Raw genomic sequence first — 57,257 nt, forward strand, 5'->3', positions numbered from 1 at the left:
GGGGCCGGCTGGTCGCGGCGCAGCCCGACCAGATCGCCTACATCATCTTCGACTCGACGGTCGTCACCAGCTTCATGCCGACGCTGTTTCCGCCGATCGCCGGCCAGACGGTGGCCGAGCTGGCCGGCAAGCTGGAACTCGATCCAGCCGCGCTGGAAAAGACCATCACCGAATTCAACGCCGCGGTGCGGCCCGGCACCTTCGATCACACCATCCTGGACGACTGCCGCACCGAGGGCATCACGCCGCAGAAGACCCACTGGGCGCGTCGGATCGAGACGCCGCCTTATCTGGCCTATCCGGTGCGTCCCGGCATCACCTTCACCTATCTCGGCACGCGCGTGAACAAGGAGGCGCGCATGCTGATGGCTGATGGCAGGCCGTCAGGCAACATGTTCGCGGCCGGCGAGATCATGGCCGGCAACGTGCTCGGCAAGGGCTATGCGGCCGGCATGGGCATGACGATCGGCAGCGTGTTTGGGCGGATCGCAGGACGGGAAGCGGCGAAACATGCACGGAACTAGAACTTTGGACGAAGCTGACCGCCTGATGACGGTCTGCAATTCCTGCCGCTACTGCGAGGGTCTGTGCGCGGTATTTCCCGCCATGGAGCTGCGGCGGGCCTTTTCCGACGGAGATCTCAACTATCTCGCAAATCTCTGCCATTCATGCGGCGCCTGCTACGTCGACTGCCAGTTCTCGCCGCCGCACGAGTTCAACGTCAACGTCCCCAAGACGCTCGCGGTGGCGCGCGCCGAATCCTACGCGGCCTATGCTTGGCCGCAGGCGTTGTCCGGTGCCTTCGCCCGCAACGGGCTCGTCATCAGCATCGTCGCCGCGCTCAGCATGGCCGCCTTCATCCTCAGCTTCGCGGCGTTCAACGATCGCAGCGTGCTGTTCGGCGTCCATACCGGGCCCGGCGCGTTCTACAAACTGATGCCGCATAACGCGATGGCTGCGCTGTTCAGCGCCGCCTTCCTCTATGCGATCTTGGCCCTGGTCATGAGCGTGCGCGCCTTCTGGCGGGACATCGGCACGCCCGTCGGCGGCCGTGCCGATGGCGGTTCGATTGTCCAGGCGATCCGCGACGCCGGTGAGCTGCGCTATCTCCATGGCGGCGGCGTCGGCTGCTACAACGAGGACGACAAGCCGACCGACCGGCGCAAGCTCTACCATCACCTGACGTTCTACGGCTTCCTGCTGTGCTTCGCCGCGACCTCGGTCGCCACGCTGTACCACTATCTGCTTGGCCGCGAGGCGCCGTATCCGTGGTGGGATGTGCCCGTCGTGCTCGGCACGCTCGGTGGCATCGGACTCGTCATCGGGCCGATCGGCCTGTTCGCCGCCAAGATGCGGCGCGATCCCGCGCTGCTCGACGAGCAGCGCTATGGCATGGATGTCGGCTTCATCGCCATGCTGTTCCTGACCGGGCTCACCGGCATGCTGCTTCTGATCCTGCGCGAGACCGCCGTGATGGGACCGCTGCTGGCGCTGCATCTCGGCGCGGTGTTCGCGCTGTTCATCACCATGCCCTACGGCAAGTTCGTGCACGGCATCTATCGCTTTGCGGCGCTGGTGCGCTATGCGCAGGAGCGGCGCAGCGAAGCCGGCTCCTGAGGGGCATGGAAGGCTGGCGTATCTCTTGAGCCCGTTCGCCGATGCGCGAATCGCTTTGGGCACCGCAAAGACGAGCGCACAACGACCGGTCGGCGCGATCCTGAATATGCTTGGGCTGCTCGGGATCTCATTGGTCCTGACGGTCGCGTTCACCTACCAGCTTGCGCTCGGCGAGCTTCCTTGCCCGCTTTGCCTGCTGCAGCGGGCCGGCTTCATCGCGATCGGCATGGGGTTCCTGTTCAACCTTCGCCTCGGTGAGCGCGCCTCGCACTACGCGATGATCCTCATAGCCAGCCTTGTTACGGGTTTCGTCTCGATGCGGCAGGTATCGCTGCATCTTGCGCCCGGCGACCCCGGCTTCGGCTCGGCGCTATTTGGACTGCACTTCTATACCTGGGCGCTGATCGCCGCAGTGGGCGTCGTGTGCTATGTCGCGCTTGTCTTCGTCCTGAAGGATATGATGGGCAAGAGAGACGGAGACGCGCCGATGAGCGGGCCGGCATCGAACGCGGTGTTCGCGATCTTCGCAGTCTTGGTTGCCGCAAATCTGCTGTCCACGGTGCTGGAGTGCGGAGCAGGACAGTGCGACGACAATCCGGTCCGCTATCTCCTGCTCAAGTGACGGGAATGGAAGCGGCCGTCGCACCGCGCATTCGCCGGTGCGACGGCCGTAGGAGTGATCTCACGCCACCTCGCGCTCCGGCGCGGACGCCTGCTCGCGGGCCATCGTGGTTGCGGTGACATAGTCGGTCTTGCCGGTGCCGAGCAGCGGCACCTTGTCGACCACCATGATCGCCGCGGGCACGGTCAGCTCGGAGGCGCCGATCGCCTTGGCCTGGCCCTGCATCGCGCTGCGCTCGGCCGTCTTCTCCGTCGTCAGCAGCACGATGCGCTCGCCCTTGCGCTGGTCCGGGATCGACACGGCGACCGATGCGGCCTGCGGCCACAGCGTCGCCGCGATGCTCTCCACCGCCGACAGCGAAACCATTTCGCCGGCGATCTTGGCAAAGCGCTTGGCGCGGCCCTTGATGGTGATGAAGCCGGCCGGGTCGATCGCCACGATGTCGCCGGTGTCGTGCCAGCCCTCGGCGAGCGGTTCGAGCACGCCGGGATTCTCGGCCCTGAGGTAGCCGAGCATGACGTTCGGTCCGCGCACCGAGAGGCGTCCACCTTCCTCGATGCCGGGGACCGGATCGAGCTTGCTTTCCATCAGCGGCGACAGGCGGCCGACGGTGCCGGGGCGGTTGGCCATCGGCGTGTTCATCGCCAGCACCGGCGCCGTCTCGGTGACGCCATAGCCTTCCAGGATGCGGATGCCATAGCGCTCCATGAACACCTGACGGGTGCGGTCCTTGACCGCCTCGGCGCCGGCGATCACCAGGCGCAGGGTGCGGAAGTCGTAGGCATGCGCCGAGCGTGCATAGCCGGTGAGGAACGTGTCGGTGCCGAACAGAATCGTGGCGCCGGTCTGGTAGATCAGCTCCGGCACGATCCGGTAGTGCAGCGGCGAGGGGTACATGTAGATCGGAATGCCCGCCAGCAGCGGCATCATCATTCCCCCGGTCAGTCCGAACGAGTGGAACACCGGCAGCACGTTGAACACCTTGTCATTGGCGTTGGCGTCGACGCGCGCCAGCGCCTGCGCCGCGTTGGCGAGGATATTGCGGTGGGACAGCACCACGCCCTTGGGCGTGCCTTCCGAACCCGACGTGAACAGCACGACGGCGGGATCGTTCGCTTGGCGGGCGACGCGTGGCGCAGTGCCGGCCAGCAGACCCTTGATCTTGTCGGCTGTGCCGATCGAGGTGCGGACGTCTTCGAGATAGACGATTCGTGCCTCGGCCGAGATCGCGGCCATCAGCTTGTCGAGCTTGCCCTTCTCGATGAACGCCTTCGACGTCAGCACGGTCTTGACCTGCGCGGCTTTCATGGCGGCAAGCACGTTGACGGGGCCGGCGGAGAAATTCAGCATCGCCGGGACCCGGCCGATGCTTTGCAGCGCCATGAAGACGACGGCGACGCCCGCGGAATTCGGCAGCAGCACGCCGACATTCTCGCCGACGGCGGTGCCGGTCTCGAGCTTGCGGCTCAGGACCTGCGCGCCGAGGATCAGCTTGCGATAGGTCAGCTTGGTGCCGAGTGCGTCCTCGATGATGACCTTGCCGGTGTCGCGGTCGCGATAGGCGTGTCCGAGCGCCTCGAACAGCGTGTGATCGAGCATGGCGTTCTTCACCATGGCGTCGATCATCACGTCCTGAAGCGCGGCGCCGGCGGCGTTGCGACGCGCCTTGCCCTTCAGCGCCGGATCGACCGGCAGCTTGACTGGCGGCAGGATCGTCACCGTCACCCGCGGAAACCACGAGCGCTTGATCTGGCTGCCGTTGAGGTAGCTGAGATGCGAGCGCTGCGCGCCTTCGATGCGAATGGGCACGACCACCGCGTCGGCCTTGTCCGCGATCATCGCGGTGCCGTCATAGACCTTCATCAGCGAGCCCGAGACGGTGATGCGTCCCTCCGGGAAGATGACGACAGGTTCGCCGGCGGCGACGAGCTTGATCAGGTCGCGCGCGGCCAGCGGCTTGCTCGGGTCCATGGTGTAGTGCTTGACGACGCGCAGGAACGGTTTTGCCCACCAGGCCTTGGAGATGCCGGTATCGACGGCGAAGCTCGCGTCGATCGGCAGCACGGCGTGCAGCAGCGGGCCGTCGATCAGGCTGACGTGGTTCGGTGCGATCAGCATGCGCGTGCCTGATGGCGGCAGGTTCTCGAGCCCACGCACCTCGGTGCGGAACAGCCCGCGGAACAGCAGTCCGCCGAAGTCGCGCACGCCCTCCTTGCCCCATTTCGTCAGCACGAACCAGACCGCGCCGAAGCTGGCGATGCCTAGGCCAAAGAAGATCCAGCCGACATGCAATCCGCCCGCCTGCAGCAGCGCGACGAACAGCGAGCCGGCCACCATGAAGGCCGCCTGCAACACATTGCCGGCCGCGATGATGCGAGCGCGCTCGGACGGCTCCGACCAGGCCTGGACGGCAGCGAAGGACGGAACCACGAACAGGCCGCCGCCGAAGGCGAACGCGACGAAGTCGACCAGCATGCGCAGGCCGGCGAACGACGTCGCGAAGTCGATCGCGGCGATGTCCTGCCCCTTGGTGGTCACCCCGATCGCCCAAGCCAGATCAAGGCCGGCAAAGCCCATAATGATGGCGCCGATCGGCACCAGTGCGAGGTTCGGGCGAACGTGGCTCAGGCTGGCCGCGAACAGCGAGCCGATGGCGATGCCGATCGCAAAGATCGCAAGGCAGAGCGTCACTACACCCTCGGTGCCCCCGACGACGTCCTTGACCAGCGCCGGCAGCAACGACAGCACGATGGCGCCGACGAGCCAGAACCAGGAGACGATCACGGTGCCGTCCCACAGCCGGTGGTCGGCGTGCAGCGTCTTGAGCAGGCCGAGCGTCGAGGTCCAGGGATTGGCGTTGACGGTCAGGTCGGGCGCGGACGGCGTGGTCGCGGGAATACGGGAGGCAAAGGCCCAGGACAGCAGCGCAAGAACCACCACGGCCGATGCGACCCAGCCCATATGCGCGGAGCCGGCCACGAACTGGCCGCCGGCGACGGTGCCGAGCAGGATGGCCATGAAGGTTGCGCCTTCGACCAGCGCGTTGCCGGTGGCGAGCTCGCCGAGCTCGAGCTGGTCCGGCAGCATGGCGTATTTCACGGGCCCGAACAGCGCAGCGATGACGCCGAACAGCGCCAGCGCTGCGAACAGCAGCGGCACCGAGTGCATAAAGAAGCCAGCGGCGGCAAAGCCTGCCGCAAAGATCTCGGCGAACTTGAGCCGCCGCGCGACAAGGGATTTGACGTATTTGTCGGCGAGCTGGCCGCCGAGCCCGGACAGGATGAAATAGGGGAAGATGAAGACGGCGCCTGCGACCGTGACCAGGGCGTCGCCGTGGCCCGTGACGGCACTGTAAAGCAGGATGATGACGAGCGCGTTCTTGAGTACGTTGTCATTGAGCGCCGAGAAGAATTGCGCCCAGAACAGCGGCGCAAAGCGGCGTGACGACATCAATTCCCTGATCATGACCAGTCCTGTTTTGAAGAAGGCAGCCGAAGGTTGTTGCATTGTCGATGAGACGTCACGACCGGAAGGGGATGGGATCACGATTGCAGGGCGCCGACGACCGCGGCCTGCGCTGTTCCCTCGATCCTTCCGATCCTGTTGGTCTCCATGTGGTCTCGTTAGGTTCGCAAATATCTGGTCGCGGCGGCCTCAGGCCCGAGGGCAAGGGGCGCGCTTATCCGGATATTGCGTCAGGCGATGAGGAAAAGCTGAACCGCATCGCCGAGAGTTGCCGAAACGGTTGCCAATGTCGGGACATGGTAATTCCTTCCTTGCAACCGGATCTTGCATTCGAGCTGACCGGTACGTGCCGGCTGTGCCTGCCTCAAGTGAGATGGGCGAGATGGCGAAAGGGCGAGAGGCGGCGGAACAGGCTGAACCGGAGGCCTTGGTGAAGGGCACGGTTTGCACGCCACATCCGGAAAGTCGCGCGGCGTTCGACCAAGACGCCGGCGATGTCGCAGGCATTGGCGATACGATCGATCGGGGTCATCGCGAACCGCAGAAGCGCGCGGCCAAATCCGGTCACGAGAGCTGTGGCGTCATCGACGAAGGTGGAGGCGATATCAACAGCAAGGGTTTGCATTTTGCAGGTCTCCAGGTTAAATTGAACAATGTTCATGTGAGTAGCTTAAAAATGAACAATGTTCAAGACGAATCGTTGCGAGACCAGAAAAAAAGTCGGCGGCGGCTCCAGATCCTGGAGATCGCCCGCGGCATAATCGCGGCTAAAGGATTGAGATCGTTGAAAGTTCGGGACGTCGCCCAGTCCGCCGGCTGCTCGGTCGGCAGCGTCTATAACGAGTTCGGGGACTTTGACGGGGTGATCCTGACGGTCAATCGGGAGACGGTTCAGGCGCTGACGCTGCGGCTTGCTGGGGTTCCAGGCGAGGATCCCGTTCGCCAGCTCTATGGGTTAGCTGCAACGTATCTCGAATTCTTTGCCGAGCACGCCAACCTGCTGCGTTCGCTGTTCGAGCATCGGATGGAGGACGACCGCCCCTATCCGGATGACATCCTCCAGATGGTGATGAACGCCTTCGCGCTGATGCATTCGCCCCTGGTGCGGCTCCTGCCGGATGCGGATGATGTGAAGATCGCGCTGTTGTCTCGCACGCTGTTTTCCGCGGTGCACGGCATCATCTCCCTCGGCCTCGAGGAGCGCATGGTGGCAGTGCCGCCGCAGATGCTGCGCCAGCAGGTGACACAATTCCTGGACGCACACCTTGCCGGTCTCGGGATCGTGCCGGTCGGCGCACGGTCACCTCGATGAAGCGCGACTGCTACCATGCATATCGCAGGCTGGCAGTGCCGGTATAAGTGGTGCTGCGCGCCGCGAACTCGCCGTCGAATTTGGCCGACAGGGCAACGCCGTTGGAGAACTTGAGCTCGGCTCCGGCGGACGCGAGCGCGGCGTCCTTCGCCGGCGTCGCGCCATTGACGATGAAGCTCGCGCCGGGCAGGGCCTGGAATGCGGCGACGAGCGAGGGATCGCTGACCCAGTCATGCGCCCAGGCCGCGCGACCGCGCAACGTGAGGACCGAAGTCGGCGTGACCAGCGTCGCGCGATCGAAACGCGCGCCGAGCTCGCTCCTGACGTCGCTGGCGGTTCGTCCCTGATAAGTCAGGCCAAAGCCGCCACTGGCGAGATCGGCCTCGGTGTAAGTGGGCGTGCGAAAAGCCTGCGCCTGCGCTGCTGCGTATGGCGTGAAGCCGCCGATCGGCGCAGCGAAGCGATAGCCGCCCTCGATGCGGCCGCCGACGGTTTGCGCATTGAACTTCGCGGTGAGCTGATTGCCGAACGGCGCCAAACGGTCCGTCGACATCCAATGGTTGGCCACGGCGAGCGAGGCGGCGAAATAGACCGGACCTGTGCGCACCGCGGTGTAGACACCGGCCTGCATCGCATCGCTCTTGCCACCGCCGATCGCCTGGGCGAGATCCCATTTGGTGCCGCCGCCCGAAAGCGCGAAGCCGACGAGCGCATCGCGGCTGAAATGATAATCGGCGCCGGCCGCGACGCCGCCCGTGCGCGCGCTGAGATCATGGCTGCCGATCACGACGGGGTCGCCGCCGGTGCGGTTGGTGCCGCCGAACGCCGTGCCCCAGGCGGTCCAGCGCTCCTCAAATGCCGGTGCTTTCGTCGGCGGGGCTCCCAGCATCTTGTTGTAGGCGAGGGCGATACCTTCCGGCAATGCGGCGCGCTCGGGGCTGAAGCCGAAGGCTGTGCCGCCTGCTCCGGCGCTGACGCCGCCGCGCCCATCGACGGACGGATCGAGCATGAGGCCGAGGAACTGGCCCGTGAACTGGAAAGCGCCCTGTCGCGCGCCGGTGGCGGCTTCGCCGGAGAGCTGGTCCAGATTGTAACGGAGCTGGGCGTCGCTGAGGCCTGCGAAGGAAGAGAGGAAAGGCAAATTGGAGCCAAATGCGCTCATCGCACCGGCGACGGCCTTCTGGTTCTGCGTCTGGGCAACGGAGAGGAACGCGGCGTCGTTGTAGTTGAGGGTCAGGAAGGCAGAGAACCCGTCATAGCTGAGGGCGGAGGTGAAGAACTGCGGATTGTATCCGCTGAGCGTTACGCTGGAGAAGGTGCCGGTGAGGCCGGCTGTCGTGCTGAGGATGGTATAATGCGTCGACGCGCTGTAGGCGCCAGCAAGCGTGCTGACGGCGACGGCGCCGCCATTCAGCATCGCGCTCACAGCAAGGATCTTGTCGGATTGTCCGGCCGCGTTGACGGAGACGGCGTAGGTCGAACCGGCGTTGAATGTGGCACTGCCGTAGATCGTGAGCGCGCCGAGATTGCCGGGGGCGACCCTGCCGCCCGCCAGCGCGGTGAGATTGCCGATGGCGCCGTTGCCGCTGAGGGTGCCACCGCTGACCGTCGTCGCGACGCTGGCCATCGCTCCGTTGACGACGAGGGTGCCGTCTTGGAGGTCCATGGTCGCCGTATCCGTTGTCGAGCCGGTCAGCGTCCAGCTGGAGCTGCCGGTCTTTTCAAGAGCCTCGAATTCCCGGAACTGCTTGGAGGCGCCGAACGTGCCGAGGTCGAACACGGCGTCGAGCGCCCCGCCCAAGCGTAACGTATCTGTCCCGTTGCCGCCCATGACCCAGCCCGTGACGTTCGATCCCGCGCGCAACTCGAAGACGTCGGCGCCGCCTTGAAGATCGACGGCCCTGTTGGCGAAATTGCCGATAATCGTGCCTGAATTGATGATGATGTCCTGACCGGCCGAGCCGAAGATCGCGTAATTCGAGGCGCTCGAGATCGTGCCGGCATTGTTGATAGTGTTCCCGCTGCCCGCCCCATTGAGGTTGGCGGCGTTTGCGTTGCTGGCCTGGACAACGCCACCCGACAGAATATTGACCTGATTGCCAGTCGCTCCGGTTGAGATGCCGATGCCCCGGGCGCCCGAAGCGAGGCTTCCAATGGTGCCTGCGATGGTGACGGTGTTGTTGTTCGAACCATCGAGAGCGATCGCATCTGAGCCGGAGCTTGTCGCGCCGATTGTCGCGCCAGCCTCCACCGCCACTGCATTGCTTCCGCCGCCTGATAGCAGGATGCCGGTATTAGCAGAGGTGATCGCCGCTTTGTCGAAGACCTTGATGGCGCTGCTGGACGCAGCGTCGAAGTAAATTCCCGGAGTCGCAGCACCATCCAGGGAAGTCGGGGCGCCGTCGCCGATGTTGACCGTGGCACCGCTGGCCCCGGCGGACGCTTGAACGGTGGTGTTGCCCACCCCAGTGCAGGTGATCGAATCACCTGATTGGAGTCCGAGCTGCATACCACTTCCCGTGATCACGCATGCCGCCTCTGCCGGCGCGGTGAACCACGGCAGCGCGCCACCTGTGGCGAAAGCGCCAATCGCGGTGCTCAATAGAAGCGCATGCCGCCGGGACGTCTTCGCGCGATGGCGATCCGGCCGGGGCAGCAAGCCATTCGAAAGCACCTGCAAACTCCATTTACGGCGCACCCGAGTGGATTCGGCGGCAACGTTGGGCTGCTACCATGCTTAGCGACGGAAGCACTGGCTTTCTTGGATCAGCGCGCAATGCGATGTGGCGCAATGCGAAGAGCACATCGTTCTCGGGGCAATGTGGCCCCACCGTCACAGCTGCGTCATCTCGCCGCGCCTGCCCGCTATCGGAGATGGCTCACGACGCAATTGCGTGTGGCTGGAGGCGAACTCTGCTTGATCGCGATTGCATCGGAGCTGCCGTTCGTCGAGGATGTTTCACCATCGGAGCGGCCGGCAATGGAGGATCGTGGATGAGCGGCACCCCGCGTCTCGGCTATGTCGGCGTCCCATCGGGAGCCGACTACGAGCGCTGGCGCGAGGAGTTCTGTCGGCGGGTGATGACCGGGGATGTCGTGCCGCTCACGGAGGGACCCGTGCGTTGCGACGTGACGGCCCTGCCGCTGCCCGGTGTGAAAATGTCCGGCGCTGCCGGCACGCCGATGAGCTTCGTCGCGACCGGTGCCGATCCCGACAAGGCGCTTGCCTTCGTGCTCGCTTCCCGCGCGCCCATGCGCATTGGCGTCGATGACCGGGCGCTCGACCTCGCGCCGATGGATGTCGGCCTCGCCGACGCCGCCCACGTCGGCGCGCATGTGTCGCAACTCGGCGAGGGGCGCTTCAGGTCGCTCTTCATCGACCGCAAGGCGTTGCTGGAACTCTGCCCACATGCCGAGGACCTGATCGCGCGGCCGTTGGATGCCAATGCCGGGGTCAAGAGGCTGTTGCAGGGATATTACGATCTGATAGTTGAGAATGCCGACAGCCTCGATGCGCTGGCGAAGACTACAGCGGCTCAGCATCTGACCGATCTCGTGGTGCTCTCGCTCGGCGCCGGCCGCGACCAAACCGAGCTTGTGAGAGATCGCGGACTGGCCGCGGCACGTCTTGAGGCGATCAAGGCGGATGTGCTGGCCCGACTGGGCGATGGCGATCTCAGCCTTGCCGAGGTTGCGCAGCGCAACCGCGCCAGCTCTCGCTACGTCCAGATTCTATTCGAGCGGACCGGGAGGACGTTTTCCGAATTTGTGCTGGAGCAGCGGCTGATCCGCGCCGCCAGGTTACTTCGCGATTCATTGCGCCGGTCGCGCAAGGTGAGCGACATCGCGCATCTCGCAGGTTTCAACGATGTGTCCTATTTTCATCGCGCATTTCGACGCCGCTTCGGTATGACGCCGAGCGACATGCGCAACCGGATGCCGCTCGGCGAGGACACCTCGACGTCATCCTGAACGTCGAGGACGAAGGGCCGCGTCGAAGCTGCGGCGCTGCGCGCTGCGCCGAGCATTTCCGTCCTTTTTACCGGCCTCGCGCGGTGGCCACTTCGCGCGGCCGCGACGCGACGAGGACGACGTCGGATCTCGCGGCGTCGGCCTGAACCCGGTTGCGTCCCTTGTCCTTGGCGCGATAGCAGGCGGTATCCGCACGCCGCATCGCCTCCTCGAGCGTGACGTTGCCATCGGCGATGCAGGTAACGCCGATGCTGGCGGTCACCGCAAAGCAAAGATCGTTCCAGGTGAAGTTGAACAGCTCGAGCGAACGCCGCAGCCGTTCAGCGATATCGACGGCGTTCGAGGGCGGGCACCGCGGCAAAATCAAGCAGAATTCGTCGCCGCCGAGCCGAGCCACCAGATCATGCGGCTGCCGGTCCTGCTGCAACAGCTGTGCGATCTGGCAGAGCAGGCGGTCACCTGCGAGATGGCCGCACGTGTCGTTGACGCTCTTGAATTGGTCGAGATCGAGGAGGATCAAGCCCAGTGAGCCTTCTCGAGCATCGTCGAGCTCGCTTTGCAGGCGCGCTTCGAAGGCGCGACGGCTTGCGAGGCCGGTCAGCCAGTCGTGCGAGGCCTGGTACGCCAGGCGCTCCTTCTCGGCATGCAGGGCATCCTCGAACGCCTGCCGTTGCAGCACCAGCCGGCGCGTGTGCCAGATCAGGAGCAGGATCAGCGTCACGGCGGTGACGATGTTGATGCTGGTCAGCGTCAGCTTGATGGCGCGAGAGCCCTCACCGAGGACGGTCGAGAACCGTTCGGCATGCCCCGTGAACTGCCTGTTCAGCTCCGAGAGTCGCGCCGACAGCAATTGCAGGCGAGCGCTATCCCGAACGGGACCGCTCTTCAACTCACCCCGGATGACCTCGCCGAAGACGCTGAGCTCGAGCAGCATGGGATCGGTGGCCGCCCACTCCCGGATCGCCTCGCGGAGGAAGCTGACCTGGTTGAAGTAGCGGAACAGCCAGATCAACCCCGGGACGTCATCGGGATGGTTGCCGCCTTGCAGGAAGCCGATGCGAGCAGTCTCGAGGTCGACCGGATCGCCTTCGAGCGCCCATCTTGCATATTCGTCGCCGATCGGGACCGCGAGCGAGGCCTGGTATTGCGCGAACTGGCTCGCCTCGCCCGAATGCAGGTAGAGATTGAGGAAGTAGACGGCATTCTTCTGCGAGCGCGACCACATCGCCTCGCCCGCGACATAGGCTCGGACCGAGGACATCACTTCGAGACTGAATCCCGCGATCGCCGCCTGAAGCACGACAACCATGACGAAAGGCGAGACAAGCTTGATGACGTGAAGGAAGCTGCGTTCCTTTGTCGACGGCGCTGTTCTGCGTAACACTTGCGTTCCCCAAGTCGCTCAACGACCCCAGCGGAGCGATCCGCTCATAACGCGGATTACGTGCGAGGGGTGCTTAACTCGACTTGAAAATGCAGAGAGACCGCGTCGCAGGGTGAAGGCGTTGTGAAGCGGATGCTTGCAGATTGTTGCGAATGCCATCGAACCGGAACTGTCGCGGCAGCGGCGAGCCGATGTCCCGAATTCGCCGCAAGTGGTTTACCTGACCGACAGAGTTTGAGGCGCTAGACCAGCACCGGCTTGCGCACGCGGCCGGCGTCGCCGAACACGCGCAGGTAACGCTCGATCTCCGAGGGAAGGCCGGTCGCCTTCTCGGGATTGTCGGAGAGCTTGACGGCCGGATGGCCGTCGACCGACGACACCTTACAGACCAGCGAAATCGGATCGAGATTGAACGAACCGTCCGGCGTGCAGCCGACGAAGTCGTTGGTGAGGTTGGTGCCCCAGCCGAAGGAGAGCCGCACGCGGCCGGTGAAGTGGTGATAGGTCTCCTCGATCGAGCCGACATCCATCGCGTCGGAGAACACGAGCAGCTTGTCCTTCGGGTTGCGGCCCTTCTTCTGCCACCAGGCGATAATCTCCTCGCCGGCCTGGACCGGCGGCGCGCTGTCGGGGCGGAAGCCGGTCCAGTCGGCGACCCATTCCGGTGCATCGCGCAGGAAGGCTTTCGTACCGAAGGCGTCGGGCAGCGCGATCAGAAGGTTGCCGCCATAGGTCTGGCGCCATTGGTCGAGGATCCGATAGGGCGCCCAGCGCAGTTCCTCGTCGTCCCTGGCGAGCGCAGCCGCTACCATCGGCAGCTCATGGGCGTTGGTACCGATGGCTTCGAGATCATTGTCCATCGCGAGCAGCACGTTGGAGGTGCCGATGAACGACGGGCCCAGGCCTTCCTTCACCGCTTCCACGCACCAGCGCTGCCAGAGGAAGCCGTGGCGGCGACGGGTGCCGAAATCGGAGAGCCGCAAATTCTCCAGCTGGCGCAGCCGTTCGACCTTTGTCCACAGCTTCGCCTTGGCGCGGGCATAGAGCACGTCCAGCTCAAAACGGCCGCGGCCCTTCATCGCCGCGCGCGAGCGTAGCTCGTTGAGGATCGCGAGCGCCGGAATCTCCCACATCGTGGTGTGGGTCCACGGCCCGTGGAAATGTATTTCGTACTGACCCTCGACCTTGCGCAACTCGTACTCGGGCAGGCGGAATTCGGCGAGCCAGCGGATGAAGTCCGCCGAGAACATGTGGGTCTTGCCGTAGAAGGTGTTACCGGCAAGCCAGATCAGCTCCTTCTTGGTGAAACGGATGGTGCGGGCGTGGTCGAGCTGGGCGCGCAGCTCGCCCTCGTCGATGATCTCGGCCAGCCGCACATGGCGCGAGCGATTGATGACCGAAAATGTCACCTGCTGATTCGGGTAGTCTTCCCGAATCATCTGTAACATCAATAGCTTGTAGAAGTCGGTATCCAGCAGGCTGCGGATGATGGGATCCAGCCGCCAGCTGTGATTGTAGGTCCGGCTCGCAATGTCGGTCACTGTCATGGGGGAATTCTAGCGTGGCTCTCCCTGCGCAACCAGTGGGTTTGGCGAGGGGCAGTCTTCCGAAAGGTGGGGCGGCTCTCAAGTCTCCGCCGCCGTCGCTGCTACGGTCTCGAGCTGGTTCCTGATCCAGCGATGGGCCGGATCCTTCTGGTAGCGCCGGTGCCAGACCATGAACATCGGCAGCTCGGCCAGCGTGCGCGAGGCCAGCGGAATCCGCACATGTGCGAAGCCAGCCATTATACCGGGAGCCAGCAGGCTCGGCATGCTCGCGAGCATCTGCGATTCGCGCAGGAAGGACGGCACGCCCGAAAAGCTCGGCACCGAGATGGCGATGTCACGATGGAAGCCGTTGGCCGCCAGTTGGCGATCGAAGTCGAGCCGCTCATTGTCGGTGTAGACCACGGTGATGTGGCGCGCCGCCAGATAAGCGCCGCGCCCGGAAGGAGCCGTGCGCGCCTTCGGATCGAAGTAGCAGACGTAATGATCGCTCAGCAGGCGCTTCTGCACGATGTCGACGCCGGACGGCGGCAGCGGCGTGATCAGGAGATCGCAGCGGTTCTCGCGCAACATCGCAGGCGAGGGCGATTGCGAGGGGATCACCCGCAGGTGCAGGCTCTTCACTCGCGCGGCGACGTGACCGAAGAACCGTGGCAGCAGCAAATCGCGCTGGAAATCATTGGCGGCGATCGTCAGCGCGAGCTGCGCGCGTGCCGGCTCGAAGTTGACGCCGCCGGCAAAGCTACGCATCTCGTCGATCAGCGCGCGCGCCTTCCCCGCCAGTGCCTGGGCATGGGCGGTGGCGACGATGCCGCGGCCGGATTTGGCAAACAGCGGATCGCCCGCGATCCGCCGCAGCTTGTTCAGGGCGTGACTGACCGCCGACTGCGTCAGGCCAAGCCGCCTTGCCGCCGCCGTGACCGAGCCTTCCTCCAGCACTGCGAGGAAGAGTTCGAGAGCGTGGCCGTCGAGAGCCAAATGATCGATTTCTTTCATGCAATAGATCATAATCGATCTATTTATCTGTGGAATAGGCCGGTCCATGATCCCCCGACAAGCCACGCACCCGGACCGGGCGCTAACGGCTCCAAGGGAGAGACAACGCCGATGAATGCCCAGGCGCCAGCCTTGCGGGATCCCTGCCTCAACCGGCCCGAGCCGTTCACGCCGCGCGACGGCGGCTTCTTCCAGCGCGACCGCTCCATCCATCCGCCGGCGCATGCGCCCGGCTACAAATCCTCGGTGCTGCGCTCGCCGCGCCAGGCGCTGCTGTCGATCGAGAACTCGGTCTCGGAGATCACGGGGCCGGTGTTCGGCCACAATGATCTCGGGCCGCTCGACAACGATCTGATCCGCAACTACGCCAGGGACGGCGATCCCGTCGGCGAGCGCATCATCGTCCATGGCCGTGTCCTGGATGAGACCGGTCGCGGCGTGCCGAACACGCTGGTCGAGTTCTGGCAGGCCAATGCGGGCGGCCGCTACCGGCACAAGAAGGATACGTACCTCGCCCCGATCGATCCGAATTTCGGCGGCTGCGGCCGCGCGCTGACCGACGACACCGGCTATTACTATTTCCGCACGGTGAAGCCCGGACCCTATCCCTGGCGCAACTACGTCAATAGCTGGCGCCCCGCCCACATCCACTTCTCGGTGTTCGGCTCGGGCTTTGCGCAGCGCCTGATCACGCAGATGTATTTTGAGGGCGATCCCCTGATTCCGGTCTGCCCGATCCTGACGACGATCCCGGACAAGGACGCGCTCGACCGCCTCGTCGCGCCGCTCGATCTCAACGCCTCGATCCCGTTCGACTCGCTCGCCTACCGCTTCGATATCGTCCTGCGCGGTCAGCGCTCCACCTACTTCGAGAACCGCCCGGAGGGGAACTGAGTCCATGCCGCAGCCGCTCAACTACCTCAAGGAAACGGCGTCACAGACCGCCGGGCCCTACGTCCATATCGGCCTGATCCCGGCCATGGCCGGCTTCGACATCTTCGACAAGAACTTTTCCAACGTGCTGGCGACGCCGACCACGCAAGGCGAGCACATCACGCTGGAAGGCAAGGTGATCGACGGCAGCGGCTCGCCGTTGCGCGATGTGCTGTTGGAAATCTGGCAGGCCAATGCGAGCGGCCGTTACAACCATCCGGCCGATCGCTCGGCCGGCGCGCTGGACGAGGATTTCCGCGGCTGGGGTCGCGGGGGTTCGGATTTCGACAGCGGCCTCATCACGTTCGAGACCATCAAGCCCGGCGCCATCATCGACAAGGCGGGACGCAAATGCGCACCGCACGTCAATGTCTGGATCGTCGCGCGAGGCATCAATATCGGCCTCAACACGCGACTTTATTTTTCGGATGAGGAAGTGGCCAACGCCGCCGATCCCGTGCTCAACCTGGTCGAGCCTCCGGTCCGGCGGTCGACGCTGATCGCAAAACGCGGCGAGGGCGCCGGCAAGGCCGTGTATTCCTTCACGATCAATCTGCAGGGGCCCGAGGAGACGGTGTTCTTCGATGTCTGACGATCCGCTGGCCGTCCCACGGGATCACTCCCCCTGGTCGGCTCGATTAATTCTTCCTTGCGCGAGGAACTGCGGTGGCAGCTGAAGCAGCTCGCGCGATCCCGGCCGTTCGGCCGGGTCGCGCGCGACCTTTGGTTTCAGTTCTGCCAGATCAATGAATAGGTCTGCCTGCCGGCGCAGTTCGTCGGCGACCATGGGCGGCTGGGTGGTTAGCGTCGAGACGACCGTCACGCGGACGCCGCGGCGCTGCACGGCTTCGACCAGCGGGCGGAAATTCCCGTCGCCCGAGAACAGCACGATCTGATCGACGCGCCCGGCAAGCTCCATGGCATGCACGGCGAGCTCCACATCCACGCTGCCCTTCACCTTGCGGCGGCCCGTGGTGGCGTCGACGAACTCCTTGGTGAGCTTGGTGACGACGGTGTACCCGTTGTAGTCGAGCCAGTCGATCAGCGGGCGGATAGACGAATATTCCTGATCCTCGGTGACGGTCGTGTAGTAGAACGCCCGCAGCAGTGCACCTCGGCCCCGAAATTCATGGAGCAGGCGCCTGTAATCGATAACGAAGCCGAGCGCTCTGGAGGTGGCATAGAGGTTGGAGCCATCGATGAAGAGTGCGATCTTCTCAATCGAAGACATTATGCACAAATCTCCAATTCCGCTTCGAACCCACCGGGCTTCGGTGGGCGGCCAGAAAATACTGAGGTCGCCGATGGTTTGCTGAAAAAAGCAGCGCAGACGGCCGGACAGGGCGTGGCCGTCTTGCGCCAAGGTCAGGGAGGTCGATGCCACCGGCGCGAGGGCGCCGAACTGCAGTCACGGTAAGGCACGGGCAGTCGGGGCTCAATCGTACGGAGGTAAACGAATCCTATCCAAAGGGTTGGACGCTCTATACGAAGGTAAGTAGACGCGCCGGAAACAGCAGCGGGTCCGGTCCAAATTGGCCTGATCACGGCCGTGGCCGCCCCGATCGTCGAACCGCGAGGACGATCTGGGCCGCACCGCGGCAACCGCAGTGACGGGCTATCTCATCATCATGCTCAAGCGGGCGAGCGGCCAGGCGCAGTTGAGCGCCGCGCCGTCGCTGCTTGAGGCTGCCGATGGGGAGATCGTGGCAAATAGCAAACGTCGCGCCAGGAGTGCCTGACGTCCGATGCGTCAGTCCTCACCGCCGTGGAGCCGCGCGCGAAAGGCGCGCGGCGATAGGCCCGTGGCGGCGGTATAGACGCGGCTGAAATAGGCGGGGTCCTCGAAGCCGAGCGTGTAGGCGATCGTCGAGACCGGCAGATTGGTGTAGACCAGATTGCGACGCGCCTCGCGGATCAGCCGGTTGAGGATCAGGTGCGAGGCGGTGTCGCCGGTCGCCGCCCGCGTCAGCCGGTTGAGATGGGTCGGCGTGACCGACAGCGCGCCTGCATAGTCAGCAACGCTCCAACGTTCCAGATAATGCTGCTCGAGCAGCATCTCGAAGCGGCGGAACAATCCACTCTCCGCCGCGCCGTTGCTACCCCTCTCGCTGGTGAACGCGCGAGCCACCAGCCCGATCATGGCCGCCGACAATGCACGCAGCACATGCGCGCGCCCGAAATCGCGCGCAGCATGCTCGGCGAATATCTGCTTCATGGTGGTGCGGATCTGCGGCGTACCGCGCACCACGGCCGATCGCGACAGGACGCCGCGCAATCCTTCCGAGGCAAGCAGCGCTTCGTCCAGAATTTCCGCGGCGATGGTCAGCACCCAGCCTTGCGTGCCGGGGACGAAGCGGAAGCCGTGAACGTGGCCGACCGGTACATTGACGATCTGCATCGGCCGGAGCGGCACCATGCGGCCGTCGAGCGTCGCCTCGCCGCCACCGCGCTCGATCAGCAGCACTTGGTGCAACCGCGCGTGCCGGTGCACAGCCAGGTTCCAGTCGTGCAGCACCGAGCGGGACGCGATTGTCTCGCAATGCACGACATCGGGCAAATCGCCGGACTCGCCGAACAGGTTGTAGACCCGGATCGCGGGGGCTGGCGCTGTGGTTCTCATGTTCGAATTGTACAAGACAAAGGCCGATCCCTCCATCGGTCCGCAGCGAAAAATCTGAAAATGGTACTGACGGGAGGACGAAATAATGAAGGTTCAGGTCTGTATTATCGGAGGTGGGCCGTCTGGGCTGCTGTTGTCCCAACTGCTTCATCTCAAGGGCATCGATACGGTCGTGCTGGAGAAATACAGCCGCGACCACGTGCTGGCCCGCATCCGTGCCGGCGTTCTCGAGCACGGCTTCGTCAGGTTGATGCGCGAGGCGCAATGCGGCGAGCGGATGGACCGCGAGGGCGAGATCCACAACGGTTTCGAGATCGCGCATGACGGCGTGCTCTCCCATATCGACCTGCACAAGCATTCCGGCGGCAATTCGGTGCTGGTCTACGGCCAGACCGAATTGACGCGCGACCTCTACGAGGCGCGCGACCGGCTCAGTGGCAAGATCGTGCACAATGCCGAGGACGTGACGCCGCACGACCTGACGACGGACCGGCCCTACGTGACCTATCGATCGAACGATGCGATCGTCCGTGTCGATTGCGATTACATTGTCGGAGCCGACGGCTTTCACGGAGTCAGCCGCAAGTCGATCCCGAAGGACGTGCTGCGCGAATACGAGAAGATCTACCCGTTCGGCTGGCTCGGCGTGCTGTCCCGCACCAAGCCGGTGTCGCCGGAGCTGATCTATGTGAAGCACGCGCGCGGCTTTGCGCTCTGTTCTCTTCGCTCACAAGTGCTGAGCCGCTATTACGTCCAGGTGCCATTGACGGACAAGGTGGAGGATTGGAGCGATGACGCGTTCTGGGCCGAGCTGAAGCGCCGCCTGCCGGACCAGGTCGCCGGGCGCCTGATCACCGGCCCCTCGATCGAGAAGAGCATCGCGCCCCTGCGCAGCTTCGTCGCCGAGCCGATGAGCTACGGTCGACTGTTCCTCGCCGGCGATGCCGCTCACATCGTGCCTCCGACCGGCGCGCGCGGGCTGAACAGCGCTGCCTCCGACATCTATTATCTCTATCACGCCATGCTTGCGCATTATGAGAGCGGCGACGATTCCGGCCTCAACGGCTATTCGGCCAAGGCGCTTGCGCGAATCTGGAAAGCGCAGCGGTTCTCCTGGTGGATGACGATGCTGTTGCACCGTTTCCCCGACCGACTTGAATACGAGGACCGGCTTCAGCGGACGGAGCTGGAATATCTGCTCTCGTCCGAGACGGCGCAACGGCTGCTCGCGGAGAATTACGTGGGGCTGCCGTTTTAAGGTGGAGTGGTTTCGAAAAGCGTGCGACGCCGCGCTACTTCCCTTCCAGGATGTTGACCGGCGTCCAATCCGACGGCGGTGGATTTGCAGCGTGCGCTCGCGCGCGCTTTTCAAACAGCGCCGACGCCGGATCAATTTCCGCCGTTCGCCCGAACGCCTCGGCCGCCTTCGCAAATTCCCTTGCCCGCAAGCAGGCCAGTCCTTCCGCATAAGCGGCGGTAACCTTCGTTCGCCCGGCGCTCTCCGCACCCTTCTCCGCGAGCGGCTCGAAGACCTTGATCGCCTCGCCGCGCCCCATCACCTTGATTGCGTCGAGCTCGCGCCAGGCGAAGGCATCGCCGGTCTGCACCATTGTTGTTTCCGATGCCATGATCGCGGTGCCGTAATATTTGTTGGCGCCTTCGAGGCGCGAGGCGACGTTCACGGTGTCGCTCATGACGGTATAGTTGAAGCGGCGACGCGAGCCGATATTGCCGACGACGGCTTCGCCGCTGTTGAGGCCGATGCGGTGTGACAGGCCGTGGCCGGCGAAGGCGGGATTGTTGGCATTGAGCTCTGCCAGCTTGTCGTGGCACTTCAGCGCGGCGCGGACCGCGTTACGCGCGTGCTCGGGATCGTCGGCCGGAGCGCCGAACATCGCGACGATGGAATCGCCGATATATTTGTCGACATAGCCGCCATGGCTCTCGATGATATCGGTCATGGCCGAGAGATATTCATTCATCAGGGTGACCAGCTCGCCCGGTGTCATCCTCTCGGCGATCGAGGAGAACCCGCTGAGGTCCGAAAAGAACATGGTGACGTTGCGCATCTCGCCGCCGAGCGCCGGCATCTTCCCCGAAGCCACCATCGTGTCGATCACTTCGGGGGCGAGATAGAAGGCGAAGCTCTTGCGCAGAAAACGCTCGTCGCGATCGGCCAGCACGAAGCGGTAGCCGATCATCATCGCGAGCGCAGCAAGGTTCGCGAGCGCAGGTTCCGTCAGCGGCAGCGCCAAGGCATGCACGAACGCGGTGACGGCAATGGCTGTGTAAACGGCAGTGAAGCCGAACCAGGCGATCATCGCGCCGCCAGGTGCGAGCATGCAGGCCGCGCAGGCGATGACGGCCGCAAACATGATCGTGAGAACGGTGCGCATGGGGAAACCGAGCTCGGTCACCGCATCGCGCTCGATCAGGTTCCGCACGACGGTGGCATGCACGAATACGCCTGCGATATCGCTTCGGGCCTTTTGCGCGGTGCCAGCCATGACGGGCAGGGCGCATCGCGGTGCCGGCGATCCGTCATACCCGCCGGACAGCCGCATCGAGGTGAGCTTGCGGTCATCGAAATTGAGGATGGTGCCGAGCAGCACCACCTTGCCGGCGAAGGCGCGTTGGAAGAAGCCGCGGTCACCCTTCTCGACGCAGGCGCGCAGGTCGGCGAAGGAATAGGCCGGGACGTCACGGCCCATGCCGCGGTAGTTAAGCGTCAGCGTGTTCGGGACTGCACTCGGGACCGCGTAGCCGGACAATTCCGTCACGCCGGACGGTCCGGTCTCGGGCCTTGCGCCGAGTGCACGCGCGGCGAGCTCGACCGCCATCGCGGGGGACGGCTTGCCGTCGACCGAGAAGCTCAGCGGCATCCGCCTGATGACGTCGTCACTGTCGGTATGGACGTTGAGGGCGCGAATGTTGTTTCTTACCGCCAGTTGCTGAGCGCGGTCGGGCCTGTCTGAACGGTCGTTGCTGAGGATTTCGCCGAGCACCAGCTTGCCGCTGTCGGAGAGTTGCCGCAGCGCGATCAGGTAGTCCCGGTCAAATCCTCTTATCCGGCTGCCGAACGACGTATCGCCGAAGGGGATTTCCGATTGCTCGATCGAACTCGGAAAGATGACGTCGAAGCCGATGACCTTGGCGCCGCCTTCGGCGATGCTTCCGAGAACCCGGCCGATCTCGCGCGTCCAGGTTTGTGTCGGCGATCCCTTGAAGGGCGGGGTGTCGTAGCTCTCGCCGTCGATCGCGACGACGACGATCGGCGATGTCGCGGGATCGCGGCCGTCGCCGATGAACTTGCCGCGCATCGCCGTAAGGATGTCGAGCGAGAGACCTTGCAGCGCCTGAAGCGGCGGAGACGTGAACACCGCGCCCGCGAGGAGCGCAATCAGGATCGCCGCAACGATGTCCCGCCCACCGATCCGCCGCATCGCCCCGTCGCAAGCCCGCCTATTCGAGCCGCAGCAGGCGGCCGACGATCGGCGTCGGCGACGAGGTGGCGCTGGCATCGATCTGGAAGGCGTAGCGCTTGGTGCCGAGAATGGCGAGATAGCTGCCGCCAGGGGTCAGCGACTTCCCGGCCTTGGCAAAGTCGTAGAACTTGCCGCCGACCATGATCTCGTTCCTGAGCGGTACGCTGATCGTGGGCTCCTTGCCGTCGGTGCGTTCGATCACCAGCGTGCTGCCGGTCTTGGCTTGCACCAGCGGAGCGACCCCGTAGAGCGTCGGCAGCTTGGCCGGCGGCGCTCCCTTGGAGTCCGATCGCATGGTACGGAACGTGGTTGCGGCGCTCTGGTTCGCCTCCCGCTCCGACAGTTTTGCCGCATTGGTATCGCAGGGTACTTTTTCCCGCTTGACCTGGCCGAGCTGCACGGTGCTCTGCTCGGCGCCGACCAGGACGACGCCTTCGCTGATGGTCTCGCGCTGGCAGGATTTGAGGTAGCTGAGCGTGATGCTGGCCTTGGGCCCGAGCTTGATGATCTTGCCCGGCGCCACATAGTCCATGAACGCGATGCCATCGACCTTGCCCTGGACGTCTTCGACGATTGCGGCGGGGGTCTCCGCCAAAGCGGGGGCCGCAATACAGAACGCGCCGACAGCGGCGCCGATCAGGCTTCTCATGGGAATTCTCATCCAATTCGACCGACGTATGACCGGTCCCATCCTGGTCCGATGCTTAGCAGCGGAACGCCCAGGCAAGTGTGACCGGAATCACTCTTGGTAATTGGTGGCACTTTAGCAGGAACAGGTTCAAGCCGGCGACCGGAGAAAGTAAAGCCGCGGCAAGCTGTTGGCCGAATGTATAATGTCAGGGGGCCGGGACGGCCTCAGGCGAGCGGTGCTCGACCGGATGGCCCTCCGCCGCACTCTCTATAATGGATAATGGGAGTGAGAGGAGCCTCGGCCTTCTGATACTGTGTCGTCTGCCGGCCGGCAGCGATCTCCATGACCTCGTCCCAGCGCGACAGGAAGGCCTCGACACAGGCCGGGTCGAACTGCCGGCCCTGGTTCTCGACCAGATAGGTGCGCGCCTCGTCCAGCGGCATCGGCTCTTTATATGGCCGCCGCGTCGTCAGGGCGTCGAAGACGTCGGCGACCGCGACCACGCGCGCGGCGACGGGGATCTCGTCCGCCCTGAGGCCGCTCGGATAGCCCGCGCCGTCCCAGCGCTCGTGATGTCCTGCTGCAATTTGCGCACCGAGCTGGATCAGCTCGCAGTTCGAGTCCGCGAGGATCTTCTCGCCGATCGTCGCATGGGTGCGGATCACCGCCATCTCGTCTTCGGTCAGCTTGCCGGGCTTGAGAAGGATGCTGTCGGGGATGGGCGACCTTGCCGAGATCGTGCAGGGGCGCCGCCAGATAGATGTCACGGCAGAGCCGGGCCGGCAGGCCGAGTTGCTCGGCAATGATGCGGCTGTAGCGGGCGGACCCGCAACGCGTGCTCGCCGGTGTCGTTGTCGCGGTACTCGACCGCGAGCGCGAGCCGCAGGATGATCTCCTCCTCGCGCTCGCCGAGCTTCTGGGTCGCGGCCGCGACCGCGCTCGCCAGATCAGCGGCGCGATCGTTCTGCTTGCGTACGGCTGCACCGAACCGCACCAGATTGCCCAGGCGCACCGTCATCTCGACGCTCTGCGGCTGTTTGGGCAGGAAATCGGTTGCACCAGCCTGCAGCGCTTCCATCTTGATGTCATCGGTCTGCCGCGAGGTGATCATCGCGATCGGGATGTCGGCGCAGCCGGGCAGGGCGCGGAAGACGCGGATGAAGCTGATGCCGTCCATATGCGGCATCTCGTAGTCGACCAGCACGAGGTCGAAGACGCGTTCGCGCGCACAAGCCAGCGCTTCGACTGGGTCGAGGAACGTCGTGGCCTCGACCAGGCCTTCGGCTTCGATATGACGTTTCAGGAAATTGAGGACAGAGCGGCTGTCATCAACCAGAAGCGCTTGGGTCAGCATCGGCGGCCGGTCTCGTTCGGATGGCGAGGCATGATCCAACGAATAGCCGTTGCAATTTAACGCGGAGCAAACGTTCGACCGGTTGCGAAATGCCTCATGACTGCGCGCAGCGCATGAGATTTGTGCGGGCCATGCACGTCTGCATGCATACGCGAAGTTTTTCCATATGTGACCCGTAGTTGTACGGTGGGGCCCATTAGGGTTTTGCACACTCTCCATTGCGAAAAGTCGTGGCGCGGGATTCGCGCCATGCGTGCAGCGAATCCCCTTGGAATTTTGGGGGACGAATGTCGTCTGATGTCACTGAGCCGAAGTGGTCCCTACGGCTGCCCGCGGATTGCAGCATCGCTGCGATCCGCAGCGTCTATGACCTGATCCGCGAAGCGTTCGGCCGGCAGGACCGGCTCGAGATCGATTGCTCCAGCGTCGACAAGGCCGACGTGACCTCGATCCAGCTTCTGCTGTCGACCGCCAGGACGGGCGAGGCCCAGGGCCGCCCTGTCGTGCTCACATCATTCTCCCAGTCCCTGCGCAACACCCTTCGCCGTGCCGGCTTCGCCAGCGAGGCGATGATCGATCAGCACTTCCCGCAAAAGAAAGATGGCACCTGATGGCCACGATTCTCACGGTCGACGATTCCCCCAGCATCCGTCAGATGATCAAGGTGGTGCTCGAGCCGGCCGGTCACAACGTGATCGAGCCCGGTGACGGCGCGCAGGGACTCGCCAAGGCCCAAGCCGGCAAGCTCGACCTCGTCATCACCGACCTCAATATGCCCGTCATGAACGGGCTGGAGCTGATCCGCGCGCTGCGCAAGCTGCCGAGCGCGGTCGGCATGCCCATCGTGTTCCTGACCACCGAATCCAATGACACGGTGAAGCAGGAAGCCAAGAGCGCGGTCGGCGGCGCGTGCGCGGGTGCGTCCGCGTGCCGAACGGCGGGCCATTGAGAAGAAGCTGACGGCCGACGCGATCATCCCGCCGCCGATCCAGGGTCGGTCGCGGCCGACGACGGAAGGCATCGTCTGCATCGGCGCCTCCACCGGGGGCACGGAAGCGCTGAACGACGTCCTGGAGATGCTGCCGGCAAGCTGCCCGGGCATCCTCATCGTGCAGCACATGCCGGCGGGTTTCACGGCAGCCTTTGCCAAGCGTCTCGACAGTGTCTGTCAGATCCGGGTTAAGGAAGCCGAGGACGGCGAGCAGGTGTTGCCGGGCCGGGCCTATATCGCGCCGGGCGCCCGCCACATGCTGCTTCAGCGCATCGGGCTCCGCTACCAGATCGCGATCAAGGACGGTCCACCGGTGTCGCGGCATCGCCCGTCGGTCGACGTACTGTTCCGCTCGGCGGCCCAGCATGCCGGCGCCAATGCGCTCGGCGTCATCATGACCGGCATGGGCGATGACGGTGCGCGCGGCATGCTGGAGATGCGCAAGCTCGGTGCTTCGACGCGCGCGCAGGACGAAGAAAGCTGCGTGGTGTTCGGCATGCCCAAGGAAGCCATCGCCCATGGCGGTGTCGAAAAGGTCGTTGCGCTGCACCAGATCCCGCGCGAGATCATGCTCTGGTACCAGGCCGGGCACAGCGCACTGACAGGTTGATCGCGATGTCCGCTATTCCAGCCCACACGCTCTCCGAGGCGACCGCTGCGGTCGAGGATGTCTCGTCGCGGATCGAGGACGTCTTCGCGCGGGTCGGTCAGGAGCTCGGACGTGGCCACCTCATCTTCAAGGAGTTGAACCAGGGCCTCGCAACGCTCTCCGAGGAGCTCTCCGGCGCCGAGATCGAGGGTGCCGCGACCGCCCTGCAGGAGATTTCCGCGCGGCTCGGCGAGCTGGCAGAGGCACTGCCGGCCGAGAGCACGCTGCTTGCGACCATTGGTACGAGCACGGCGGAAGCATCCTCGCTGCTCAAGCCGCTATTCAAGCACATCCAGATGATCACGATCATCGCGCGCAGCGCCAGGATCGAGGCGGCCTCGCTCGACGGCGACCGCGAGGGCTTTCTCGCTTTCACGCAGGAGGCCTACGATCTCGGCAAGGCGGTGCAGCACTCGATCGAAGGCTGTGCGCGGGATCAGCAGCGCCTCTCCGAGGCGGTCGCGACCGCATCCGGCCGGCAGAAGGAGTTCGAGGGCCGCTACGGCAAGCAATTGGTGTCGGAGAGCACCGCGCTTGGCGAGGCCTATTCCGGGCTGCATGATCAGCGCCGCAACAGCGGTCAGCTTGCCAATCTTGCGAGCGCCAGCACAAAAAAGATCGCCGAGGCGGTCGGCGGTGCGATCATCTCCTTGCAGGCCGGCGACAGCACCCGGCAGCGTCTCGAGCACGTCTGTCACGGCCTTGGCATTGCGTCGGGATCGTCCACGAGCCTCGTTCCCGAGCGGGTTGCGAGCGGCGACGGTGCGCGCGCCATCTGCCAATTGCAGGCGGCCCTGCTCCGGGACGCCCAGCGCGAATTCGGCGGCGACATCGGCCAGATCGTTCGCGCGCTGACGGCAATCCTGCACGATGCAGGCAGCGTCGTCGGCCACGGCCGCACGCTGTTCGGCGGCGCGGAGGGCGGCTCATCCTCGTTCCTGACGCGCATCAAGCAGACGCTGGCGCATGCCTCGACCCTGATTGCGACTTGCGAGAGCGCCGGCCGGTCGGTCGACGAGGCCCTTGCCATCGTCGAGGACACGCTGGCGAAATTTCGTCAGGCGATCGCCGGGCTCGCCGAGGCGACCGTCGACATCACTTTGATCGGCATGAACGCCGGCCTCAAGGCGAGCCATCTCGGCAGCCGCGGCAGCGCCTTCGTGGTGATTGCCAACGAGCTCAAGGCGACCGCGGACCAGGTTTCGGCGGGCGCGGGACGCTTGCGGGCCGTGCTCGACGGCATCGAGCGTTCGGCAAAAGAGCTGAAGGAACTCCGCGTGCAGGGTGATCCCACGCAGCTCGCCAAGCTCGAGCCGCAAATCCTCCAGGCGCTGCGCGAGGTCGAGACCGGCAACGAACGGCTCGGCAAGCTGATGAGCCGGCTCGTCGATGAAGGCGCGGAGTTCGAGGGGCTGATGAATTCGGCGCAAGGCCTGATGAGCTCGCTGGGTGAGAGTTCCGCGACATTGCCGGGGGTTGCCGCGCGCCTCGAGACCGCGAGCGCGGGTGCGCAGCGGCCACAGCCGGAGCCGCAGGACCAGGCGACGCTCGACGGTCTCTTCACGCGTTACACCATGGAGCGCGAGCGGCACGTTCACCGCGAATTCCTGCAAATGCTGGGTCTTGCGGTCGCCGCCACGCGCCGCGTCGAGGCGGTCGAGGCCGCGGATGACGGCATAGAATTGTTTTGACGTTCGCCGCCGGCCTTGTGCGTCGGCGGCAATTTGACGGGTCGGCTTTGCAGGGCGTTAACCGTGGCGGAATGCGCGCCACGTTGGTCATTGTCGCGCCCCAGAGTTGGTTGCAAATACCAGTGAATTTTACGACGGATGTTTCCATGATGAGAGACGGCAAATACGCGGCGTGGTTCAGGACACCGCGCGCCCAGGGCACGGGCATCGTGCATCTGGCGGACGGACGCATCTCCGGCAGCGACAGCTTCTTCACCTATGGCGGCTCTTATCAATTCAATGACGACCGGCGCTTCACGGCCGTCCTGACCACGCGGCGGTATGCCGAGGGTCCGCCGACCGTGTTCGGTCTGGACGAGGTCGAAGTCGAACTCTCCGGCGTGTGCAGCGGCGCGATGGCGACCTGTTCGGGAACGGCCAGGCAAGCACCCGACGTGACGTTCGAGGTGACGCTGATCTACAGCCAGGAAGATGCGCCGGCAACCGACGCCAAATGCGCGGTCGTGAAGTTCAATGCTGACAAGCTGTCCAAGGGACTCGAGAAGGGGCCCGACAGCCGTTCCCGGTCGCGCCATCCGTTCGCACCTGGCAAGACGCCGGTGTCTTAGTTTTGCATTGACGCTGTTGTCGCGAAAACACGGCGGGATCGCACTGCGGCAATACTGCTTTTAGAGGTGAAGTCTAGGTAGAGGCCCACAACAAAAGACGGACAGGGACATGCCTCAGATCTGGATGACGTACGACGAACTCGCGACACTCAGCGGCTGCAGTGCCGCCGAAGCCCGGCTTCAGGCATCGCATCTCTCGCTTGATCGTCGCAAGAGCCGCGACGGGAACACTCGCGTCAAGCTGAACCCCGCCTTGATGGCCCGGTTCTTCGAAACCATTCGCGAGGCCGAATTCGATCTTGATGATGCGATCGCGGCGTTGCGCGATACCCATCGGCAGATGTCGGGGGTTCTCCCGGCGGAGCGGGGCGGCCTCAAGCGCGGAGTGGCGTAAGCTCGCGGCTACGGCAGACGGCCATTTTCGAATCAGGCATGATTGCCCAGCCGGAATTTGGCGCAACGACCGGAGCTCCCCCGGACTAGGATGCCATGACCTGGCAGGTGCGATACTTGTTACTTGTGGCGCGCCCGCCCGGCAAATCCGGCATCGCTCTTCCGTTCAAGTCGGCGGAAAGCCCGATCCAGGGCACTGTGCCCCAAGCGAGGCGCAAGCTGCGGAATTTCTGACAGGCAAGTGGTACGCGACTCGCCACACGGCGGCCAATCCCGGCGGCGAACCGCTTTGGCAGATGCTGTCCCGCCGCGGGGCGCCATTGCCAAGATTGCTCTTGGCTCACCTTCAATTTCTCGTATTATTGCGAGCGTTTTTTATGTGTTTCCGAACGGCGTGTGAACAATGATACCTCGGGGAAGCCGGCACTATCCCATTCTTGATGTTTATCGCGCTATCGCATCATTTGCCGTGGTTCTTTACCATATTGCCGGATCCCTTCAGATCGCAAGCATGGCAAGTCACGCGTATGTTGCCGTTGACTTTTTCTTCCTGCTGAGTGGTTTCGTCATCGATCGTGCATACGGCAGGCGTTTGGAAGATCGGTCATTCAAGCTCGAATTTCTGTTGCTGCGTTTCGTCCGCCTTTGGCCGATGATCGTTCTGGGCACCCTTGTCGGTGCGGTTGTTTCGATTGGCGGTCTCCTGAGGGGGCATACGCTGGACCTGAACCAGATGGGCCTGGTGCTGGCGTTCGGAGTGCTCCTGTTGCCCTTTGGCCGAATGCCCCTGACCGCATCGATCTTTCCGTTCGATGGGCCTCTTTGGTCTCTCTTCTATGAAGTGGTGGCAAATGTCGCTTACTGTTTCGTGTTTCGGTGGTTGCGCATACCGGTACTCTCAATACTCGTGGTTCTTTTCGCGATCGCTCTGGTCGCGGTGTCGCTCGAAAAGGGCGATCTCGAATTGGGTGCAAGAACTGGAGAAATGTCCGTTGGTCTGCTCCGTGTCGGCTTTTCATTTTTCGCCGGCGTCTTCATATCGAGGATCGGAACGGCGTCGAGCGTCGGCGGTACTGCGGCAATCACCTCCGTCGCGGTCTTGATTGGTGTGCTGTTCGTACCTCTTCCCCAGCACGCGATCTATGATGTCGCATGCATTCTTGTCGTATTTCCGCTCTTGATATGGGGGAGCGCCGAGACAGCCGTGCCGCCGGGCTGGAGGCAGGCCTGTAGTTTCGTTGGCGAGCTTTCCTATCCGCTGTACGCGTTGCACTACCCGATCACGCGCATCTTCTTCTATTTTCAGGACACTCTCGCCCTCGGCAAGACGGCGCTCGCCTTTTCGATCGTGCTGGAGGTGATCACTTGCCTCGGCGCTGCCTATGTTGCGACGAAATTGGTCGATCAGCCCGTGCGCAATTGGCTCGGCTCAAGGGTCGAACGCATTCGTTCGCCGCGTGTGGCTCCGCTGGCCGGCAGAACCTAGCGCGCGCAGGCGCTTGCCACTAGGCTGGCGGCCGCGGCAGGAAAGCCAGAATCGTCTGGGCGAGAATGACGCCGAAGGCACCGCCGGCGGCCTTTTGCAGCACATCGATAAGGCGGGGATCGCGGTCGGGTGTCAACGCCTGGAAAACTTCGAGCGCGACCGCGACGGCAATCACGAAGGCGCAGGCCAGCCTGATGCGGCCGGGAAGCAGGAAGGACAGCAGAAAGCCCAGCAGACCGTAGGCGCTGAAACGCTCGATGACCACCACCCAATAGCCTTCAGCGTGTCCGATGAGCGCCGGCCTGCCAGCGAGTTTGACAAGCGTTGCATAGACAATAAGCGCAAGGCAGATGACGGCAGCTGTGATGAGATGGTTTTGACGCATTGCAGCATCATAATCGTTCGATCGGAGCCACGCTTCCGAAAGCCGAGAATATCGTTAAAGTTTCGAAGGGCGTCCTTGAACCGGTGTTCAAACGGCGTGTGTGGCTCTCGGGCTTGCAAGGCGCCGCATCCACCGTGCTCGTATGTCCGAAACTTGCGTCAACGCAACCGCGCTTCTGCTCCGGCTTGGGCTGGATCTTTTTCGCCGCCCTTAGCGCTTCTTCGTGCCCTTCGATTTCAGCGACAGGCCGAGCCGCAGGGCCATGCGCTTGATGGCGTCGGGCGATCGCCCTAGCTGTCTCGCCGCTTCCTCCAGCGAAGCCGAAGACTTCGCGAGTTCCATGAGCCGGCGATCCTCCTTGAACGACCAGGGCCTGCGCGCCATAACCGAAACGATCCTCTCGTTGAAATAACGACAAAGCCGCCAAGCGGACCATGTTCGCTCGACGGCCTTGCTTGGGTGGGGCCTGGGGGAGCCCGGTTCGAAGATGGATAAGCGATAGGGAGGAGTACGCAACAAACAACGCGAATTAAGCTAACCGCTCAACCTTACCCGCATGAAATTGATGCGTGTTGCTCCGTATAACCACGGACATTCTCATCAGCCGCGATCGATCCGCGCGCATCAGCGATCTCGGTCAAGGATATTCTGCCACCACGTCCGGCCTCGAAGGCCGGCCGGAACGCTCGTTGGCCGCGCCGGCCATGTGCCGTTGTGCAGACTGGGTCCGGTCGGGAATCCGCAGAGATCGCTTCGGCGCGCGCTCACGCCAGCAGTGATGGCGGCAAGGATGGATCGCGCCTCATCCCCTCTGTCGCCGGCTCCTGCGCGAGAATAGGAATCGTTGCCGCGCATCCCGAGTGGCAAACCATGACCGTCAACTCGAGCGAATCACGATCGAGCCCACATGCGTTATCATCTTGATAGCGCGAATTGGAATGTGTCGATGGCGGCGCGAGCCTACAGAGTCGATCTCGACGAGCAGCATTGCGCTGCTCTCAGGCGAGCCGTCACGAGATCGTCCAATTCACCCGGCTATGATCGCGCCAACAGCAACGAACCGTTCAGAAGATCGAGATGCTTCAGAAAGCGCGGGCGGCGTTCCCTTTCACTAAGCTCAGAGAACGGGCATTTGAAGGTGCGTTTTTCAGCGTAGCGCTGATCGCGATGGCAGGCTGGGTCTACTTCATCACGCTATTGTTGGTGAGACTCTTTCTCTGGTTCTTCGCTTGACGCAGACGAAACGATCAGTTCGCATGCATTGTGCCGCCAAAAAAGTCGCGGCCTGACGACAAAATCAGCGACCCTCATCATGATGTCGACACAACTCAAAGCTGAAAATGCTGCGTCACGAAGACAACACGCTCGGCAACTGGAAGAGTTCAGAATGACTGTAGTTGCGATCCTGTTTTCGCTTCTCGCCGGCTTTGGTGGAGGCTATGCGACGCGCGGGTGGCGATCGCGCAGGCGCAGGGTGCGTCATCCGCTCTATCAGCCTTACGATCCGGCCTTGCCTCCGCAAAGCGCGTCCCCGGTGCGGGGGTGGCGAGCATTCTGAACAAATGCAACCTTGGATACGATCGATGATGGTCGCCCTTGTCATTCCGCTCCTGGGCATGCGGAACTCTCGCAGCCTCCGCACCGCCGTCTCGGCCACAGGCATGATTGGAAGCTGCCATGACTAGGCCAACAAACAACGCTCACCGGCGATATTTCGTCGATGCCGCGGGCCGGCGTGTTCTGATCGGTCTGACGCGTGAGGAAACATTCGAATTCGAGCGGCTTGATAGCAGGTTGGTGCTCGGTCCGGTGGATGGCAAGTCCGAGCCGGACGGCCACGAAATCTGGCTCGCTGCCGGCGAGCAGCGCTGGGCGGAACTCCACGAGAAGCATGAGGGGGCCTGGAAGGCATGGATGGTGCAAAACGCACCAACCAATTCATAGTCTGATCAGAGACAGGTGGTCGTGCGGCGCTCGATCATTGGGCGCCCCGGACGTCGAAATTGGTGTCCGCAATCCGGTCAAGTCGGGAAACTAGGTGCAGTCGTCCTGACCAGATGGCGCCGCGAAAAGCTTCGCAAGGCAATCCACACCCATTCCGCGTTCGTCTGCATCGAGAACATGCCGCGCGATGACGTGCCGAAACTTCCATTCAGGTCGTTCAAATTGATCCGCGGCCCAAATCTGCGGCTTCGGGCGCCCGTCGAGGCCGCGGATCCACACGAAGTAGTATTCGTCCATTTCCGTGCGGCTTTCGCATTCAGCGCCGACAGTCCGCCAACGTCATGCACGTCGGCACGGCCCTTCGCACAGGGACGTCAACGCGGTTAGCCCAGGCCGATGCGCTTTTGCTGATAGCCGCGACCGAGAATGTTCTCCCACCAAATCCGATTGTCGACGAACCACCGGACGGTCTTGGCCAGGCCGCTCTCGAAATTCTCGTCCGCGCGCCATCCAAGCTGGTCTTCGAGCTTCGAGGCATCGATCGCGTAACGGCGATCGTGCCCTGGACGGTCGGGGACGAACGAAATCAGGCTTCGCCGGGAACCTGCCCCGGACGGCGAAATTTCATCCAGCAGATCGCAGATGCCTTCCACGACGTGAAGATTGCTGCGCTCGTTTCGTCCGCCGACATTGTATGTTTCACCGACCAGGCCCCGCTCGAGCACGAGCGCAAGCGCCTTGGCATGATCCTCCACGTAGAGCCAGTCTCGAATATTCTGCCCGTCGCCATAGACCGGCAACGCTTCTTCGGCGAGCCCCTTGATGATCATGTGGGGGATGAGCTTCTCGGGAAAGTGATAAGGCCCGTAGTTGTTCGAGCAGTTCGTTACCATCGTGGGCAGTTCGTAGGTCTCGCGCCAGGCGCGGACCAGATGGTCGGACGAGGCTTTGCTCGCCGAATAGGGCGAGTTCGGTGCGTAAGCGGTCGTCTCCGTGAAGTAACCGTCCTTGCCGAGCGAACCGAACACCTCGTCGGTCGAGACGTGAAGGAAGCGGAACCGCGAACGGCGATCCGCTGACATGCCTTTCCAATACCGCAGGGCTTCCTGCAGCAGCGTGAACGTGCCCACGATATTGGTCTGAATGAATTCTCCGGGCCCATCGATCGAACGATCGACATGGCTTTCGGCCGCCAAATTCATGACCGCGTCCGGCTGGTAGCGTTCGAACAGCTTCCTCAGCGAGGGCGCTTCGCAAATGCACTGCTTCTCGAACGCATAGCGCGGATTGCCCGCGGCGTTGGGGATCGACTCGAGATTTGCCGCGTAAGTGAGCTTGTCGATGTTGACGACGCGCGCGTGCGTGTCGCGAAGAAGATGACGGACGACTGCCGAGCCGATGAACCCTGCACCGCCGGTGACGAAAATCGTGGAAGCTTCAAAACGCATGAGTCGTGTTGCCTCAATTCAGACCGTGAGCGGCGAAGGAACGCGCAACCGATTGCAGATACTGGCCATAGCTGCTCTTGGCGGTCTTCTCGGCAACCTTCGCGAAGGCTTCCAGGGAAATGTAGCCGCGCCGCAGAGCGATTTCTTCCGGGCAGGCGATGCGCAATCCCTGTCGCTGTTCCAAGATCTGCACGAAGTGACTGGCTTCGACCAGGGAGCCGTGCGTTCCGGTGTCGAGCCAAGCAAACCCGCGCCCAAGCACCTCGACGAACAGGTCGCCGCTGTCGAGATATGCATTGTTCACGTCGGTGATCTCGATCTCTCCGCGCGCGGAAGGCTTGATCTTCGCGGCGATGTCGAGCACGCGATTGTCATAGAAATAGAGACCGGTCACGGCCACATTCGACTTCGGTCGCGCGGGCTTCTCTTCGATCGAGCGTGCGCGCCCGTCGGCGCCGAATTCGACTACGCCATATTGCTCGGGCGTGTTGACGACGTAGCCAAAGATCGTGGCGCCGCCCGTGCGTGCCGCGGCCTTGGCGAGCAGTTCGGGAAGCCCGTGTCCGTAGAAGATATTGTCTCCAAGAACAAGAGCGACTGAGTCCTGTCCTACAAACTCGCGGCCTACGATGAAAGCGTCGGCGAGCCCACGCGGGGTTTCCTGCGATGCATAGGAAAATTTGAGGCCGATTTCCGTTCCATCGCCGAGCAGGCGCTGAAACAGCGGCTTGTCCTGCGGCGTGGAGATGATGAGAATGTCGCGGATTCCAGCAAGCATCAGGGCCGACAGCGGATAGTAGATCATCGGTTTGTCAAAAACCGGAAGCAGTTGCTTCGACACCACAGTCGTGACGGGATAAAGGCGCGAACCTGTTCCGCCAGCGAGTATTATTCCCTTCATCGGCCCTCTCTGGTTTGCCAGTGGGAAAATATCAGATAGAGTGCGCTGCACAAGATTATTATCAGTGCCGAAGCCTGAAGTCCTGCGAATGAACGTTTACACGACACATCTACCCGAAGTTTTGATCGTCGAGCCGAGGCTATTCGGCGATCAGCGCGGCTTCTTCCTGGAGTCGTATCAATTCGAGCGATACGTGCAGAATGGCATTACGTGCCCGTTCGTGCAGGACAATCTTTCGCGCTCGCGTTTCGGAGTATTGCGTGGGTTGCATCTGCAAAATCCCGCTACGCAGGGCAAACTGGTCACGGTGCTTCGCGGTCGTGTTCTGGATGTCGCAGTCGATGTCCGTGTAGGTAGCCCAAACTTTGGGCGGCATGTTGCCGTTGAATTGAGCGAAGACAATCGCAAGCAATTGTGGGTTCCTCGTGGCTTCGCCCACGGTTTTGCCGTTCTCTCCGAGACGGCCGATTTCTTCTACAAATGCGACGAGCTCTACAGTCCGAAGGATGAAATCTCCGTGCGCTGGAACGATCCAGCCATCGGCATCGATTGGGGTGTCGCAGAACCGTCACTTTCGCCCAAGGATGCCGAGGCGCCGCTGCTGGCGGACGTGAAGGGGCTCCCCCGCTACGGCGAGGTCTGACATGAAGATTCTTCTGACTGGCGCCGGAGGGCAGGTTGGTGGCGCGCTGCTGCGATTGCTTCAGGACCGCGCGAACATCGTTGCGCCGACTCGCGAGGCGTTCGACCTGTCGCAACCGGCGGAACTCGCTGAAAAGCTGGACTCGATCGGGCCGGATCTGATCATCAATCCCGCGGCTTACACGGCCGTCGATCGCGCGGAAGACGAGCGCGAGATGGCATTTCGGGTCAACGCTGAATCACCTGGCGTCATGGCCCAATGGGCCGCGCGCCGCCGCGTCCCGCTGGTGCACTTCTCGACCGACTATGTCTTCGACGGCTCGGGCGAGGGTCCGCGGCGCGAGGACAGCACTCCGCACCCGCTCTCAGCGTACGGCGAGAGCAAGCTTGCCGGCGATCGGGCGATTGCGGAGGCGGGTGGTCCTCATCTGATCGCGCGCACATCCTGGGTTTATGCCGCGACAGGAGCGAATTTTCTCAAGACGATCGTGCGGCTGGCAGGAGAACGGGAAGAGTTGCGGATTGTCGCCGATCAGATTGGTGCACCTACAACTGCGGATGCGATCGCGCGCGCGATGGTTGCGATGCTGCAACCAGCGGACGAGGATATTGCCGCAATGCTTGAAAGGCGGGGTGGGGTGGTCAACCTGGTCTGCACCGGCGAGACAAGTTGGCACGGCTTTGCGACCGCGATCGTTTCCGGGCTGAAGTCTCGCGGGGCGAATTTCGCCGTAAAGCAGATCGTTCCAATCGCTTCGAGCGAATTTCCGGTCAAGGCGAAGCGGCCGTTCAATTCCCGTCTGGACCTGACGCGTCTGCGGGAACGGTTCGATATCGTGATGCCGGCCTGGCAGGAGGCGCTCGATCGCGAGCTGGACGCTCTCAAGGCAACGGTGTGATTGTCTTTGTCTCCGCCGCCTTTCCCGGCGAATGGGGCGGAATGATCCGGGACTTCAATGTTTGTTAACCATCCGGAGCCATTTTCCGGTTTGGCGCTTCAAACCGGAAAATGCACGCATGTTTCAACTCTTCCTGCGGGCCCGCACCCATAACTTCCTGAAAGACCGTTTCGGGGGAGAGCAGACCTTCCGGGCGCGCTCGCCTGAGCGTGACGCCGAAACCGATCGCACGCGCGTCGAAGCGATCATGACCGCGATCGAGGACTCCCTGCACGCGGCGGAGCGGGAACAGTCGGGCTTGAACCGCCGGGTTGAAGACGTGCTGGCGCGTGCCGCGGTGACCTTCGGCAATGGCGATGACGAATATCTCGAGCGCGAGGCGCTCGACAATCACCACCATGATCTGTTCGACAAGGAGATATTGAACGGCCAGCGCCGGCTCAAGGAGCTTGGCGCATCGATCGCTCATTTCAAGTTTCTCAAGGCGGCGATGCTGAGCCGTTTCCCGGAATACCGGCCTCCGGCCAGTCCGACCAATTAGCTGAAGCTAGATTGCGAGCATGCTGTTGCCCTGGATTGACAGCAGCGTCAGGTTTCCCGTGGCATAGGCCCCGGTATCAATGTTGGCACGGTTATCGAGCAGCTCGGCCTGCTTCACCGGCGTATGGCCGTGCACGACATATTTGCCGAAGCGCCGCTTGCTCTGGAGAAATTCGTCCCTGATCCACAGCAGGTCCTGCTCGCGCTGCTCGGAGAGCGGAATTCCCGGACGCACCCCTGCATGGACGAAGAAGAAGTCGCCGCATGTGAAGGTCGGTCGCAACTGACGCAGGAACGCGATGTGCTCCGGCGGCATTACGGATGTGAGCTCGCGCACGAGATCGGACAACTCGTCCTTGCCGAGGCCGGGTGCGGCCGACACGCCGTACGACATCAGGGTCTGGAGCCCGCCGAACTGAAACCATTCGGCGGCGCGGGAGGAATCTTCCAGCACCGAGGTGAAGTAGGCCTCGTGATTGCCCTTGAGAAAGACCGTGTTGCGGCGGCGGCTGCGGCTGATCAGGAGGTCGAGGGTATGACGCGAGTCCGGTCCGCGATCGATGTAGTCACCGAGGAAGACCTCGATCGCGCGATAAGGCCGGCTGTTGGCCATGTCCGCATCGATCACGGCGAACATCTGTTCAAGCAGATGCGCGCAGCCGTGTACGTCGCTGATCGCATAGATACGCACGCCGTTCGGTAGCTTCGGCCGCGGCGAATTTCGGGGCGCAGGTGTGGACATGGAGTCCAACTCTTTCAAAGAGCTTCCCCCGAGATGTCAATATGCTATCGGAGAATTTAGGTGCCACGAGGAGCTTTTTTCTCCGCCTTACCGGCGAGCGCTCCTTTGGTCGCCTGACCAGTCATCGCTCCAGCGAACCACCGATCCCCGGCATGCGCCAGGCTAGCCGAAGCCGTGGCTGTCGAACGATGGCGCAGTCTTGCCGCGATAAGCCGATGCCCGCGCGCGAACCAGAGCCGCGCCGCAGTAATAGCCGAGCTGAAGCACCGACGCGAACACGATGATCGTCACAACCGTGTGAGCCGTAGCATGTCCCTGCCAGGCGGAGACCGCACCGATGATCGCCCCACTGAAGACGATGGCGGGCGGCAGAATGAAGATTCGGAATCGGCCCCCCAGCAACGATCCGATCAACAGGCTAAAGGCGACAACGGTACTCACGACGCAACTCCTCGAATTGGTCACGAGTGTTAATGGCATCGGCCTAATATCGGCTTAAGCGGAATGGTTGAACAGCCGTTCAAATGCGCGCGAAATTCTGCGCAAATGTGCCGCGGTTTGATCATAAACGCGGCGAGATGCCCGCTAATTGTCACGTGTGTGACAGGACTTTGAGCATTCCAATGTTGCGGCGCTGTGCTGCATAAAAATCGATTTGATTTTTTCGTTGCACTGCCGCAATGTCGCTTTGTTTAGTTAAGATATACTTTGTCTCACATCGACAATTTCGATCGGTTTGCTCGCAATTCTCCATTGTGAGGCGCGACGAGGCAGCGAGGTTCGGATGGCTGTAGCAACTTACGGTTCGGAAAATCATTATTCGGCTATATCGTACCGACGCGGTGCCCTTCAACGACCTCTCCAGATCGCGCTGATCGCGGGTGATTTCGCAGCCATCCTGCTCAGCTATTTCGTGGCGAACGGCCTTTACCGTGTGCTCGTGGCCGAGCAGGATTCGTCCGTCGGCGCCGGTCTCGTGGTCGGCGCGGTGTTCGTCACGATCGCTTACTTCCAGGGCGTCTACGATTATCATCGTTTGCTTGGTACCGTCTGGCAGCTGCGCAAGGCGCTGGCGGTCTGGCTGATCTCGCTGACCATTCTGGCGGTCGAGGCGTTTCTGCTCAAATCCTCTGCGGAACTGTCGCGCGGGACCACGTTGTTGTTTGCCGCGATCGGTGTCGTTGCCTTGGGCGGGCTTCGCGTATTGTGGCGCGTGGCGCTCACGTCGAGCTATGCCAAGGGTCGCCTCGTCGACCGGAAAGTGGTGCTGCTCAGCCTCAAACCCCTCGATTTCACCTCGAGCCGCTTCAAGGATCTGCGCAAGCACGGCTTCAACGTCGTGCGGCACTTCGTGCTCGAGCCTTTCGAAGAGGGCGCGGGATGGGATCGCGAGATTCGCGACATCACGCGTCAGGCGCGCGCGGCGGATGTGGAAGAATATCTCCTGGTCGTCGACTGGGACGAAATGCCTCTTCTCCAGAAGCTGAGCCAGCACCTGCGCGTCGTTCCCCAGCCGATCCGCCTTCTGCCGGATTTCCCGATCGCCGATCTGGTCTCGCGTCCGTTCCAGCCGGTCAGCGGCACGGTCGCGATCGAGATTCAGCGCGCGCCGCTGAGCGTGTTCGAGCGGGCGCAGAAGCGCTGCCTCGACATCGGGCTTGCCTCGTTCGCGCTGCTGCTGCTGGCGCCACTGATGATCACGGCTGCAATCATGATCAAGCTCGATTCCAAGGGCAACGTGATCTTCAAGCAGTCCCGGCGCGGCTTCAACGGCAAGCAATTCGATATCTGGAAGTTCCGCTCGATGACGGTGGCGGAGAACGGTCATGTCGTCACGCAGGCGACGAAGAGCGACGCGCGCGTGACCCGCGTCGGCCGCGTGCTGCGGCGGACCAGCATCGACGAACTGCCGCAGCTCTGGAACGTTCTGCGCGGCGAGATGTCCCTGGTGGGACCGCGCCCGCATGCGCTCGCGCATGACAATTATTACGATCCGATGATCAGCAACTACGTCTACCGCCACCACATGAAGCCGGGCCTGACGGGTTGGGCCCAGGTCAACGGATTCCGCGGTGAAACGCCGACAATCGATCTGATGGAAAAGCGCGTTGAATACGATGTCTGGTACGTCAGCAACTGGAGCATCTGGCTCGACATCAAGATCATCTTCAAGACGGCGCTGGCCTTGATCCATCAGGAAGCGTACTGACGGCACGCTGTATGTCGCCGGCCAACGGCCGGTGAAGGGCAATCGCTACCCGCGGCAAGTGGGATCGTGCCACCGATCGCATTCATGCCGTCGCAATCAGCTGGCTTCGGCTCCGACGTAGCTTGCCGTGGGGCCGCATCTCGCACCGTTATCGTGTAGAACCATTTTCTCCCCGGCGTGCCGCGGTTGGCGCGGCACGCCGGGTGTGGCTGGGAATCTGCCGACCGGGATCAGCGATCCAATGTGGCCTTGAGCTCGAATGGGGCTTTCGTCGGCAAATTGATGACGACCGGGGTCGGCCCCAGCCGTATCGTGTTCGACCTTGCTCCCTGCTGGCACAATGGCGCGAATTCCGCCTCCGTACCGCCAGGAAGTTCGAACGTCGCCGAGGAGTTGTCTTGCGAGGTCCAGGCGATCAGCTGTTTTCCTGCCGGCGTCGTTGTCTCGATCACGAATAGCCCGGGGAAGGGTTGCTCGAGCCTCATCGGGCCCGCGCCCTTGATGACACGAATGGCCTCGCGGGTCGCGCATGCAGCAGGTTTTGGCGCCAACGCGTAGTCGTACAGGCCGAAATTGTCTTCGAGCGCGGCGGGATCCTGACCTTGATCCTTCATTTGGTAGATCCAGGTCCCCTTTATCCAAGGCGTGGCCGCCGCCCAGAGCAGGAATTGCGCGATGTTGTTCGCGGCCGTTTGCGTGGAAATGGGGCACATCTTCGACGTCGTCGGCCATCCGACCTCCGTGACGTAGATGGGGAGGTTCGATCCGGCCGCGTCCAGCAATTTCCGCAGGGTGCTGACTTGACGTATCGCAGCCTCGGCGGTCCGGTTGGACGCCTCGCGCTCGCAATGGTTGTAGAGGTGAACGGACAAGCCGTTGGCACCTTCCAGTGCTCCGGACCGAACGAGCGCCATGGTCCATTTCCAGTCCGGGTCCATTCCGACCGCCCCGACCAGCACCTGTGCCTGAGGCGCCACGCTGCGTATTTTGGCGACCGCTTCCTTCGCGAGGGCGGAGTAATTGGCCGCCGCGCGCGGATCGCTCGGATCGCCTTCGCCGATCAGGAAAGGGCGCCCCAGCACGGCGTTCATATTCCATTCGTTCCAGATCTCGTAAATCGGATTGCGCTTGGCGGTCGCCAGAACGGCCTTCGCCGCAAAGTCGCTGAAGTTCTTTCGGCCCACGTCGGTCAGCGGAGGCTGGCCGTCAGGAACGAGCGGATTTGGGTGACCCAGGATGAGCAATGGCCTTGCCTGGGTCTGGTCGAGAAAATCAAACAGCTTGGCTGGCTCTCGGGCTACTGGCGTTGTGGCACCGCCGGCCGCCGGCGCGGCCCGAAACAGGCTCCAGGCAAGATCGTCCCTGACTGAATCGAAGCCATCGGAACGCAACACCTGCGCAGACTTTTGAGGAGAATAGCCATATTCTCCCCCTATCCCGAAGTGCACGCCAAGTCCGATGATCGGCCGCTCGGCCCGTTCGGGCAACGGTTGCTTGCCAACCCAGAAGGATGTCGTTTGATTGGCAGCATAGATTTTGCTGAAGAGCAGACCTGCTGCGATGAATGCAACCGCCAACCCAATTTTCGCAGCTCGGACCATCTTCGCCTCTATTGTGTCAGGTAATGAACGTACATGCGGATTCTCTTCGTTTCAGCCTTCTTCCCGCCCTTTGTCCAAGGCGGAGCCGAAATCTCTGCGCGCAATCTGGCGGCGTGGCTCCATGCAAACGGCCATGAGGTTGCCGTCCTGACCACAGCACCGACGCCCGCGGATGAGGTGAGGGGGGCGATCGTTGACGGTCTCAAAGTCTGGCGCTTTCATATGCCTCGGCCGTACACCGTGTTTGAAGCGGCTCAGAAATCCGGTTTACAGAAGTCGGTCTGGCACCTTCAAGACCATTTTGATCCCCGTAACGAACGGATCATGCGTCAGGTGCTCGATGAGTTTAGTCCCGATCTGGTCAATATCCACGTCCTGCAAGGCGTCGGTTGGAATGCCCTTCGCGTGATCGGTGCGAAAAACATCCCCGTCGTCGTCACGCTGCACGATCTTAGCCTCGCTTGTGTGAGGATGGCGATGTTCAAGGCGGGCCGGGAATGCGAACGTCTATGCGCGCCCTGCGCGTTTTCGTCCAAAGCGAAACTCGCGTTTCTCCGCTCCGTTCCACGATTGGGATTCGTGTCGCCTTCGCTCGCCATTCTTCGCCGTTTGTCGGCGCTGCAACCGCTCCAGGGCTGGGCCCAGGCCCATATCCTGAATCCCAACAAACCGCCGAGCCCGACGGTCGAGAGAAGCGCGTCCAGGACCGTCCGCTTCCTGTATGTCGGGCGCCTGCATGAATCGAAGGGGCTGTATGTTCTGCTCCAGGCCATCGAGCCGCTGGCGGCGCGCCATGAGTTCAAGCTGACGCTGGTGGGGACCGGCCCCAGCGAAGACGATCTCAAGCGGCGCTTTGGCCATCATCGCTGGGTCGAATTCACCGGGCATGTCTCGGTGCAGGAAGTCAGCAACCGGATGACGCAAAGCGACCTCCTTCTCGTGCCGTCGATATGGTTCGAAAACTCGCCCGGCGTGATCATCGAGGCTCTCGGGCGCGGCCTTCCTGTCATGGGAAGCAACGCGGGCGGAATACCGGAGCTCGTGACACATGAGAAAAACGGTGTTCTTGTGGAGGCCGGCGATGTAAGAGCCTGGAGCGCGGCGATAGAAGGAATACTTGATCATCCGGAGCGTCTCGACGCGTATAAGGACAGCGCTGACGCAGCCATGCATGAATTCAATCAGGACACTTTGGGGCGGCGAGTTGTTGCCTTCTACGAAAAAGTGAGGACGCAACCGGCATGAATTCCACCTCGACAGAGCAGCCGGTGGCCGGCGCAACAAGCAGGTACAGGCAGGACGACTACGCGGTCGACAATCCGGAATGGCACGAGGACGACGCGCCGTGGAAGGCTGCGCATATCCGGACGATTTTGCAGCGTAACCACATCCAGTGGAGGACGCTTGCCGACATAGGCTGCGGGACGGGTGCGATTGTTGGAGCTCTCTCCAAGCACTACCCGCAATCGAGAATGGAAGGATTTGAGGTCTCGCCCTACGCTCACGACCTGTCGCGCAAACGGGCGTCGGAAAACCTGAGCTTCAGCATGGAGAATGCTTTCCAATGTGGGAAGCAGTTCGACGTGGCCATGGCAATTGACGTGGTGGAGCACGTGGAAAACCCCTTTGAATTCCTCAGGGCGATGCGGACGATGTCTCGTTGGCAGGTCATCCACATTCCGCTCGACATGAATGCTCTTGCGGTCGGGCGCGGTTGGGTGTTGCCCGAAGCGCGTCGCTCGCTGGGGCATATCCATTATTTCTCCCGGGACAGCGCGTTGTCGATGATCGCGGAATCCGGCCTGGAGACAATCGACAGCTTCTATACGGCCTGGGCCATCGACCAATCGTACAAGACCTGGAAGAAGCGGTTGGCCGCATGGCCCCGGCGATTGGCGTTTCGTGCCGCTCCCGATGCCACGGTTCGACTTGTGGGCGGATGGTCCCTCATGGTTCTCAGCCGTTCGACCCTGGCGTAAGCCCGCGAAGTCATCGAAACATGGCTGAGGTCTTCCTGAACGGACGGTTTCTCTCACAATCGCTGAGTGGTGTTCAGCGATTTGCCGCGGAAATCGTCAGGGCAATCGATCAATTGATCGATCGGCAGCAACTGCCTGCTCGGCTGAGCGATGCAAGCTGGACCCTCCTGGTGCCTTCGAATGCCGAGGAACGTCTGGCGCTGAAGCACATCCGTATCGAAAGGGTCGGAACGCGAACCGGACATGTCTGGGACCAGATCGATCTCGCAATGGCGGCGCGTCACGGTACGCTCATCAGCCTCGCCAATTCCGGGCCCGTGCTCCATCGTCGGCATCATATCGTGATTCATGATGCGCAGGTCTTTCGCCATCCCGAGTTTTTCAGCCGCAACTATGCGTCCTTCCATCGCGGCCTTGGACGGCTCTACGCGAGGACCGCGAACCTCATCACCGTATCAAGGTTCTCCCGGAGCGAGCTCTCGGCTGTCCTCGGTATCCCATCTGATGCCATCACGGTCTGCTCGAACAGTGCGGAACATCTGGCCGGGGTCAAACCGGACTCTTCGATACTCGAGCGGTTCGAGCTCGGGCCGGGCAAGTATTTCCTGGCGATCGGGTCGACGAAAAAGAACAAGAATATCCGGCTCGCAACCGACGCGATCAAGTCGATCCCGGTATCCCATCGGCTCGTAATCGTCGGCGCGGAGGATGAGCGCGTATTCCGGCACTCCGATCAGATCGCCGATGAACGAGTGGTGCGTGTCGGGCAGATCTCCGATGAGGCGATCGCCGCACTGTATCAGCACGCGGCGGCATTGATCTTTCCAAGCTTCTATGAAGGCTTCGGCGTGCCGCCGCTCGAGGCGATGCTATTCGGCTGCCCGGTGATCGCTTCGGACATCGCCGTGCTACGCGAAATCTGCGGTGACGCGGCCGAATATTGCAGTCCGACCGATGCAGGCCAGTTGTCGCGTCTGATGCTCGAGCGGATCGAGAAGGGACCGCTGTCTGCGGTCGAGCGACAACGTCAGGCCGGCCGGTTGACACAATATACCTGGACCGCCTCGGCTCTTGCGCTGCTGAATTCGATATAGTCGCGTCTCATGCCACGGGCGCGCGGCGAACAGCCTGAGGCAGCAATCGCGATCTGAACTACACCAAGGTAAATGGCAGCGACGACTAGTCAGAAGACGGTGCCGGAGCTCGTCCCTGGTAGTTCGAGGCGACCGTCGCGGTCCTGGGGGGGGCAAACAGGTTCTGCATCGTACGGGCATTCAGCAGGGGGGCTTCGATCAGGCGATGGAAAGCAAAGGCCGCCAGCTGGCAGATGACCAGGATCGCCACAAAATACACGGCGTGCGGTATCGCGATCGATTGGTCGACTTTGACCGCGATCTTCACGAGCAGCGAGATCAGTGGATAATGGATGAGATAGAGCGCATATGACGCCGCTCCTGCCTCCTCCAGCGGGGCAATTCGCCGGTTCAGGTATGGCATCGAGCACACGCCGTGGATGATTCCCGCCGCGCCAAGCCCGAACAGCAGAAGCTCGGCCTTTGCGGGAATCTGCTTCGAGATTCCAAAGTAGAACGTGACGGTGAAGACGATCAGGCCGGCGAAAAGGAAATACGGGCCGCCAGCGGAATGGCCGCGAACATAGAGCCACGCAATGCCGACCCCTGCCAGGAAGAGCAGGTGGTTGTTGCTGAAGATGAAATCGATCAACCAGCCTTTTCCGTCGATCAGAGCGAGCGGCAGGCCGGCAAGGCCCCAGGCGATCAGAAGGGCGAATCCGATTTTTCGGTTCCACAGGAAGACGGCGAACATCGCGTAGAAGAGAATTTCGTGGCGAAGTGTCCACTCCGTAGCCAGGATGACCTCTTCCTTCACGGGCAGGATCAGCAGCGACAGGATGACGTCGCTGCCGCTCGGCACTTTCGTGGAAAAGCCGAGGAATGACAGGATGATCAGGGGAACGAGCACGATCCAAAGCGACGGATAGAGGCGGCGAAAGCGCTTTGTCGCGAACCGGGCGATGGCGCCGCCGTTACCTTCGAGATCGCGATGATGCGCCAGGTAAATGACGAATCCGCTCAGGACGAAAAACAGCTGAACGCCCGAATGGCCCGCCTTGAACAATGGAAACGTGCCGACGCCGAAATATTTCGGCATCAGCATAGTCACCTCGCAGTGATAGGCCACGACGAGCAGTGCCGCGATGCCACGGATCCAGTTCAACTGCAGCAGTTGTCCTTGCCTTGGCACCTTAGTTTCTCTCGGAAGTTCGGGCTTCATGAAAGATGACTTCCCTCGTCAAGTCGCAGCGTGAGAATGCCGATGCCTGAAGCTCAGCCCGTACGCTTGGTGATCCTGTCCACGCCAGGGGGCCGGAACAGCGGCACGGCAAAGCGCGACTTGAACAGAAGGAGGCTGCGAATGTGCGTCCTTCCTGCGAATGTGAGAGGACCGGCGGCGCTCGACCGCTGATGGTCGTGAACGAGCTTGGCTCCGGGGATGCCTTTGATCGTGTGTCCCGCCCGCCAGAGGCGAGCGCAGAGGTCGACGTCCTCCATGTACAGGAAATAGCTCTCGTCCATTCCCTGGATCTGCTCATATGCGGTGCGCCGGACGACAAAACCCGTCCCCATCACCCATTCCGCATCGAACGGCTTTCCGCTCTCCCAGGCGTCCTTCATCAGGTGCTTTTCGGTGCGCCCGGGCACCAAGGCTCCGATCCAGTCCACGCGCCGGGCAAGAACGTCGAACACCGAGTAGAAGCGCCGGGCCGAGAATTGCCGGCTTCCGTCGGGATTGACGAGGTCAAGCCCGACCAGGGCGGTTTCGGGATTCCGCTCCATGAAGTCAACAACGCGAGCGACGCTGTTGAACTCGAAATAGGTGTCAGGATTCAGGACGAGAAGATAATCGGCGGTGGTTTTCGCAACGCCCAGATTCACGCCGGCTCCAAAACCGCCATTGTGGTCGGCGACGACCGTTCGAATGTCGGGCAGGGCCTTGCGTACTTCGTCGATCGAGTTGTCGCCGGAACAGTTGTCCACGACCAGCACGTCGTCCGAATCCACCACGCCATGGTCGAGCATCGACTTTACGCAGCGAATGGTCAGTCGAGCGGTTCTGAAGTTGACGATGACCGCCTGGAGCTTGCCAGAACTGCTCATCGGGCGAGATTCCTGCAGAGTTGAAGGCTTAGCCATGCAAAAACGTGCTCGCTATGACAAGCCGCGTCCATGGTGGGATTGCCGCCTCGGTGTGACGTCACAACTGCTGCTGATCCTTTGCATGGATTCCGATTTTCCCGGATGTGCTCGGCGGCTCTTCTCGGTCTTGATGCGGTCATACCATAACTTTCCGAATGACCCCCGTCACAAACTCAGCCGGAGAGCCTCTATTTTCAGCGAGAATCTGCATGAGGAACATGCACTAATCCAGATTTTGGAGAAGCGATTGCGCAACTCTGTGAGGTGCGAACGCCTCTCGGACTTCGGCGACGGTCTCTGTGGACAGACGTTTGCCGGAATTCAAACGTGCGATCATCTGTTCCGCCCACGCGTCGACATTGGTCGGATCGGCGACGTATTCCGCCTTGCCCAGGGTTGCTTCGGGAAGCGATGTCACGCCGCTGACGAGCGTCGGGACGCCGAAGCCCATCGCCTCCGCTGCCGGCATGCCGAAGCCCTCGTAGAGAGAGGGCAACACGAAGAGCCTTGCGTTTCGGTAGAGTTCGCCGAGATCTGCATCCGACAATATACCCGTCATCACGATGCGGGCCGCGGTCTTCTCACTCGCGTTCTCGCGTATCAGGCGCATCTTCTCGTCCGAGGCCTTACCGGCGAGATACAATTCGATCTCAGAATTCGATTGGGCCGCCCGATCGAAAGCCTTGATAAGGACTCCCAGGTTCTTGTGCGGGAATGGATGGCTGACGGTGAGGATGTAAGGCCGGCCCGCGAGCTTGCGGGTTGCCTCGCCGACTTCGCCCTGTTCGAGCCTGGCCCACTCGATGGCGTTGTAGATGACCTTGCACTTGTTGGCCGCCGCGTCTCCGAAATGGCGTCGAACGTATTCCTTCTCGGAATTGGAGATCAGGAATACGAGGTCCGCCGTCTGAAACATGCGGGGAAGATAGAAGTCGAGCCAAGCCTTCCTCTTGCTGGAATGGTACTGCGGCAGCACCTTGTACTGAATGTCGTGGAGGATCACGGCCGACCTCGCGCGGCTGCCGGGGCGCCGCGGCGGAAGGAAATAGTTCGGATAGACCGCCCAGCCGTTCCCGGACCTTCGCCATTCGAACAGAAATTCTTCGGCGAAGCGGCTGTTCTTGCCAGGAAGCGGGTATTGCCGCTGCTGCGCGATTGCAGGGTTTTTCGCCATCCACCGCAGAAACTCGGGCGACAGGCGGCCCGGATCGGAAAACGCGAGCGTCAGCGCGGCCTTCGCCTTGTCGAGCCCGTGAATGAGGTTGTAGATCGCCGATTCAGTGCCGCCGATCTTGTGGTGATGTATTGCAAACAGGGGAATGGTGAGTTCACTGGGCATTGCTTCGCTTGACTTTGATCGTGCCAGGAACGAGCTGAGGTCGGTTTCGCGACAACATCAGTTGAGCACCCGAATGGTGATCGGTACGGACGCATCGACGTCGTAGACGATCGGAGTCGGCTCCACATCGCCTTGAGGGCCCGCGGCCGGCGCGGTCTCGTCGCACATCCGCCGTCCCGATGCGTCAGGCAGGTTCGTCAGGGCGTATCGTGCCCGCACGGTCGAGCCCGAGGACCAGAGAACGACGCTTTGCCGCGCGCCGCGCCGCGCCCTGAAAACGAAGACGTCCGGGAGCGGTTCCTGGATGTCGACGTGATCGGCCGAGCGAACCAGATCCGTTGCTTCCCGCACGAAGCAAGCGGCCGGCTTCGGCTCGTCGTTGAACGTGAATAGCCCGAAATTGTTTTCTCTGTCTGTCGGACTGGAACCGATGTTCTTCAATTCATGCACCCAAATGCCCTTGATCCAAGGTATGACGGCGCTCTGCATGATGAATTGAGCGAAATTGTTGCCAGCAACCAGGGGCATGACTCCGCACGGTTCATTAGAGGTCGGCCAGCTGAATTCGGTGACGTAGATCGGCGTGACGGCGCCGCCACGGTCCTGCATCAGTTCCTGTTGCAAACGCTTGACCCGGCCGATCAGTTCGCTGGCGGTTCTGTTTTGCGGTTTCAGGCAATGGTTGTAGAGATGAACGGACAGGCCATCGGCGCCGTTCAGGGCGCCGTCGCGAACGATGGCCCTTGTCCATTTCCAGTCGATATCGTCCCCCACCGCGCCGACGATCACCCGAGCATGCGCATTTGCGCTCTTGAGGGCACGAACTCCGGAATTCGCGACGCGGACATAGTTGGCCGCGGATCGGGGGTCGCTGGCCGGTCCTTCGCCGACCAGTCTCGGCAGACGGGTCCCCGTCCCGATGTCGATATTCCACTCGTTCCAGATCTCGTAGATCGGATCGTATTGCCGTGTCAGCTCGACGACTTTCTTGAGGTAGGCATCGAATACGCCAAGCGCATCGTCGGAGATCGGCGGCACGCCTCCCGGCACGGATGAGTTTGCGGCCCCGACATTGAGGACGGGCTTCAACTTCGTTTGGGGCAGGAAATTCATCAGCCGCTGCGACTTGACGAGGACCGGCCCTTGAGGCGGAAAGCTGAAGGACTGCCATGGCAGGTAGTCGCGATACGATGCAGCCCCGATCTGCGCCAACTCGTGCAGCGCCGTGGTTGCGGAGTCGTATCCGAGAGTGCGTACGAGACCGAAATGGATGTTTGATCCTATCAGCAACGGGGCCGCCGGAGTAGCGCGAGCGACCGGCGTCAGAGTGACGGTTTTCTCCGTGGCCGCAGCGCGGTCGGCCCCGAAAATCGCGATGCCGCACAGCAGGCACCATGGAATGGCACGGCGCAGCACCGAAGAGAACGGCACGCCGGCGCGTGCCGGATTCGACGATGCAGGTTCATGGGCAGGCTTGCCGCTCAAAATTCTCGTGGACCTCATTGGCTCGCATGCCCGCGGAAGTTGCGAATCTCGTCGATGAACTTGAGGTATTTCGTGCCCAGAAAGTCCTGATCAAACTCGCGGGCGCGGCCCATCGCATTGGCTTGGTAGCGGCGAAGCGTATCGCGATCAGACAAGACCTTTTCGAGGCCGGCGCGCCACGCCTGGACGTCTCCCGGAGGCAGCAGCAGTCCCGTTTCATCGTGCTCGACCAGTTCGGGGATTCCACCGAAATTGCTGCCGATCACCGGAACGCCCACGCCGAGGGCCTGAATGACGACGCCCGGCGAGTTCTCCAGCCAGATCGACGGAATGCAAAGCACGTCGCTCGTTGCGATATGATTGATGGCTTCCTGCAGGGGAACGTGACCCGTGAAGCTGATCCACGAATGATGACCAAACCTCTTGCGTAGGGCGGGCTCATGCCCGCCGCCGCCGACGATCGTGAAGGTGAACGGCCAGCGATCCACGAGCCCCTCGGCGGCTTCCAGCAGAACATCGATTCCCTTCGCCTCGTGCAGCCGTCCGGCGTAGACGAAGCGGACCGCCTCCGACTCGACGCGCTGGACTGTCGGCGATGGGTACTTGTTCGCGTTGAGAATGTGCGCGGTGGGAAATCGCTTGAGCGGCTGAAACTCTGCATTCCGCTCGAGATTGGCGCGCGACGGAGAGCAGAAGCCAATTCTGCGCATCGACAGAATTCCGCGGCGCTTGACGCCCGCCGACAGTTTGCACACGCCGCACTGCGTTTCGCAGGTCTTTCCGTCGACGAACATCGTCAGCCGCAGGCAGGACAGCGCCAGGTCCGGCATCACGTACATCATCGGGAGATCGCGCTTGGCGAACTCCTGCAGAACGTTGTGTCCGATGCCGGTCAGATAATGCACGTTGCAGAAGTCGGGCTTGAACTCGTCGAGCACGCGGCCGACGATACGCGGATTTCTCGGATCCAGATGATCTTGCAGATGCCACAACGGCTTTAGGTAGGTTTCATCGACACGCCCCTGCTTGTAAATAGGGTATGGGCGCGGCATGTAGATGCTCCAGATTCTCATACCATCGACCAGCTGGCCGAACTTCTCTTCTTCGCGAGACTTTGCAGCCGTGAGTACGCCGATTTCATGTCCCTGCTTCTGGAGCCAGGAAGAGAGATTGAAAGCAGAGATTTCAGCACCGCCGAGCACATTCGGAGGAAACATGGCCGAGACGACCAGAATGCGCATACGTTCAAGCTCCAAATGAACAGCGGATCGGATTCGTTTAACTGCGGACCCAGCGCCTTTTTATGACGTACTCAGGCCATCTTGCAGTATCCAGGCCAAATGCCCGGCTCGCCGCTGAGTCACAATGAAGGCAGCCGGACCGCGCACAACCCAAGAGATATCGGAAGCGGACGCGGCGCTGCAGGATTGCAGCGCCGCGTGCCCGATACCACTCAGTCTGGTGTCTGTTATCTCGTCAGTGTCTGAACGTTAATAGCCGTATCCGTTCCGGCGAGCATGAGCGAGAAGAACTTGATCAGCTCTGTGCTCGGAGATTCAGACACCACGATGGCATCGTGATCTCGGATCTGGAAGGAGTCGGCGAAGAACAACCCGTCCGGCTTGCTCCAGTCAAAGTTGTACACGGTCGGAACCATCTCGCCAGGGAAACGCTCCACGTCGATCCCGGCGGACTTGAGCAGATTCCGCGGCTCGAGACGAAGAACATAGACCGCAGGCGAATTGGCGCGAGCGCCGTCGAGGCCGCCGGCCTTCGCAATCGCTTCAGCCAACGTCATCCTGTCATTTTCGAACGTGAACCTGCGATTGTTGGTGCCGCCGATCGAGCCGGGCGAGGGCGTCGATCCGAACACCATGAACACCCGCGGTTCCCGCGACAGATAGACGACGTCGCCCGGCGCAAGGAAAGCGTCCTCTTCGGGATGACGCACGATCGAACTCATCGTGTCCGTGTACGTCTTGCCGCCTCGCTTGATCCGGACCTTTGTTTCCCACGATGGATATTTCGGACCGCCCGCGCGCGCGATCGCACCCATCACGCGAATTCCGCCCGGATCGACTGGAAACCTGAGCGGCGCATTGACCTCGCCAAGCACGCTGATCTGGTTCCCGCGCTGCTCAACGACGGAGACGACGGCCTGCGGGTCGATCGCGCGGTTCCTGATCCGCTCGCGAACGATGTCGGCAACTGCGCGGGCGGTCAGCCCGGCAGCCTTGATGGTGCCGGCATAAGGCACGGTGATGTTGCCGGATTGGTCGACCTGCTGGCGAGGTATGTCAACGAAGTTGCCCGGTCGGACGCTGGCCTCTCGCGGAATGAAGAGGCCGCCGGACTGGGCTTCGAACACGGTCACAGTGACGATATCGCCGACGCCGATCGTGATGTCCTTGTAGTTTCCGCCAGGCAGATTGCGGAAATTGCCGCTGACATGGTCGCTGATCGAATTTGCCGACTTCAGAATATTCGGGTCCACCGCGAGAAGCGCGTAAGGCACCGGCGGGCTGGGCGCGACTGTCAGCGCCGCATTTGTGACGACCGAAGCTCCGTTCGGGGCATCTTGCGGTGTAAATCCAGCGCAGCCGGCCAGGCAGATGGCAGAGACGGCAAGCGCAGGAGAAATCTTGAGAATCGATGCCAACAAAATGCGCGTCCTATCTCACTCTTACCATGCTCCAAGTTCTTAGCAGCCGCACCATGTGAGACCAAGTCTGGATGAGGTTGCAGCGGACCATTGAAGGTCACTGTTGCATTCAAGCCACTTCGTCGCGCTAGAAGGCAGATTTGGAGAGATGTTTGGGCGACGTGGTGATCACCGCTGCGTAAACTTTAAGCAGCTCTTGGTGTGTCCCGTCGATGCTGAACTCTGACACGAACCGCTGGTAGCCGGCCTCTCCCAGCGCTCGCAAATCAACACGCGAGGCTCGCCTTAGTCCTGCCACAAGTGCCTTCGTTCCGGCGGGATCGCAGATCAAGCCGGTCACCCCGTCCTCGATAATTTCTGGCAGTGCGCCTGCGCGAAATGCCAGGATCGGCTTGTGCGCGCGCATTGCCTCCAGCGCTACGAAGCCGAAGGCTTCCCACCGCGATGGGATAACGCAGAGATCTGCCTGGTCGAGCTGAGCCTCGATGTCCGTTCGCGCGAGCCAGCCCAGAAGGGTGACATTGGACGGCATGTTATGGTCGCCTTCCTCGCTGACGACCGCGGAGCCGATCATCCTGACGTCAATGGACGTCTCGAGCTGCATCGCAGCCTCGATCAGGAAGTCATATCCTTTTTGGCGATCAAGGCGTCCGATGAACAGAACCTTGAGCTTCGATGTGCTCCAAGTGGCGTCACCGTGGCTGAAATTTGGGCGCTCGTTGCGCATTCCGCTCAGAACAAGGCTGAGCTGTTTTTCCGGGATGCCGGCGTCGCGCGCCGCCGCGTACTCGTTTTGCGAGATACAGATGATTCTGTCGGTGACCTTGGCGAGCACCCGCTCCGCGATCTTGGCGACGGCATTGGTGAAGCGCGACGCCTCGCGGGAGAAGGCCCAGCCATGTGGGCAATAGACGATGGCAGGCCGTTTGCGCATGAAAACGAACGCCGTTCGCACGATCAGGCCGGCGAGCGTCGAGTGAACGTGCACGATGTCCGGCTTGGCGATCTGCACCTGCCTCATGGTCTCGAGCGCGAGCCTCAGCAGGCTGGGCAAATTCCGGCCCGACCGGTCAAAGGCGACGATGTTGGAATTTGCGATCCCGATCAGGTCGGCCCGATGGTCTGACGGTACGATGTAACACACGTTCTCCTTGCCGAAAGTCTGGCACTGAAGCGCATGCAACTCTGTAAAATAGGTCGCGATCCCACCGCGGATAGTCTCGGCAACGTGGATGATCTTCAGCCGAGGGGAATCAGACGTCATTCGGAAATTGACTTGATGGAGACATATGCAACCCACACAACAAACACCCGGTCTTCAACGCTATTCCCGCTTCCGCCCTGGGCAAGCCCGGTGCGGCCGAGCATCTCGCTGACAGACTTAACCAAAACGAGCTTTGTGGCAATTCAGCGCCCCCGCTGAATTTTGCGGGATGAGGCTTCCTGGTCCACCCTTTGCTGATCTCTGGATTGAATACGTAGACACCGACTTGGCCTCGAATGGCCGGGCCATCCGATCTGCCGTTCACCCGTCAATGTCTATATTTCCGCTCGCATGATTGCAACGCGAATATGGCGTCACTTCGTGCGCCTGTTGGCGCGCGAAGTGACGGAAGAACGACAAGTGCCGGATCGCGAGGCAGTCTGCGCGATCCGTGCAGCCTACACGAGCAGGAAATTGTCTTGCGTAAGGCTGGTCGAATTGACGTGCGCGAGCAGAATCGAGTCGCCCTCGCCGAGATGGACGATTGCGTTTGCTCCGGCCTGGGTGATGTTCAAGTCCGCGAAGTCGGCTGCGAACGATTTGGATAGCTGGATGACGTCGTGGTTTGCAGCAGCGCCCGCATGGAAACCGGAGATCTGATCGTTGCCGCCGCTGAAGACGAAAGTGGTCGAAGTGGCCGCCGTGAACAGGTCGTTTCCGTTGCCGCCCTTCAGCGTTACGCCGGCTGCGTTCGCCGTCTCGACATGCGTGCCATTGGCCTTGAGCAGATCGGTCTTCTGCAGGACGCCCGAAGCGTTGTAGGTCTCGTCCTGCACGCCGGACGACAGGAAAGTATAGACGTGCTTCGCGCCGCTGTCCTGGGTCACGACCTTGGATGCCAACTGGCCGTCAGCGTCGTAATAGGTCGCGGTCGAGCTGCCGTCCGCACCGGCCTTGAAGGTGTAGTCGAGTGTGCCATCGGCATGGGTGCGTGTCGCCGAAGTGAGCTCGCCGGCGGGGTCGACGTGCTGAACGACGTTGACGTATGACTGGCCGATGACGCCATAGGCATAATTGTCCTGGCTGTTGTCCGCGTGCAGCACGTACATCTTGGTCTTCACGCCGTCCGTGAAGAGAGACGTTGAGGTGGGGCCGTCCGCGTTCTCGACGATCTCCTGAGTGATCGACCCGGCGGCATTGAACAGATCGTGGACCGACGATCCATCCGTATGGCGCACCGTCTGCGCCAGCTTCGTGCCGTGGCCGTCGTACTGCGTGCCGATCGTCGTGCCCTGTGGGTCGATGACCTCGGTGTATTCGAGCGTACCATCGGCATGTGTGCGGACGATCGACGTCAATTGTCCTGATGCGCTGATGTGCTGGATGATGTTCTCGTAAGGCTGACCTTTGATGTCGAACGCGTAGTTGTCCTGGCTGTGATCGGCGTTTGTGACGTACATCTTCGTCTTGAGGCCGCCGCTGAAGAGTGAAGTCGTGCTGGTGCCGCTCGCGGCGGCCACAACTTCGCTCGAGAGCGCGCCGGCCGGGTCGAAATTGTGGGTGGTCGTGATGGCGCCTGAAATCGTGACCTTCTGTGCGTAGCTGCCATCTGCATGCAGGCGCTCGAACAGCACAAGGCGACCCGCCGCGTCGAACCCGCTGTGCTCCGTCACATAGGCCTTCTGCTTGATGCTCAGCGCGTAGATGTCCTTCGTCCCGTCGAGATGCGTGATCGCCTGGGCGATCTTTCCGCCCTTGGCGTCGAAGCTGGTCGACGTCGTCGTGCCGTCGGGGCTGCGCGCCTCGGTGTAGTCCAGGGTTCCGTCCGCGTGCGTTCTGACGACCGATGAGACAACGCCGCTGGCGTCGACGTGTTGGACCTCCGCGACATAGCTCTTGCCGGTGATGTGGTAGAAGAAATTGTCGTTCGACTGGTCGGTATTGGTGACGAACATTGCGGTCTTGACGCCCGAAGTGAAGAGCGTGCTGCTCGACGAGCCGTCAGCGTTCGTCTTGACTTCCGACACGAGCGAGCCTGACGAGTCGTAATGATCGTCGGTCGAGCTTCCGTCCGCGCCGATATAGGTCTTTCCGGTGACGGCGCCCGAGGCGGATTTGTGCGTCACCTCGGTGACATACGGCTTGTCCGTGATTCCATAGACGAATATGTCCTTCGACTTGTCGCTATGGGTGACCGTCATCGTCGTCTTGGCCCCGTTTGCATAGGACGAAGCGGCGGTCGATCCGTCGGCGTAGGTCACCAGCTGATAGATCGGCAGGCCGGATCGATAGGCCGTCTCCTCGGTCGACGTGAGCGCGCCGGTCGAAACGTAATTCTCGGTGACGCCCCAGGTGGACGCCAAGGTGGTCACCGCGAACGAATAGCCGCCCTTGATCGTCGAAAGCACGCTGCCATAGTGCGAGATCATGTAGTCCATCGTTGCTTTCGTCGACACGGCAAGGACATGGGTGTCGGTCAGCGTGATGGATTTGACGGTGCCGGCGGCATTGAGGTCGGATAGCTCGGCCACGATTTCGGCTGCGGTGCCCGTGACATCGGTCACGGCTGGCGGCGGCGCCGGGACAGCGGGAGCGTCGATCTCGATGATGAGCGGATGATCGCTCACCGGAACGGTGAAATCCTGCACGTTGGTGTAGGTCGCGATCGGCTTCGTGGTGTTCAGCGGGTCATAGACTGTGACGGTTTTGTGCACGCTGTTCAGATGAACCTGAGCTTGCGTCGTCGGGTTTGAAATTTCGACGTCTTTCGCGTCGTTCCAGAGCTGCGGTTCGGCCCAGACCACCAGCTCATAGGCTCCATTGCTCTTGCCGAGGACCATGCTGTTGCCGGTCGAGGGCAAGTTATCGATCTTGTAACCGAGCGGCGTCGTGGGCGTGCGGCCTTCGTCACCGTCGTCGGCGAGGAGCGTCGTCAGATTGTGAATTGCAGTCGCGGCCAGCTTCGGCGTGCCATCCGCATTGAAGAGGCCGAACTTGCCTTCAGGATGGGAGCTGCTGCCGTGATCGAGCAACTCATACAGATACGTTGTGGTGACGCCATTCTTGAAGGCATCGGCGAGCGAATTCAGAATGGACTTTGCCTGCACCAGCTGGTCGACGCCGAGGCCCGAATAGCTCGCCAGGGTGGTGTAGCCCGTCTCGGTGATGACGGAAGGGTTGTTGGGTGAACTGGTGGCTGCAAGATCGACGGCGTAGTTGATGCCGTAGTTCTCAGGCGTCGTCGTCGCGACGTAGGCATGGGAGGTGGAAAAGTCCGAATACTCCGAGAGATCGCCGAGTTTGGCGTAGCCGCTCGCGTCGTTCAATCCCAGCGTCAGATTATAGACCGCGACGTCGCTGAGATGTGCGTCGGCCCTGATGGCCGTGTAAAGGTCCTTCTGAAATTGGGCGGCAGCCTGGAGGGAGGAACTGCCGTGGTAGGTGAAGGGCTGGATGTTGGCCTCGTTGAGACCTTCGATTGCGATCACGCTGTTCGGATAGGCTGCGATGAAGCCATCGAGGGAAGCGAGGAACTGGGCAATTCCTGCCGCACCCGAGGCCGGCAGGCTGGATGCCACGACGAAGTCGAACGCCACGCCGGCCGCTGCAAGCGCATCGATCACCGGGATTGACGACGGGTCCATCGAAAGGGAATCCCGGATCGTCGTGATGCCGAGATAGCGCAGGCCGTCGATGATCAGACTCGAGTTGGCGTAAGTTCCCCAGGCGGAGCCGGCTGAATAGGCTGCATGCGCGTTGACTGCGATTGAATCGACGAACGCATGCGCGGAGAGGACAGCGGATGAAGTGCTAGTCGTCGTCATGGGCGACTCCACGTTGAAGGCTTTCGCTCATCTTCCACGCAACTTGGAGCTTTTCATGTTTGAAGAAGACAAAGTTATCCTCGTTGTGCTGTTTAAATAAGCTCGACGATCGCGCGCGCCGCAGCCGCAAATGTGTGCGCGATGGTTCCGCGAAGCGCGTGCTCAACGGTTACGCAATGTGTGTCTGATGTTCTCGATGTGGCCGATGCGGAACTTGAGATCTTTTCGGTGTTCTCACGGAACGACGATATCGGTTGCGATGAAAAGGTTGGCAGATGCTTCGTTCGTGGTCAGCCGCGCCGCGCCTGTTTGCGTGAGTCGAGCGCACGATCCAGGCCGCGACTTGTTGGCCGGATGGCTATTGCGTGTTTCGTGTCGCCGTTGCCGTGAAGCGCAAGATCGCCTGGATGGCTTGGTTCCCTCGCTTGCACAGCCCGGCGCAGCTGCACGCGAATTCAGTGCCGCGCAATGGGCGCTTGGAA

Annotated in this window: 49 protein-coding genes and 2 pseudogenes (1 of these 51 only partly in view); 25 read left to right on the top strand and 26 right to left on the bottom strand. The window is 62.1% G+C overall.

Translation table 11 applies throughout. The features are described from left to right. The 3 genes from tcuA to QSV46_RS28530 all read left to right on the top strand — a co-directional run. Positions 1-524, top strand: partial view of an FAD-dependent tricarballylate dehydrogenase TcuA gene (tcuA, locus tag QSV46_RS28520; protein WP_314959373.1) — the final stretch only. 868 nt of this gene lie to the left of the window's left edge; the window shows 524 of its 1,392 coding nt (coding positions 869-1,392); the start codon falls outside the window, past its left edge; the stop codon is at positions 522-524. Then, complete coding sequence (gene tcuB / locus QSV46_RS28525; RefSeq protein WP_314959376.1) at positions 511-1,617, top strand: tricarballylate utilization 4Fe-4S protein TcuB; 1,107 nt, start codon at positions 511-513, stop codon at positions 1,615-1,617. The genes tcuA and tcuB overlap by 14 nt, the downstream gene beginning before the upstream one ends. Before the next feature lie 106 nt (positions 1,618-1,723). Then, positions 1,724-2,239: a disulfide bond formation protein B gene (locus QSV46_RS28530; RefSeq protein WP_314959520.1), complete on the top strand. Its 516-nt coding sequence runs from the start codon at positions 1,724-1,726 to the stop codon at positions 2,237-2,239. 60 nt (positions 2,240-2,299) lie between these two features. Here the strand turns inward: QSV46_RS28530 and QSV46_RS28535 are convergent, their stop codons facing one another. Beyond that, a complete protein-coding gene (locus tag QSV46_RS28535; RefSeq protein ID WP_314959379.1) occupies positions 2,300-5,704 on the bottom strand; it encodes an acyl-[ACP]--phospholipid O-acyltransferase in 3,405 nt (1,134 codons plus the stop codon). A gap of 676 nt (positions 5,705-6,380) precedes the next feature. Here QSV46_RS28535 and QSV46_RS28545 point away from each other — a divergent pair. Beyond that, entirely contained in the window at positions 6,381-7,016 is a 636-nt protein-coding gene (locus tag QSV46_RS28545) for a TetR/AcrR family transcriptional regulator (protein WP_314959524.1), read from the top strand. A 10-nt stretch (positions 7,017-7,026) separates the two neighbouring features. On the opposite strand, the gene QSV46_RS28550 is transcribed toward QSV46_RS28545, so the two are convergent. Further along, a complete protein-coding gene (locus tag QSV46_RS28550; protein WP_314959382.1) occupies positions 7,027-9,525 on the bottom strand; it encodes an autotransporter domain-containing protein in 2,499 nt (832 codons plus the stop codon). A 485-nt stretch (positions 9,526-10,010) separates the two neighbouring features. On the opposite strand from QSV46_RS28550, the gene QSV46_RS28555 reads away from it, so the two are divergent. Then, positions 10,011-10,988: an AraC family transcriptional regulator gene (locus QSV46_RS28555; protein ID WP_314959385.1), complete on the top strand. Its 978-nt coding sequence runs from the start codon at positions 10,011-10,013 to the stop codon at positions 10,986-10,988. Positions 10,989-11,055: 67 nt separating this feature from the next. On the opposite strand, the gene QSV46_RS28560 is transcribed toward QSV46_RS28555, so the two are convergent. The 3 genes from QSV46_RS28560 to QSV46_RS28570 form a co-directional block, all read right to left on the bottom strand. Continuing rightward, positions 11,056-12,372, bottom strand: a complete 1,317-nt coding sequence (locus tag QSV46_RS28560; RefSeq protein ID WP_314959387.1) for a GGDEF domain-containing protein — start codon at positions 12,370-12,372, stop codon at positions 11,056-11,058. 242 nt (positions 12,373-12,614) lie between these two features. Beyond that, positions 12,615-13,919 (bottom strand): nicotinate phosphoribosyltransferase, encoded by a 1,305-nt coding sequence (pncB, locus tag QSV46_RS28565; RefSeq protein ID WP_314959391.1) that lies wholly within the window; start codon positions 13,917-13,919, stop codon positions 12,615-12,617. 78 nt (positions 13,920-13,997) lie between these two features. After that, on the bottom strand, positions 13,998-14,912 hold the full coding sequence (locus QSV46_RS28570; RefSeq protein WP_314959393.1) for a LysR family transcriptional regulator: 915 nt from the start codon (positions 14,910-14,912) through the stop codon (positions 13,998-14,000). 111 nt (positions 14,913-15,023) lie between these two features. Between QSV46_RS28570 and pcaH the strand changes: the two genes are divergently transcribed. After that, positions 15,024-15,806: a protocatechuate 3,4-dioxygenase subunit beta gene (gene pcaH / locus QSV46_RS28575; RefSeq protein WP_314959396.1), complete on the top strand. Its 783-nt coding sequence runs from the start codon at positions 15,024-15,026 to the stop codon at positions 15,804-15,806. A gap of 4 nt (positions 15,807-15,810) precedes the next feature. After that, positions 15,811-16,437, top strand: a complete 627-nt coding sequence (gene pcaG / locus QSV46_RS28580; RefSeq protein WP_314959397.1) for a protocatechuate 3,4-dioxygenase subunit alpha — start codon at positions 15,811-15,813, stop codon at positions 16,435-16,437. Positions 16,438-16,461: 24 nt separating this feature from the next. On the opposite strand, the gene QSV46_RS28585 is transcribed toward pcaG, so the two are convergent. Next, positions 16,462-17,076 (bottom strand): NYN domain-containing protein, encoded by a 615-nt coding sequence (locus QSV46_RS28585; RefSeq protein WP_314959399.1) that lies wholly within the window; start codon positions 17,074-17,076, stop codon positions 16,462-16,464. 376 nt (positions 17,077-17,452) lie between these two features. Here QSV46_RS28585 and QSV46_RS28590 point away from each other — a divergent pair, with 376 nt between their 5' ends. Further along, positions 17,453-17,584: a hypothetical protein gene (locus tag QSV46_RS28590; protein ID WP_314959400.1), complete on the top strand. Its 132-nt coding sequence runs from the start codon at positions 17,453-17,455 to the stop codon at positions 17,582-17,584. 11 nt (positions 17,585-17,595) lie between these two features. Here the strand turns inward: QSV46_RS28590 and QSV46_RS28595 are convergent, their stop codons facing one another. Beyond that, positions 17,596-18,501: a helix-turn-helix domain-containing protein gene (locus QSV46_RS28595; protein WP_314959401.1), complete on the bottom strand. Its 906-nt coding sequence runs from the start codon at positions 18,499-18,501 to the stop codon at positions 17,596-17,598. Between the two features lie 49 nt (positions 18,502-18,550). Here QSV46_RS28595 and pobA point away from each other — a divergent pair, with 49 nt between their 5' ends. After that, a complete protein-coding gene (gene pobA, locus QSV46_RS28600; RefSeq protein ID WP_314959405.1) occupies positions 18,551-19,723 on the top strand; it encodes a 4-hydroxybenzoate 3-monooxygenase in 1,173 nt (390 codons plus the stop codon). Positions 19,724-19,757: 34 nt separating this feature from the next. On the opposite strand, the gene QSV46_RS28605 is transcribed toward pobA, so the two are convergent. The 3 genes and pseudogenes from QSV46_RS28605 to QSV46_RS28615 all read right to left on the bottom strand — a co-directional run bounded on the left by QSV46_RS28605 (position 19,758) and on the right by QSV46_RS28615 (position 23,935). After that, complete coding sequence (locus tag QSV46_RS28605) at positions 19,758-21,908, bottom strand: adenylate/guanylate cyclase domain-containing protein (protein ID WP_314959408.1); 2,151 nt, start codon at positions 21,906-21,908, stop codon at positions 19,758-19,760. 19 nt (positions 21,909-21,927) lie between these two features. Continuing rightward, entirely contained in the window at positions 21,928-22,599 is a 672-nt protein-coding gene (locus QSV46_RS28610) for a hypothetical protein (RefSeq protein ID WP_314959411.1), read from the bottom strand. Positions 22,600-22,786: 187 nt separating this feature from the next. After that, positions 22,787-23,935: pseudogene (locus QSV46_RS28615) on the bottom strand (HD domain-containing phosphohydrolase). 287 nt (positions 23,936-24,222) lie between these two features. On the opposite strand from QSV46_RS28615, the gene QSV46_RS28620 reads away from it, so the two are divergent. The 7 genes and pseudogenes from QSV46_RS28620 to QSV46_RS28650 all read left to right on the top strand — a co-directional run bounded on the left by QSV46_RS28620 (position 24,223) and on the right by QSV46_RS28650 (position 29,753). Continuing rightward, complete coding sequence (locus QSV46_RS28620; protein ID WP_314959414.1) at positions 24,223-24,546, top strand: STAS domain-containing protein; 324 nt, start codon at positions 24,223-24,225, stop codon at positions 24,544-24,546. After that, positions 24,546-24,884 carry a response regulator gene (locus tag QSV46_RS28625; protein WP_314959417.1) on the top strand — a complete coding sequence of 113 codons (339 nt, stop codon included), beginning with the start codon at positions 24,546-24,548 and terminating at the stop codon, positions 24,882-24,884. Before QSV46_RS28620 ends, QSV46_RS28625 begins: the two co-directional genes overlap by 1 nt. Then, positions 24,829-25,536 (top strand): annotated as a pseudogene (locus QSV46_RS28630) (chemotaxis protein CheB); the annotation flags it as partial. The gene QSV46_RS28625 and the pseudogene QSV46_RS28630, both read left to right, overlap by 56 nt. A 5-nt stretch (positions 25,537-25,541) precedes the next feature. After that, on the top strand, positions 25,542-27,266 hold the full coding sequence (locus tag QSV46_RS28635) for a chemotaxis protein (protein WP_314959420.1): 1,725 nt from the start codon (positions 25,542-25,544) through the stop codon (positions 27,264-27,266). Positions 27,267-27,412: 146 nt separating this feature from the next. Further along, positions 27,413-27,874, top strand: coding sequence for a hypothetical protein (locus QSV46_RS28640; protein ID WP_314959423.1), 462 nt, complete (start codon positions 27,413-27,415; stop codon positions 27,872-27,874). A 109-nt stretch (positions 27,875-27,983) separates the two neighbouring features. Continuing rightward, a complete protein-coding gene (locus tag QSV46_RS28645; RefSeq protein WP_314959426.1) occupies positions 27,984-28,268 on the top strand; it encodes a hypothetical protein in 285 nt (94 codons plus the stop codon). Between the two features lie 402 nt (positions 28,269-28,670). Continuing rightward, positions 28,671-29,753: an acyltransferase gene (locus tag QSV46_RS28650; protein ID WP_314959429.1), complete on the top strand. Its 1,083-nt coding sequence runs from the start codon at positions 28,671-28,673 to the stop codon at positions 29,751-29,753. A 19-nt stretch (positions 29,754-29,772) separates the two neighbouring features. On the opposite strand, the gene QSV46_RS28655 is transcribed toward QSV46_RS28650, so the two are convergent. Beyond that, positions 29,773-30,138, bottom strand: a complete 366-nt coding sequence (locus QSV46_RS28655) for a VanZ family protein (protein WP_314959432.1) — start codon at positions 30,136-30,138, stop codon at positions 29,773-29,775. Positions 30,139-30,348: 210 nt separating this feature from the next. Continuing rightward, complete coding sequence (locus QSV46_RS28660; protein ID WP_314959530.1) at positions 30,349-30,480, bottom strand: hypothetical protein; 132 nt, start codon at positions 30,478-30,480, stop codon at positions 30,349-30,351. 735 nt (positions 30,481-31,215) lie between these two features. Between QSV46_RS28660 and QSV46_RS28665 the strand changes: the two genes are divergently transcribed. Further along, a complete protein-coding gene (locus QSV46_RS28665) occupies positions 31,216-31,371 on the top strand; it encodes a hypothetical protein (RefSeq protein WP_314959434.1) in 156 nt (51 codons plus the stop codon). A 444-nt stretch (positions 31,372-31,815) separates the two neighbouring features. Further along, positions 31,816-32,082, top strand: coding sequence for a hypothetical protein (locus tag QSV46_RS28670; protein WP_314959436.1), 267 nt, complete (start codon positions 31,816-31,818; stop codon positions 32,080-32,082). Between the two features lie 90 nt (positions 32,083-32,172). Here QSV46_RS28670 and QSV46_RS28675 read toward each other — a convergent pair whose 3' ends face one another. From QSV46_RS28675 to rfbA, 3 genes are all read right to left on the bottom strand, one after another. Next, positions 32,173-32,379 carry a hypothetical protein gene (locus QSV46_RS28675; RefSeq protein ID WP_314959439.1) on the bottom strand — a complete coding sequence of 69 codons (207 nt, stop codon included), beginning with the start codon at positions 32,377-32,379 and terminating at the stop codon, positions 32,173-32,175. 86 nt (positions 32,380-32,465) lie between these two features. Further along, positions 32,466-33,530: a dTDP-glucose 4,6-dehydratase gene (gene rfbB, locus QSV46_RS28680; RefSeq protein WP_314959440.1), complete on the bottom strand. Its 1,065-nt coding sequence runs from the start codon at positions 33,528-33,530 to the stop codon at positions 32,466-32,468. Between the two features lie 13 nt (positions 33,531-33,543). Next, positions 33,544-34,431 (bottom strand): glucose-1-phosphate thymidylyltransferase RfbA, encoded by an 888-nt coding sequence (rfbA, locus tag QSV46_RS28685; RefSeq protein ID WP_314959526.1) that lies wholly within the window; start codon positions 34,429-34,431, stop codon positions 33,544-33,546. A gap of 88 nt (positions 34,432-34,519) precedes the next feature. On the opposite strand from rfbA, the gene rfbC reads away from it, so the two are divergent. From rfbC to QSV46_RS28700, 3 genes are all read left to right on the top strand, one after another. Next, the gene (rfbC, locus tag QSV46_RS28690) at positions 34,520-35,074 is read left to right on the top strand and encodes a dTDP-4-dehydrorhamnose 3,5-epimerase (protein WP_314959443.1); all 555 of its coding nucleotides are present in this window, start codon (positions 34,520-34,522) and stop codon (positions 35,072-35,074) included. Position 35,075: 1 nt separating this feature from the next. Next, on the top strand, positions 35,076-35,972 hold the full coding sequence (gene rfbD, locus QSV46_RS28695; RefSeq protein WP_314959446.1) for a dTDP-4-dehydrorhamnose reductase: 897 nt from the start codon (positions 35,076-35,078) through the stop codon (positions 35,970-35,972). Between the two features lie 118 nt (positions 35,973-36,090). Further along, positions 36,091-36,513, top strand: coding sequence for a hypothetical protein (locus tag QSV46_RS28700; protein WP_314959527.1), 423 nt, complete (start codon positions 36,091-36,093; stop codon positions 36,511-36,513). A 6-nt stretch (positions 36,514-36,519) separates the two neighbouring features. Here the strand turns inward: QSV46_RS28700 and QSV46_RS28705 are convergent, their stop codons facing one another. Together QSV46_RS28705 and QSV46_RS28710 are read right to left on the bottom strand one after the other, a co-directional pair. After that, positions 36,520-37,254: a metallophosphoesterase family protein gene (locus QSV46_RS28705; RefSeq protein ID WP_314959449.1), complete on the bottom strand. Its 735-nt coding sequence runs from the start codon at positions 37,252-37,254 to the stop codon at positions 36,520-36,522. Positions 37,255-37,416: 162 nt separating this feature from the next. Further along, complete coding sequence (locus tag QSV46_RS28710; RefSeq protein ID WP_314959451.1) at positions 37,417-37,695, bottom strand: hypothetical protein; 279 nt, start codon at positions 37,693-37,695, stop codon at positions 37,417-37,419. 343 nt (positions 37,696-38,038) lie between these two features. Here QSV46_RS28710 and QSV46_RS28715 point away from each other — a divergent pair, with 343 nt between their 5' ends. After that, complete coding sequence (locus QSV46_RS28715) at positions 38,039-39,463, top strand: undecaprenyl-phosphate glucose phosphotransferase (RefSeq protein ID WP_314959453.1); 1,425 nt, start codon at positions 38,039-38,041, stop codon at positions 39,461-39,463. Between the two features lie 230 nt (positions 39,464-39,693). Here the strand turns inward: QSV46_RS28715 and QSV46_RS28720 are convergent, their stop codons facing one another. Next, the gene (locus QSV46_RS28720) at positions 39,694-41,040 is read right to left on the bottom strand and encodes a cellulase family glycosylhydrolase (RefSeq protein WP_314959455.1); all 1,347 of its coding nucleotides are present in this window, start codon (positions 41,038-41,040) and stop codon (positions 39,694-39,696) included. A gap of 57 nt (positions 41,041-41,097) precedes the next feature. Here QSV46_RS28720 and QSV46_RS28725 point away from each other — a divergent pair, with 57 nt between their 5' ends. Genes QSV46_RS28725 through QSV46_RS28735 form a run of 3 tightly spaced genes read left to right on the top strand, consistent with a single transcriptional unit; the run spans position 41,098 to position 44,137 of the window. Beyond that, a complete protein-coding gene (locus tag QSV46_RS28725) occupies positions 41,098-42,309 on the top strand; it encodes a glycosyltransferase family 4 protein (RefSeq protein WP_314959458.1) in 1,212 nt (403 codons plus the stop codon). Next, positions 42,306-43,043, top strand: a complete 738-nt coding sequence (locus tag QSV46_RS28730; RefSeq protein WP_314959461.1) for a class I SAM-dependent methyltransferase — start codon at positions 42,306-42,308, stop codon at positions 43,041-43,043. The genes QSV46_RS28725 and QSV46_RS28730 overlap by 4 nt, the downstream gene beginning before the upstream one ends. A gap of 20 nt (positions 43,044-43,063) precedes the next feature. After that, a complete protein-coding gene (locus tag QSV46_RS28735) occupies positions 43,064-44,137 on the top strand; it encodes a glycosyltransferase family 1 protein (RefSeq protein ID WP_314959463.1) in 1,074 nt (357 codons plus the stop codon). An 85-nt stretch (positions 44,138-44,222) separates the two neighbouring features. On the opposite strand, the gene QSV46_RS28740 is transcribed toward QSV46_RS28735, so the two are convergent. From QSV46_RS28740 to QSV46_RS28775, 8 genes are all read right to left on the bottom strand, one after another. Continuing rightward, positions 44,223-45,338: an acyltransferase gene (locus tag QSV46_RS28740; protein WP_314959465.1), complete on the bottom strand. Its 1,116-nt coding sequence runs from the start codon at positions 45,336-45,338 to the stop codon at positions 44,223-44,225. Between the two features lie 53 nt (positions 45,339-45,391). Beyond that, positions 45,392-46,258: a glycosyltransferase family 2 protein gene (locus QSV46_RS28745; protein WP_314959466.1), complete on the bottom strand. Its 867-nt coding sequence runs from the start codon at positions 46,256-46,258 to the stop codon at positions 45,392-45,394. 226 nt (positions 46,259-46,484) lie between these two features. Next, positions 46,485-47,600 carry a glycosyltransferase family 1 protein gene (locus tag QSV46_RS28750; protein ID WP_314959468.1) on the bottom strand — a complete coding sequence of 372 codons (1,116 nt, stop codon included), beginning with the start codon at positions 47,598-47,600 and terminating at the stop codon, positions 46,485-46,487. A gap of 57 nt (positions 47,601-47,657) precedes the next feature. Next, positions 47,658-49,085, bottom strand: a complete 1,428-nt coding sequence (locus tag QSV46_RS28755) for a hypothetical protein (protein WP_314959470.1) — start codon at positions 49,083-49,085, stop codon at positions 47,658-47,660. 14 nt (positions 49,086-49,099) lie between these two features. Next, positions 49,100-50,326, bottom strand: coding sequence for a glycosyltransferase (locus QSV46_RS28760; protein ID WP_314959473.1), 1,227 nt, complete (start codon positions 50,324-50,326; stop codon positions 49,100-49,102). A 227-nt stretch (positions 50,327-50,553) separates the two neighbouring features. Continuing rightward, positions 50,554-51,747: a polysaccharide biosynthesis/export family protein gene (locus tag QSV46_RS28765; RefSeq protein WP_314959475.1), complete on the bottom strand. Its 1,194-nt coding sequence runs from the start codon at positions 51,745-51,747 to the stop codon at positions 50,554-50,556. A 127-nt stretch (positions 51,748-51,874) separates the two neighbouring features. Further along, on the bottom strand, positions 51,875-52,930 hold the full coding sequence (locus tag QSV46_RS28770) for a glycosyltransferase (protein ID WP_314959478.1): 1,056 nt from the start codon (positions 52,928-52,930) through the stop codon (positions 51,875-51,877). 479 nt (positions 52,931-53,409) lie between these two features. Continuing rightward, complete coding sequence (locus tag QSV46_RS28775; protein WP_314959481.1) at positions 53,410-56,775, bottom strand: RHS repeat protein; 3,366 nt, start codon at positions 56,773-56,775, stop codon at positions 53,410-53,412. Positions 56,776-57,257 lie beyond the last annotated feature (482 nt).

Origin of the sequence: Bradyrhizobium cosmicum (assembly GCF_032290525.1) — a bacterium.
In the GTDB taxonomy this organism is placed as follows: Bacteria; Pseudomonadota; Alphaproteobacteria; order Rhizobiales; family Xanthobacteraceae; genus Bradyrhizobium; species Bradyrhizobium cosmicum_A.

Excerpts from the sequence above, each read along its gene's own strand:
- QSV46_RS28760 (WP_314959473.1), bottom strand. The coding sequence starts at position 50,326 with ATGCGCATTCTGGTCGTCTCGGCCATGTTTCCTCCGAATGTGCTCGGC.
- pncB (WP_314959391.1), bottom strand. The coding sequence starts at position 13,919 with ATGACAGTGACCGACATTGCGAGCCGGACCTACAATCACAGCTGGCGG.
- QSV46_RS28660 (WP_314959530.1), bottom strand. The coding sequence starts at position 30,480 with ATGGAACTCGCGAAGTCTTCGGCTTCGCTGGAGGAAGCGGCGAGACAG.
- QSV46_RS28670 (WP_314959436.1), top strand. The coding sequence starts at position 31,816 with ATGACTAGGCCAACAAACAACGCTCACCGGCGATATTTCGTCGATGCC.
- QSV46_RS28625 (WP_314959417.1), top strand. The coding sequence starts at position 24,546 with ATGGCCACGATTCTCACGGTCGACGATTCCCCCAGCATCCGTCAGATG.
- QSV46_RS28635 (WP_314959420.1), top strand. The coding sequence starts at position 25,542 with ATGTCCGCTATTCCAGCCCACACGCTCTCCGAGGCGACCGCTGCGGTC.
- QSV46_RS28570 (WP_314959393.1), bottom strand. The coding sequence starts at position 14,912 with ATGAAAGAAATCGATCATTTGGCTCTCGACGGCCACGCTCTCGAACTC.
- QSV46_RS28665 (WP_314959434.1), top strand. The coding sequence starts at position 31,216 with ATGCTTCAGAAAGCGCGGGCGGCGTTCCCTTTCACTAAGCTCAGAGAA.
- pobA (WP_314959405.1), top strand. The coding sequence starts at position 18,551 with ATGAAGGTTCAGGTCTGTATTATCGGAGGTGGGCCGTCTGGGCTGCTG.
- QSV46_RS28585 (WP_314959399.1), bottom strand. The coding sequence starts at position 17,076 with ATGTCTTCGATTGAGAAGATCGCACTCTTCATCGATGGCTCCAACCTC.
- rfbB (WP_314959440.1), bottom strand. The coding sequence starts at position 33,530 with ATGCGTTTTGAAGCTTCCACGATTTTCGTCACCGGCGGTGCAGGGTTC.
- QSV46_RS28675 (WP_314959439.1), bottom strand. The coding sequence starts at position 32,379 with ATGGACGAATACTACTTCGTGTGGATCCGCGGCCTCGACGGGCGCCCG.
- rfbA (WP_314959526.1), bottom strand. The coding sequence starts at position 34,431 with ATGAAGGGAATAATACTCGCTGGCGGAACAGGTTCGCGCCTTTATCCC.
- QSV46_RS28555 (WP_314959385.1), top strand. The coding sequence starts at position 10,011 with ATGAGCGGCACCCCGCGTCTCGGCTATGTCGGCGTCCCATCGGGAGCC.
- tcuB (WP_314959376.1), top strand. The coding sequence starts at position 511 with ATGCACGGAACTAGAACTTTGGACGAAGCTGACCGCCTGATGACGGTC.
- QSV46_RS28655 (WP_314959432.1), bottom strand. The coding sequence starts at position 30,138 with ATGCGTCAAAACCATCTCATCACAGCTGCCGTCATCTGCCTTGCGCTT.
- rfbC (WP_314959443.1), top strand. The coding sequence starts at position 34,520 with ATGAACGTTTACACGACACATCTACCCGAAGTTTTGATCGTCGAGCCG.
- QSV46_RS28550 (WP_314959382.1), bottom strand. The coding sequence starts at position 9,525 with ATGCAGCTCGGACTCCAATCAGGTGATTCGATCACCTGCACTGGGGTG.
- QSV46_RS28705 (WP_314959449.1), bottom strand. The coding sequence starts at position 37,254 with ATGTCCACACCTGCGCCCCGAAATTCGCCGCGGCCGAAGCTACCGAAC.
- QSV46_RS28620 (WP_314959414.1), top strand. The coding sequence starts at position 24,223 with ATGTCGTCTGATGTCACTGAGCCGAAGTGGTCCCTACGGCTGCCCGCG.
- QSV46_RS28650 (WP_314959429.1), top strand. The coding sequence starts at position 28,671 with ATGATACCTCGGGGAAGCCGGCACTATCCCATTCTTGATGTTTATCGC.
- pcaH (WP_314959396.1), top strand. The coding sequence starts at position 15,024 with ATGAATGCCCAGGCGCCAGCCTTGCGGGATCCCTGCCTCAACCGGCCC.
- QSV46_RS28605 (WP_314959408.1), bottom strand. The coding sequence starts at position 21,908 with ATGCGGCGGATCGGTGGGCGGGACATCGTTGCGGCGATCCTGATTGCG.
- QSV46_RS28640 (WP_314959423.1), top strand. The coding sequence starts at position 27,413 with ATGATGAGAGACGGCAAATACGCGGCGTGGTTCAGGACACCGCGCGCC.
- QSV46_RS28545 (WP_314959524.1), top strand. The coding sequence starts at position 6,381 with ATGAACAATGTTCAAGACGAATCGTTGCGAGACCAGAAAAAAAGTCGG.
- QSV46_RS28750 (WP_314959468.1), bottom strand. The coding sequence starts at position 47,600 with ATGCCCAGTGAACTCACCATTCCCCTGTTTGCAATACATCACCACAAG.
- QSV46_RS28730 (WP_314959461.1), top strand. The coding sequence starts at position 42,306 with ATGAATTCCACCTCGACAGAGCAGCCGGTGGCCGGCGCAACAAGCAGG.
- QSV46_RS28745 (WP_314959466.1), bottom strand. The coding sequence starts at position 46,258 with ATGGCTAAGCCTTCAACTCTGCAGGAATCTCGCCCGATGAGCAGTTCT.
- QSV46_RS28535 (WP_314959379.1), bottom strand. The coding sequence starts at position 5,704 with ATGATCAGGGAATTGATGTCGTCACGCCGCTTTGCGCCGCTGTTCTGG.
- QSV46_RS28610 (WP_314959411.1), bottom strand. The coding sequence starts at position 22,599 with ATGAGAAGCCTGATCGGCGCCGCTGTCGGCGCGTTCTGTATTGCGGCC.
- QSV46_RS28595 (WP_314959401.1), bottom strand. The coding sequence starts at position 18,501 with ATGGAGGGATCGGCCTTTGTCTTGTACAATTCGAACATGAGAACCACA.
- QSV46_RS28700 (WP_314959527.1), top strand. The coding sequence starts at position 36,091 with ATGTTTCAACTCTTCCTGCGGGCCCGCACCCATAACTTCCTGAAAGAC.
- QSV46_RS28530 (WP_314959520.1), top strand. The coding sequence starts at position 1,724 with ATGCTTGGGCTGCTCGGGATCTCATTGGTCCTGACGGTCGCGTTCACC.
- QSV46_RS28715 (WP_314959453.1), top strand. The coding sequence starts at position 38,039 with ATGGCTGTAGCAACTTACGGTTCGGAAAATCATTATTCGGCTATATCG.
- QSV46_RS28775 (WP_314959481.1), bottom strand. The coding sequence starts at position 56,775 with ATGACGACGACTAGCACTTCATCCGCTGTCCTCTCCGCGCATGCGTTC.
- QSV46_RS28645 (WP_314959426.1), top strand. The coding sequence starts at position 27,984 with ATGCCTCAGATCTGGATGACGTACGACGAACTCGCGACACTCAGCGGC.
- pcaG (WP_314959397.1), top strand. The coding sequence starts at position 15,811 with ATGCCGCAGCCGCTCAACTACCTCAAGGAAACGGCGTCACAGACCGCC.
- QSV46_RS28725 (WP_314959458.1), top strand. The coding sequence starts at position 41,098 with ATGCGGATTCTCTTCGTTTCAGCCTTCTTCCCGCCCTTTGTCCAAGGC.
- QSV46_RS28740 (WP_314959465.1), bottom strand. The coding sequence starts at position 45,338 with ATGAAGCCCGAACTTCCGAGAGAAACTAAGGTGCCAAGGCAAGGACAA.
- rfbD (WP_314959446.1), top strand. The coding sequence starts at position 35,076 with ATGAAGATTCTTCTGACTGGCGCCGGAGGGCAGGTTGGTGGCGCGCTG.
- QSV46_RS28735 (WP_314959463.1), top strand. The coding sequence starts at position 43,064 with ATGGCTGAGGTCTTCCTGAACGGACGGTTTCTCTCACAATCGCTGAGT.